At 72.7% G+C, this 56,658-nt stretch carries 50 protein-coding genes and 1 riboswitch (2 of these 51 running past the window's edge); of the genes, 31 read left to right on the top strand and 19 right to left on the bottom strand.

The annotated features are described in order from the left end of the window. The 3 genes from ACWCRJ_RS29015 to ACWCRJ_RS29025 all read left to right on the top strand — a co-directional run. Positions 1-812 carry the 3' portion of an MFS transporter gene (locus ACWCRJ_RS29015; RefSeq protein WP_450942078.1) on the top strand. Its footprint begins 391 nt before the window's first position, so only the last 812 of its 1,203 coding nucleotides appear in the window; the start codon falls outside the window, past its left edge; it ends in the stop codon at positions 810-812. Positions 813-1,007: 195 nt separating this feature from the next. Next, the gene (locus ACWCRJ_RS29020; RefSeq protein WP_450942079.1) at positions 1,008-1,796 is read left to right on the top strand and encodes a carbon-nitrogen hydrolase family protein; all 789 of its coding nucleotides are present in this window, start codon (positions 1,008-1,010) and stop codon (positions 1,794-1,796) included. A 57-nt stretch (positions 1,797-1,853) separates the two neighbouring features. Then, a complete protein-coding gene (locus tag ACWCRJ_RS29025; RefSeq protein WP_450942080.1) occupies positions 1,854-3,551 on the top strand; it encodes a flavin monoamine oxidase family protein in 1,698 nt (565 codons plus the stop codon). On the opposite strand, the gene ACWCRJ_RS29030 is transcribed toward ACWCRJ_RS29025, so the two are convergent. Together ACWCRJ_RS29030 and ACWCRJ_RS29035 are read right to left on the bottom strand one after the other, a co-directional pair. After that, a complete protein-coding gene (locus tag ACWCRJ_RS29030) occupies positions 3,548-4,270 on the bottom strand; it encodes a DUF5995 family protein (protein ID WP_450942081.1) in 723 nt (240 codons plus the stop codon). The genes ACWCRJ_RS29025 and ACWCRJ_RS29030 overlap by 4 nt on opposite strands. Before the next feature lie 228 nt (positions 4,271-4,498). Next, positions 4,499-5,710, bottom strand: a complete 1,212-nt coding sequence (locus ACWCRJ_RS29035; protein WP_450942082.1) for an MFS transporter — start codon at positions 5,708-5,710, stop codon at positions 4,499-4,501. Positions 5,711-5,986: 276 nt separating this feature from the next. Between ACWCRJ_RS29035 and ACWCRJ_RS29040 the strand changes: the two genes are divergently transcribed. Continuing rightward, positions 5,987-7,222 (top strand): ROK family transcriptional regulator, encoded by a 1,236-nt coding sequence (locus ACWCRJ_RS29040; RefSeq protein WP_450942083.1) that lies wholly within the window; start codon positions 5,987-5,989, stop codon positions 7,220-7,222. Positions 7,223-7,302: 80 nt separating this feature from the next. On the opposite strand, the gene ACWCRJ_RS29045 is transcribed toward ACWCRJ_RS29040, so the two are convergent. Next, positions 7,303-8,067: an SDR family oxidoreductase gene (locus ACWCRJ_RS29045; RefSeq protein ID WP_450942084.1), complete on the bottom strand. Its 765-nt coding sequence runs from the start codon at positions 8,065-8,067 to the stop codon at positions 7,303-7,305. 513 nt (positions 8,068-8,580) lie between these two features. Further along, positions 8,581-8,711, top strand: a riboswitch (FMN riboswitch). Positions 8,712-8,868: 157 nt separating this feature from the next. On the opposite strand from ACWCRJ_RS29045, the gene ACWCRJ_RS29050 reads away from it, so the two are divergent. The 9 genes from ACWCRJ_RS29050 (at position 8,869) to ACWCRJ_RS29090 (ending at position 16,365) form a co-directional block, all read left to right on the top strand. Further along, a complete protein-coding gene (locus ACWCRJ_RS29050; protein ID WP_334657660.1) occupies positions 8,869-9,489 on the top strand; it encodes a riboflavin synthase in 621 nt (206 codons plus the stop codon). Next, complete coding sequence (locus ACWCRJ_RS29055) at positions 9,486-10,118, top strand: nicotinamide mononucleotide transporter family protein (RefSeq protein ID WP_351405332.1); 633 nt, start codon at positions 9,486-9,488, stop codon at positions 10,116-10,118. The genes ACWCRJ_RS29050 and ACWCRJ_RS29055 overlap by 4 nt, the downstream gene beginning before the upstream one ends. Then, entirely contained in the window at positions 10,115-11,404 is a 1,290-nt protein-coding gene (locus ACWCRJ_RS29060) for a bifunctional 3,4-dihydroxy-2-butanone-4-phosphate synthase/GTP cyclohydrolase II (RefSeq protein ID WP_450942085.1), read from the top strand. Before ACWCRJ_RS29055 ends, ACWCRJ_RS29060 begins: the two co-directional genes overlap by 4 nt. A 50-nt stretch (positions 11,405-11,454) precedes the next feature. Further along, complete coding sequence (gene ribH, locus ACWCRJ_RS29065) at positions 11,455-11,940, top strand: 6,7-dimethyl-8-ribityllumazine synthase (RefSeq protein WP_450942086.1); 486 nt, start codon at positions 11,455-11,457, stop codon at positions 11,938-11,940. A 34-nt stretch (positions 11,941-11,974) separates the two neighbouring features. Next, positions 11,975-12,247, top strand: a complete 273-nt coding sequence (locus ACWCRJ_RS29070) for a phosphoribosyl-ATP diphosphatase (RefSeq protein ID WP_020114474.1) — start codon at positions 11,975-11,977, stop codon at positions 12,245-12,247. 48 nt (positions 12,248-12,295) lie between these two features. Next, the gene (hisG, locus tag ACWCRJ_RS29075) at positions 12,296-13,171 is read left to right on the top strand and encodes an ATP phosphoribosyltransferase (RefSeq protein WP_450942087.1); all 876 of its coding nucleotides are present in this window, start codon (positions 12,296-12,298) and stop codon (positions 13,169-13,171) included. A gap of 19 nt (positions 13,172-13,190) precedes the next feature. Next, entirely contained in the window at positions 13,191-13,655 is a 465-nt protein-coding gene (locus ACWCRJ_RS29080) for a PH domain-containing protein (RefSeq protein WP_005485554.1), read from the top strand. 281 nt (positions 13,656-13,936) lie between these two features. After that, the gene (locus tag ACWCRJ_RS29085; RefSeq protein ID WP_450942088.1) at positions 13,937-15,280 is read left to right on the top strand and encodes a hemolysin family protein; all 1,344 of its coding nucleotides are present in this window, start codon (positions 13,937-13,939) and stop codon (positions 15,278-15,280) included. Then, positions 15,277-16,365, top strand: coding sequence for a hemolysin family protein (locus tag ACWCRJ_RS29090; RefSeq protein ID WP_450942089.1), 1,089 nt, complete (start codon positions 15,277-15,279; stop codon positions 16,363-16,365). The genes ACWCRJ_RS29085 and ACWCRJ_RS29090 overlap by 4 nt, the downstream gene beginning before the upstream one ends. A gap of 171 nt (positions 16,366-16,536) precedes the next feature. On the opposite strand, the gene ACWCRJ_RS29095 is transcribed toward ACWCRJ_RS29090, so the two are convergent. Together ACWCRJ_RS29095 and ACWCRJ_RS29100 are read right to left on the bottom strand one after the other, a co-directional pair. Continuing rightward, positions 16,537-18,411 (bottom strand): AAA family ATPase, encoded by a 1,875-nt coding sequence (locus ACWCRJ_RS29095; RefSeq protein WP_450942090.1) that lies wholly within the window; start codon positions 18,409-18,411, stop codon positions 16,537-16,539. A 434-nt stretch (positions 18,412-18,845) separates the two neighbouring features. Continuing rightward, on the bottom strand, positions 18,846-19,499 hold the full coding sequence (locus ACWCRJ_RS29100) for a uridine kinase family protein (protein ID WP_450942091.1): 654 nt from the start codon (positions 19,497-19,499) through the stop codon (positions 18,846-18,848). 172 nt (positions 19,500-19,671) lie between these two features. Here ACWCRJ_RS29100 and ACWCRJ_RS29105 point away from each other — a divergent pair, with 172 nt between their 5' ends. The 3 genes from ACWCRJ_RS29105 (at position 19,672) to ACWCRJ_RS29115 (ending at position 22,168) form a co-directional block, all read left to right on the top strand. Beyond that, complete coding sequence (locus ACWCRJ_RS29105; RefSeq protein ID WP_450942092.1) at positions 19,672-21,057, top strand: peptidase C39 family protein; 1,386 nt, start codon at positions 19,672-19,674, stop codon at positions 21,055-21,057. A 199-nt stretch (positions 21,058-21,256) separates the two neighbouring features. After that, on the top strand, positions 21,257-21,403 hold the full coding sequence (locus tag ACWCRJ_RS29110) for an SCO1431 family membrane protein (protein WP_005485564.1): 147 nt from the start codon (positions 21,257-21,259) through the stop codon (positions 21,401-21,403). A gap of 105 nt (positions 21,404-21,508) precedes the next feature. After that, positions 21,509-22,168: a TetR/AcrR family transcriptional regulator gene (locus ACWCRJ_RS29115; protein WP_450942093.1), complete on the top strand. Its 660-nt coding sequence runs from the start codon at positions 21,509-21,511 to the stop codon at positions 22,166-22,168. Positions 22,169-22,312: 144 nt separating this feature from the next. On the opposite strand, the gene ACWCRJ_RS29120 is transcribed toward ACWCRJ_RS29115, so the two are convergent. Beyond that, a complete protein-coding gene (locus ACWCRJ_RS29120; RefSeq protein WP_450942094.1) occupies positions 22,313-23,560 on the bottom strand; it encodes a glycoside hydrolase family 18 protein in 1,248 nt (415 codons plus the stop codon). Between the two features lie 358 nt (positions 23,561-23,918). Here ACWCRJ_RS29120 and ACWCRJ_RS29125 point away from each other — a divergent pair, with 358 nt between their 5' ends. Further along, on the top strand, positions 23,919-25,091 hold the full coding sequence (locus tag ACWCRJ_RS29125) for an acyl-CoA dehydrogenase family protein (RefSeq protein WP_450942095.1): 1,173 nt from the start codon (positions 23,919-23,921) through the stop codon (positions 25,089-25,091). 399 nt (positions 25,092-25,490) lie between these two features. On the opposite strand, the gene ACWCRJ_RS29130 is transcribed toward ACWCRJ_RS29125, so the two are convergent. Further along, positions 25,491-25,934, bottom strand: coding sequence for a hypothetical protein (locus ACWCRJ_RS29130; RefSeq protein WP_450942096.1), 444 nt, complete (start codon positions 25,932-25,934; stop codon positions 25,491-25,493). Between the two features lie 269 nt (positions 25,935-26,203). On the opposite strand from ACWCRJ_RS29130, the gene ACWCRJ_RS29135 reads away from it, so the two are divergent. From ACWCRJ_RS29135 to fxsA, 4 genes are all read left to right on the top strand, one after another. Then, on the top strand, positions 26,204-26,644 hold the full coding sequence (locus ACWCRJ_RS29135) for an Lrp/AsnC family transcriptional regulator (RefSeq protein WP_005485572.1): 441 nt from the start codon (positions 26,204-26,206) through the stop codon (positions 26,642-26,644). Positions 26,645-26,719: 75 nt separating this feature from the next. Continuing rightward, a complete protein-coding gene (locus ACWCRJ_RS29140) occupies positions 26,720-28,324 on the top strand; it encodes an amidohydrolase (protein WP_450942097.1) in 1,605 nt (534 codons plus the stop codon). 589 nt (positions 28,325-28,913) lie between these two features. Beyond that, positions 28,914-29,711, top strand: a complete 798-nt coding sequence (locus ACWCRJ_RS29145; RefSeq protein WP_450942098.1) for a polyprenol monophosphomannose synthase — start codon at positions 28,914-28,916, stop codon at positions 29,709-29,711. A gap of 64 nt (positions 29,712-29,775) precedes the next feature. Then, the gene (fxsA, locus tag ACWCRJ_RS29150; protein WP_450942099.1) at positions 29,776-30,351 is read left to right on the top strand and encodes an FxsA family membrane protein; all 576 of its coding nucleotides are present in this window, start codon (positions 29,776-29,778) and stop codon (positions 30,349-30,351) included. Between the two features lie 262 nt (positions 30,352-30,613). Here the strand turns inward: fxsA and ACWCRJ_RS29155 are convergent, their stop codons facing one another. The 4 genes from ACWCRJ_RS29155 to yczE form a co-directional block, all read right to left on the bottom strand. Continuing rightward, positions 30,614-30,988, bottom strand: a complete 375-nt coding sequence (locus tag ACWCRJ_RS29155; protein WP_003977404.1) for an RNA polymerase-binding protein RbpA — start codon at positions 30,986-30,988, stop codon at positions 30,614-30,616. 266 nt (positions 30,989-31,254) lie between these two features. Further along, the gene (locus tag ACWCRJ_RS29160; RefSeq protein WP_450942100.1) at positions 31,255-32,619 is read right to left on the bottom strand and encodes an MFS transporter; all 1,365 of its coding nucleotides are present in this window, start codon (positions 32,617-32,619) and stop codon (positions 31,255-31,257) included. A 38-nt stretch (positions 32,620-32,657) separates the two neighbouring features. Further along, positions 32,658-33,425, bottom strand: a complete 768-nt coding sequence (locus ACWCRJ_RS29165; protein ID WP_450942101.1) for a glycerophosphodiester phosphodiesterase — start codon at positions 33,423-33,425, stop codon at positions 32,658-32,660. Next, the gene (gene yczE / locus ACWCRJ_RS29170) at positions 33,422-34,054 is read right to left on the bottom strand and encodes a membrane protein YczE (RefSeq protein ID WP_450942134.1); all 633 of its coding nucleotides are present in this window, start codon (positions 34,052-34,054) and stop codon (positions 33,422-33,424) included. Before yczE ends, ACWCRJ_RS29165 begins: the two co-directional genes overlap by 4 nt. A 223-nt stretch (positions 34,055-34,277) precedes the next feature. On the opposite strand from yczE, the gene ACWCRJ_RS29175 reads away from it, so the two are divergent. Continuing rightward, the gene (locus ACWCRJ_RS29175; protein ID WP_450942102.1) at positions 34,278-35,777 is read left to right on the top strand and encodes an SCO1417 family MocR-like transcription factor; all 1,500 of its coding nucleotides are present in this window, start codon (positions 34,278-34,280) and stop codon (positions 35,775-35,777) included. A 7-nt stretch (positions 35,778-35,784) separates the two neighbouring features. On the opposite strand, the gene ACWCRJ_RS29180 is transcribed toward ACWCRJ_RS29175, so the two are convergent. After that, the gene (locus ACWCRJ_RS29180; RefSeq protein ID WP_450942103.1) at positions 35,785-37,335 is read right to left on the bottom strand and encodes a hypothetical protein; all 1,551 of its coding nucleotides are present in this window, start codon (positions 37,333-37,335) and stop codon (positions 35,785-35,787) included. 37 nt (positions 37,336-37,372) lie between these two features. Beyond that, positions 37,373-37,567: a hypothetical protein gene (locus ACWCRJ_RS29185; RefSeq protein ID WP_005485586.1), complete on the bottom strand. Its 195-nt coding sequence runs from the start codon at positions 37,565-37,567 to the stop codon at positions 37,373-37,375. Positions 37,568-37,838: 271 nt separating this feature from the next. Between ACWCRJ_RS29185 and ACWCRJ_RS29190 the strand changes: the two genes are divergently transcribed. The 5 genes from ACWCRJ_RS29190 (at position 37,839) to ACWCRJ_RS29210 (ending at position 43,224) form a co-directional block, all read left to right on the top strand. Next, positions 37,839-38,231 carry an ankyrin repeat domain-containing protein gene (locus ACWCRJ_RS29190; RefSeq protein WP_450942104.1) on the top strand — a complete coding sequence of 131 codons (393 nt, stop codon included), beginning with the start codon at positions 37,839-37,841 and terminating at the stop codon, positions 38,229-38,231. Positions 38,232-38,533: 302 nt separating this feature from the next. Further along, positions 38,534-39,952 (top strand): HEAT repeat domain-containing protein, encoded by a 1,419-nt coding sequence (locus ACWCRJ_RS29195; protein WP_450942105.1) that lies wholly within the window; start codon positions 38,534-38,536, stop codon positions 39,950-39,952. A gap of 139 nt (positions 39,953-40,091) precedes the next feature. Further along, on the top strand, positions 40,092-41,222 hold the full coding sequence (locus ACWCRJ_RS29200; RefSeq protein WP_450942106.1) for a glycosyltransferase family 4 protein: 1,131 nt from the start codon (positions 40,092-40,094) through the stop codon (positions 41,220-41,222). Then, positions 41,219-42,379 (top strand): glycosyltransferase, encoded by a 1,161-nt coding sequence (locus ACWCRJ_RS29205; protein WP_450942107.1) that lies wholly within the window; start codon positions 41,219-41,221, stop codon positions 42,377-42,379. Before ACWCRJ_RS29200 ends, ACWCRJ_RS29205 begins: the two co-directional genes overlap by 4 nt. After that, positions 42,376-43,224 carry an SGNH/GDSL hydrolase family protein gene (locus tag ACWCRJ_RS29210; RefSeq protein WP_450942108.1) on the top strand — a complete coding sequence of 283 codons (849 nt, stop codon included), beginning with the start codon at positions 42,376-42,378 and terminating at the stop codon, positions 43,222-43,224. Before ACWCRJ_RS29205 ends, ACWCRJ_RS29210 begins: the two co-directional genes overlap by 4 nt. A gap of 19 nt (positions 43,225-43,243) precedes the next feature. On the opposite strand, the gene ACWCRJ_RS29215 is transcribed toward ACWCRJ_RS29210, so the two are convergent. From ACWCRJ_RS29215 to ACWCRJ_RS29235, 5 genes are read right to left on the bottom strand one after another with little or no spacing between them, the layout of a single operon-like run. Further along, positions 43,244-44,116, bottom strand: coding sequence for a 5-oxoprolinase subunit C family protein (locus tag ACWCRJ_RS29215; protein WP_450942109.1), 873 nt, complete (start codon positions 44,114-44,116; stop codon positions 43,244-43,246). Further along, a complete protein-coding gene (locus ACWCRJ_RS29220; protein WP_450942110.1) occupies positions 44,113-44,724 on the bottom strand; it encodes a 5-oxoprolinase subunit B family protein in 612 nt (203 codons plus the stop codon). Before ACWCRJ_RS29220 ends, ACWCRJ_RS29215 begins: the two co-directional genes overlap by 4 nt. Further along, entirely contained in the window at positions 44,721-45,479 is a 759-nt protein-coding gene (locus ACWCRJ_RS29225; protein ID WP_450942111.1) for a LamB/YcsF family protein, read from the bottom strand. Before ACWCRJ_RS29225 ends, ACWCRJ_RS29220 begins: the two co-directional genes overlap by 4 nt. A 24-nt stretch (positions 45,480-45,503) precedes the next feature. Further along, on the bottom strand, positions 45,504-46,385 hold the full coding sequence (locus tag ACWCRJ_RS29230; protein ID WP_450942112.1) for a putative hydro-lyase: 882 nt from the start codon (positions 46,383-46,385) through the stop codon (positions 45,504-45,506). Next, positions 46,382-47,701, bottom strand: coding sequence for an MFS transporter (locus ACWCRJ_RS29235; RefSeq protein ID WP_450942113.1), 1,320 nt, complete (start codon positions 47,699-47,701; stop codon positions 46,382-46,384). The genes ACWCRJ_RS29230 and ACWCRJ_RS29235 overlap by 4 nt, the downstream gene beginning before the upstream one ends. 171 nt (positions 47,702-47,872) lie before the next feature. On the opposite strand from ACWCRJ_RS29235, the gene ACWCRJ_RS29240 reads away from it, so the two are divergent. The 4 genes from ACWCRJ_RS29240 to ACWCRJ_RS29255 all read left to right on the top strand — a co-directional run bounded on the left by ACWCRJ_RS29240 (position 47,873) and on the right by ACWCRJ_RS29255 (position 56,221). Further along, positions 47,873-48,568 carry a GntR family transcriptional regulator gene (locus ACWCRJ_RS29240; protein WP_450942114.1) on the top strand — a complete coding sequence of 232 codons (696 nt, stop codon included), beginning with the start codon at positions 47,873-47,875 and terminating at the stop codon, positions 48,566-48,568. A gap of 89 nt (positions 48,569-48,657) precedes the next feature. Beyond that, entirely contained in the window at positions 48,658-50,181 is a 1,524-nt protein-coding gene (locus ACWCRJ_RS29245; protein ID WP_450942115.1) for a hypothetical protein, read from the top strand. 136 nt (positions 50,182-50,317) lie between these two features. Further along, entirely contained in the window at positions 50,318-51,196 is an 879-nt protein-coding gene (locus tag ACWCRJ_RS29250; RefSeq protein ID WP_450942116.1) for a hypothetical protein, read from the top strand. A gap of 180 nt (positions 51,197-51,376) precedes the next feature. Further along, positions 51,377-56,221 carry a hypothetical protein gene (locus ACWCRJ_RS29255; protein WP_450942117.1) on the top strand — a complete coding sequence of 1,615 codons (4,845 nt, stop codon included), beginning with the start codon at positions 51,377-51,379 and terminating at the stop codon, positions 56,219-56,221. A gap of 71 nt (positions 56,222-56,292) precedes the next feature. Here the strand turns inward: ACWCRJ_RS29255 and ACWCRJ_RS29260 are convergent, their stop codons facing one another. Beyond that, positions 56,293-56,658 carry the 3' end of a GMC family oxidoreductase gene (locus tag ACWCRJ_RS29260; RefSeq protein ID WP_450942118.1) on the bottom strand. It continues 1,185 nt past the right edge of the window, so only the last 366 of its 1,551 coding nucleotides appear in the window; its start codon lies beyond the right edge, outside the window; it ends in the stop codon at positions 56,293-56,295.

Consider the following 56,658-nt stretch of genomic DNA (forward strand, 5'->3'; position numbering starts at 1 on the left):
ACGAACTGGACCGGCTCGGCGCGGCCGACCGGTACGCGCGCGTCATCGGCCGGGCCCAGGCGGTCGGCATGGTCGCCGTGATGGCGGCGATGGGGCTGGCGGGACCGGTCCTCGACCTGGGCGGCTATCCGGCCGTGGGCGCGGCGAGCGTGCTGGTCTGCGTGTCGACCTCGCTGGTGGCCGTCCGGCTCCCCGAGCACCGGAAGGCCGCGGCACCGGGCACGGACACGGCGACCTCCTCCCTCACCACCCTGCGGGCCGGGCTGGCCGAGGTGCGCCGGGACCGTTCGGTACGGGGAGCGATGCTGCTCGTCCCGGCCGTCGGCGCGGTCTGGGGCGCCCTCGACGAGTACACGCCGTTGCTGGTCCGGGACACGGGGGTGGCCGAGCGGACGGTGCCGTATCTGCTGCTGGTCATCTGGGCGGGGCCGGCGATCGGCAGCCTGCTGACCGGGGTGGGGGAGCGGTTGAGCAGGGCCGGGCTGGGGGTGGTGCTGGCGGGCTCGGCGGCCGCGCTGGCCGTGGGGGCGCTGATGGGGACGCCGGCCGGGATCGGGCTGGTGGCCGTCGCCTTCGGTGGCTTCCAGCTGGTCGATGTGCTCGCCGACGCGCGCTTGCAGGACCGGATCGAGGGCGCTCGGCGGGCCACGCTGACCTCGGTGGCGAGCGTGGGGACGCAGGCGGCGACGGTGGCCGTGTTCGCCGCGTACGCCGTGATCGGGGCGTCCGCCACCCACGGGGTCTCGTTCGCCGTGTTCGCGGTGCCGTATCTGGTGACCGCGGCAGTGCTGGTGGTGCGCAGGGGCGCGTAGAGCGGGGGTGGCAGTCCGAGGCGCGTGCAGGGGAGGGGGCGACCCCTCCCCTGCACGCAACGAATCGCCGTCCTCGCCGCGTCACACGCAACGAATGCCGCTCCGGTGCGCAACGGCCGCCGCTTGTCCGGTTCGGCGCGCCGACCGTACCGTCTAGGTGACCCCCGATCCCCCTTGTCCCGGTGAGGAACACGCATGCGTACCGCCCTGCTCCAGAGCTCCGGTCGGCCCGGCTCGGTCGTCGGGAATCTGAAGGTGCTCGACGAGGCCGCGGGGCGGGCGGCGGCCGCCGGGGCGGGCCTGGTGGTGGCGCCGGAGATGTTCCTCACCGGGTACGCGATCGGTGACGACATCGCGCGGCTCGCCGAGCCGGCCGACGGGGAGTCGGCCGACGCGGTCGCCGAGATCGCGGGGCGGCACGGGGTCGCGATCACGTACGGGTATCCGGAGCGGGCCGGGGACGCGGTCTTCAACTCGGCGCAGCTCGTCCGTGCCGACGGTGTCCGGCTCGCGAACTACCGCAAGACCCACCTCTTCGGCTGCTTCGAGCGCGACCACTTCACGCCGGGCGAGCGGTCCGTCGTCCAGGCCGAGCTGAACGGACTCCGCGTCGGGCTCCTGATCTGCTACGACGTGGAGTTCCCGGAGAACGTCCGCGCCCACGCCCTCGCCGGCACCGACCTGCTGGTGGTGCCGACGGCCCAGATGCATCCGTTCCAGTTCGTCGCCGAGTCGATGATCCCGGTGCGTGCCTTCGAGAACCAGATGTACGTCGCCTACGTCAACCGGGTCGGCCGGGAAGGGGAGTTCGAGTTCGTCGGGCTGTCCACGCTGGCCGGGCCCGACGGGGTCGCGCGCACCCGCGCCGGACGCGAGGAGGACTTCGTCCTCGCCGATGCCGACCCCGCCTTCCTCGTGGCCTCGCGCGCGACGAACCCCTACCTCCAGGACCGGCGCCCCGGCCTCTACGGCTCCCTCGTCTGAGACCCGCCCCACCCCGGTGACCCCCGTACCCCCTTTTCCGCTAGGAGTCCGTACCCCATGACGTCCACCGTGCCCAACGCCATCGAGCACGCAGACGAGCACCAGCCGCCGATCACCATGTTCGGCCCGGACTTCCCGTACGCGTACGACGACTTCCTGGCCCACCCGGCCGGCCTGGGGCAGATCCCGGCCACCGAGCACGGCACCGAGGTCGCGGTGATCGGCGGCGGTCTGTCCGGCATCGTGGCGGCGTACGAGCTGATGAAGATGGGGCTCAAGCCGGTCGTGTACGAGGCCGACCGGATCGGCGGGCGCCTGCGGACGGTCGGCTTCGACGGGTGCGATTTCTTGCTCACCGCCGAGATGGGGGCGATGCGCTTCCCGCCCTCGTCCACCGCGCTCCAGCACTACATCGATCTCGCCGGTCTGGAGACCCGCCCCTTCCCCAACCCCCTCGCCGAGGCCACGCCCTCGACCGTGGTCGACCTCAAGGGCGAGTCCCACTACGCCGAGACGATCGACGACCTGCCGCAGGTCTACCGGGACGTCGCGGCCGCCTGGAACGCCTGCCTCGAAGAGGGCGCCGACTTCTCCGACATGAACCGGGCGCTGCGCGAGCGCGACGTACCGCGCATCCGGGAGATCTGGGCCGAGCTCGTCGAGCGGCTCGACAACCAGACCTTCTACGGCTTCCTCTGCGACTCCGAGGCCTTCAAGTCCTTCCGGCACCGCGAGATCTTCGGGCAGGTCGGCTTCGGCACGGGCGGCTGGGACACCGACTTCCCGAACTCGATCCTGGAGATCCTGCGGGTCGTCTACACCGAGGCCGACGACCACCACCGCGGCATCGTCGGCGGCAGCCAGCAACTCCCGCTGCGGCTCTGGGAGCGCGAGCCCGAGAAGATCGTGCACTGGCCGTACGGCACGTCCCTGAAGTCCCTGCACGTCGACGGCGAGCCGCGGCCCGCCGTGACCCGGCTGCACCGGACCGCCGGCAACCGGATCACCGTCACGGACGCGAACGGTGACATCCGCACGTACCAGGCGGCGATCTTCACCGCCCAGTCCTGGATGCTGTTGTCGAAGATCGCCTGCGACGACTCGCTCTTCCCGATCGACCACTGGACGGCGATCGAGCGGACCCACTACATGGAGTCCTCGAAGCTGTTCGTCCCCGTGGACCGTCCGTTCTGGCTGGACAAGGACGAGCACACCGGCCGGGACGTCATGTCGATGACCCTCACCGACCGTATGACGCGCGGGACCTATCTCCTCGACGACGGTCCCGACAAGCCGGCCGTCATCTGCCTCTCCTACACCTGGTGCGACGACAGCCTCAAGTGGCTGCCGCTGTCCGCGAACGAGCGGATGGAGGTCATGCTGAAGTCGCTCGGCGAGATCTACCCGAACGTCGACATCCGCAGCCACGTCATCGGCAGCCCGGTGACGGTCTCCTGGGAGAACGAGCCCTACTTCATGGGCGCGTTCAAGGCGAACCTGCCCGGCCACTACCGCTACCAGCGGCGCCTGTTCACGCACTTCATGCAGGACCGGCTGCCCGAGGACAAGCGGGGCATCTTCCTCGCCGGCGACGACATCTCCTGGACGGCCGGCTGGGCCGAGGGCGCGATCCAGACCGCGCTCAACGCGGTCTGGGGCGTCATGCACCACTTCGGCGGCACCACCGACGCGACCAACCCCGGGCCCGGGGACGTCTACGACGAGATCGCGCCGGTCGAACTGCCGGAGGACTAGGACCTGTCGAGGGCGCCCGGGTGGGGACACTCCGGCAGCGGGGTCAGCAGCATGCGGCCCGTCAGGCCCACCGCGGCGTCCAGGCGCAGGGCGGACTCCTCGGCGAGATCGGGGAGTCCACGCAGCGCCCACAGCGCGCGGGCCGCCGACCAGGTGGCCTCACGGGCGCGTTCCAGACTCCACGCGCCGAGCAGATGGGTGAGCGGATCGGCGATCTGCAGGAGGTCGGGGCCCGGCATCAGCTCCTCGCGGACGCGCTCCTCCAGCGACACGAGGACATCGCCCACATGCTCGAACTCGTCCTCCAGATCGGCGGGTTCGCAGCCGAGCGTACGACAGGTGTCCACGACGGCCAGCGCGAGATCGTGGCCGATGTGCGCGTTGATGCCGCAGAGGGCGAACTGCAGCGGCCGTACGCCGGGATGGCGCCGGAACTGCAGCAACGGCCGCCAGCACGCGGGCGCGCGGTCGCCCTCGGCGACCCGCAGATACCGCTCGGCGAAGAGCACGTCCAAGGTGATCGCGGCCTCGGTGTCGGGGAAGTGGCCGGAGTCCAGCCGCCGGTCGATGGCTTCCGTGACGGTGAGGTAGACGCGGTTGAAGACGGCGATCCCGTCCTGCGCGGGGAGGACCGCGTCCAGGGCGCGCATACGGGAGACGACCGCGTCCACCGAGTCCACCGGGTCCACGGAATTGGTGAATTGTTCCGACTGCGCCATAGGGGGCAGGGTCCCAGGCCTAGGCTGCCACCGGCGCCGCCGTGCCCGTCGCGTCCCCGAAACGGGGTAACGCGGGCGCGGCCGGCGATGTGGCGGAGGCAACGGCGCCCCGGCCGACGGCCAGTGGTGCGACCCGGCCGCGGGGGCGTTCTCACCGGGGTACGCGTACGAGCCGGCGCGGGGGTAGGGGCGCGGGGCCGGCGGGTCACACAGGGGCGGACGTCCGCGTCAGAGCTTCGGGTCGGGGACCGCCGAGTCCGTCCGGGCGACCCGGGGCCGGTCCCGGTCGCTGGTGCGCAGCACCCCCGCGAAGACGACCAGACCGCACGCCAGCACGGTGACCAGGCCGAACGACACGACCAGACTGGTCAGTTCCGCCAGACCGCCGATCGCGCTCGGCGCGACCAGCCCGGAGGTGTACGTGATCGTCGCGACGCCCGCGATGGCCAGGCTGGGGTTCGGCCCACTGCGGCCCGCGGCGGCGAAGCAGAGCGGCACGACGACCGCGATGCCGAGGCCCATCAGCGCGAAGCCGCCCATCGCCACCGCCGGCTGGTTCGCGACGACGATCAGGATCCCTCCGAGCACGGCCAGGACACCGCTCGCCCGTACGGTACGGACGGCGCCGAAACGGTCGACCACCGCGTCGCCCGCGAGCCGGGCCACCGCCATGGTCAGCATGAAACCGGTGGTGCACGCCGCCGCGAGCCCGGCCGAGGTCTCCAGCTGGTCCCGCAGATAGACCGCCGACCAGTCCAGTGCCGCCCCTTCCGCGAACACCGCGCAGAACCCGACCGCGCCGATCAGCAGCGCCGACTTCGGCGGCAGCGCGAACCGGGGTGGCGGCTCCTCGTCCTCGGTGGGCCTGAGGTCCAGGACCCACCGGCAGGCGACCAGACCGAGGACGGTGAGCGTGGCCGCCGCGAGCGCGTGGTGCAGCCGGGCGTCCGAGCCCAGGTGGGCGGCGAGGGTACCGGCCGCCGAGCCGACGAGGGCGCCCGCGCTCCACATCCCGTGCAGGCCCGACATGATCGACTTACCCAGACGGCTCTCCACCTCGACGCCGAGCGCGTTCATCGCGACGTCCGCCATGCCCGCCGACGCCCCGTACACGAACAGCGCCAGGCAGAGCGTCCAGAGATTCGGTGACAGGGACGGCAGGATCAGTGCGAGCGTCCACAGGGCGAGCAGTCCGCGCAGCGCCGTGCGGGCGCCGAAGCGGTGACTGATCCGGCCCGCGAACGGCATCGCCAGGGACGCGCCGATCGCCGGGAAGGCGAGAGCGAGGCCCAGTTGGCCCGCGCTGACCCCCGCGTGGTCCTGGATCCACGGCACGCGGGTCGCGAACGAGCCGGTGACGGCGCCGTGCACCGCGAACACGGCCGCCACGGCGTACCGCGCCCGCCTCACCTCGCGCTGCTCGTGGACCACCACACTCATTCTTCCGCCTCCCTGTGTCTCGACGCGCCGAGTCGTCGGCACGCGTGACGAGCGCCGAGGCCGTCACGGCCCTCGAACTCGTACCGGCCGCCGATCTCCCCTGCGGATGCCGTCGGCAGTGCGGCTCAGGGCCGCGGACTTCCGGTTCCCCCGATGTCCTGCGCCCACCCGGCGTCGTCGCGGGGCGTAAACTATCAGGAACCCTGCCTGATAGATAGGGAGCCGTCTGTGAGGGCCACCGGCCGTGCGGCGCCGCAGATCTGGGAGGATCCCGGCATGCCCGCATCACCCAGTACCGCCCGGGCCATCAACGACCGGCTCGCCCTGCGGCTGCTGCAGCAGGAAGGACCGCTGACGGCCGGGCGGTTGAAGCAGCTCACCGGCCTGTCGCGGCCCACTGTCGCCGACCTCGTGGAGCGCCTCACGGCCGCCGGGCTGATCGGGGTCGTGGGGGAGTCGGGGGAGCAGCGGCGCGGCCCCAACGCCCGCCTCTACGGCATCGTCGCCGACCGCGCGCACCTCGCCGCGCTCGACGTGCGCACCGAGAGCGTCACCGTCGTCGTCGCCGACCTGCTCGGTACGGAGCTGGCGCGCGCGTCGGTCCCGATCGCGGACGACACCGGCACGGGGCCCGCCGTGGAGCAGGCGGTCGCCCTGGTGGAGCGTGCCGCGAAGGAGGCGGGCGCCGACCGGCTGCACACGGTGGCGATCGGCGCCCCCGGCCTGATCGACCCGGCCACGGGCGAGCTCCGCGACTCCAGCGGCCTCCCCGCGTGGCACCGCCGGCTGGTCGCCGCGCTCGGTGAACGGCTCCCGGCCCGCGTCCTCGTCGAGAACGAGACCAACCTCGCGGCCCTCGCCGAGCAGCGGGACGGCGCCGCCCGCGACCGTGACACCTTCGTCCTGCTCTGGCTCGGCCTCGGCACCGGCGCCGCCGTCGTCCTCGACGGCCACCTCCGCCGGGGCGCCTCCGGCGGCACGGGCGAGATCGGTTTCCTCCCGGTCCCCGGCACGACCACGGTCCCCTCGGCCACCGACTGCGAGGGCGGCTTCCACTCCCTGGCCGGCGCGACGGCGGTGACGGCCCTGGCCTCGGCCCACGGCGTCACCGCCGAGGCCGTGCCGAGCGAGCCGTACGCGGCGACGCTGGTACGGGCGGCGACGGCCGGACCCCGGCCGGGCGACACCGCCACCCGGCCGGCCGGCCCCGGCCTGTCACCGGGCGGGCCGGACCGTGCCCGTTTCCTCGACGCCCTGGCCGACCGCGTGGCCATCGGCGCGGCCTCCGTCGTCGCCGTGCTCGACCCCGGGTGTGTGGTGCTCGGTGGTGAGGTGGGACAGGCCGGTGGGGAGGAACTGGCCGTCAGAGTGGGACAGCGGCTGGCGGCGATGTCCCCGTTGCCGACCGAGGTGCGGGCCGGGGGCCTCGGCGGGGCGGCGGTCCTGCGCGGCGCGCTGCTCATGGCCCGTGAGACCGCACAGGACGAACTGTTCGCACCGCCCACCCGGTGACGCGGGCCGGCCGGCGCCCTGCGTCACGGCCGGCGGCGTAAGCCCCCGGCCCTCTTTCCCCGCCTACCTTTTCCGCCCTCTCACCTCTTTCTTTTCCCCTGCCCCTCCCCGAACCGGGCCGCCAGGTGCTCCCCGAACGTTCCCTTCCCCACGTCCCTCCCCGGCGCGAGGTGGCCACCGGCGCGGAAGGCCCGGTACGCCTTGCCGAACAGCGGGACGTTCAGCAGAGGACGGCGGCGCCCGGTGGCGGCCAGGTAGGCGCGGGCCAGCTGGGGGAAGGTCAGGACCTCGGGGCCGCCCAGATCGTCGACGCGGCCGGCGGGGGCGCCCACGGCCAGCTCCGCGAGGCGCTCGGCGACCTCGGCGACGGCGACGGGCTGGTCGCTCACCCCGGCGGGGAGCATCATGACCGGCGGCTTGGACAGCCCCTCGAACAGCATCACCAGCAGATCGTGGAACTGGGTCGCCCGCAGGACCGTCCAGTCCAGCCCCGACTCCTCGACCTGCCGCTCCACGGCCAGCTTGGTCCGGTAGTAGCCGAACGGCACCCGGTCCACGCCGACGATCGAGATGTAGACCAGATGCCGTACCCCGGCCCGCCGCGCCGCCGCGATCAGGTTCTCCGCCGCCTTCTCGTCACCCCCGCGCGGCGACGTCGCGCAGTGCACGATCGTGTCCACCCCCGCCACGGCGGTGTCCAGCCCCCTCCCGCCCACGACGAGATCGACGGCGTACGGCCGCGTGTGCCGGCTGAGCACCCGCACCTCGTGCCCGTCCGCCCGCAGCCGGTCGGTCACGGGCCGGCCGAGGACACCGGTGCCGCCGGTCACCAGGATCGTGGTCATGCCGTCCATCCCCTTTGCAGGTGGCAACACGGGTCGACGCGAAGCGCCCGGTTCCACGCGCCGGAGGTCGCCCCAGGGCGCCGAGCCCGGTCGCGCCCCGGTCGGCCGCCGTCCCGCGAACTCCAGCTTGTCGGGGTTCGGCACGACCCGCACGTGCGTGACGGCACCGCTGCCACGCACGGGGAGACGGCCGCGGCCCGCCGACTCCGTGAGGGGGACCCGGCGACGGGGCAAGGGCCGTCGTCACCGTCGCCGGGCCGTTCTGGGCGGGTACCGCGACCGCAGACTTTAAAAGGACTAGACCAAGCAGGTCAATGGGTCGAGCCCCCTCCGGGCGGGGGTCGGATCCCCTCCGAGTGGGGGCGGTGGTGCGGAAGTTGACCCCTGGTCAGTGATAGCCGAAGCCGGTCAGCTTCCGCTGGAGAAGTCCAGCGACACGCCCTGTGAGTCACCCCACAGTTCTCACCCGCATGGGCGCCGACCGGGCGTGGCACACTGGCCCTGTACCAGAAGCAGCGCACTCCGGGGTCGGTGAAAGTCCGAACCGGCGGTTATAGTCCGCGACCCGGTCGCTTCCAGCGGCCGGTTGACCAGGTGAAATTCCTGGACCGACGGTTAAAGTCCGGATGGGAGGCAGTGCGCGGCGGGCGGGCATTCGTGCGCGTCGCCGTCTGTTTTTGGCCTACCCCGCCAGGGGTGGGTCTTCACACGGCGTCGCTCCCTGTGTGCCGCTGTCCGCTCATGTCTGTCGTCTTCGACAGCCCCGGAGTCCGTGCCCTATGAGGCAGGAGGACCCGGGAAGTGTTCACCGGAATCGTCGAAGAGCTGGGTGAGGTCACCGCCGTCGAGAAGCTCGGCGACTCCTCCCGCTTCCGTCTGCGCGGCCCCGTCGTCACCGAGGGCGCGCGCCATGGCGACTCCATCGCCGTCAACGGCGTCTGTCTCACGGTCGTGGAGCACGAGGACGACTGGTTCACCGCCGACGTCATGGCGGAGAGCCTGCAACGCTCCAGCCTCGGCGCACTCACCGTCGGATCCCGCGTCAACCTCGAACGCCCCATGGCCGTCGGCGACCGCCTCGGCGGGCACATCGTGCAGGGTCATGTCGACGGCACGGGCGAGGTCATCGAGCGCAAGCCGTCCGAGAACTGGGAGATCGTCAAGATCTCGCTCCCCGCGGACCTCACCCGGTACGTCGTCGAGAAGGGCTCCATCACCGTCGACGGCATCAGCCTCACCGTCGTCGACGCAGGCCCCGACTACTTCACCGTCAGCCTCATCCCCACCACGCTCGACCTGACCACGCTCGGCCGCAAGCAGCCCGGCGACCCGGTCAACCTCGAGGTCGACGTCATCGCCAAGTACGTCGAGCGTCTGCTGGGCGACCAGGGGGCGGCGGGAGCCCGGGGAGCGGGACGGTGAACTCGCTGAACACCGTCGCCTTCACCGCCTTCGGCCAGCAGATCCTCTGGTCGGACATGATCGGAAACATCCTCGGCCTGATCGCCCTCGCCCTCGGCGCGATCCGCTCCCTGTGGAACTGGCCCGTGCAGTTCCTCTCCGGCCTCGTCCTCTTCGGCGCCTTCGTGGGCCACCTGACCGGCAGCGCCGGCAAGCAGGTCATCGTCATGGCCGTCGCCGCGTACGGCTGGTGGCAGTGGAACCGGACGAAGAAGCAGGCGGCGGACGGCGCCATCGCCCCGCGCTTCGCCACCTGGCGCGAGCGCGGCTACCTGATCGCCGGCGCCGTGCTCGGCACCCTCGCCGTCGGCGCGCTGTTCACCGCGTTCCCGACCCTGTCCTGGGACCCCTGGCCGGACGCGTACATCTTCACCGGCACCATCGTCGCCATGTACGCCCAGGCGCGCGGCATGGTCGAGTTCTGGTTCGCCTGGCTGCTGGTCGACCTGGTGGGCGTCCCGCTCAACTTCGCCAACGGCTACGCCTTCTCCGGTTTCGTCTACATCATCTACGGCGCGCTCGTCCTGTGGGGCATGCGCGACTGGTGGCTGCGCTCGCGCAAGCCCGCTCTGGAAGGAGCCCCGGCATGACCACGGCGCCGATTCTGTACAGCACCGGCGACATCGAGAGCTTCGCGCTCGACCCCGTCGAGCAGGCCATCGCCGACATCGCGGCCGGCCGCCCGGTCGTCGTCGTCGACGACGAGGACCGCGAGAACGAGGGCGACCTCGTCGTCGCCGCCGAGAAGGCCACTCCCGAGATCATCGCCTTCATGATGAGCGAGTGCCGGGGCATGATCTGCGCCCCGATGGAGGGCGACGAGCTGGACCGGCTCGAACTGCCGCAGATGGTGCAGCAGAACACCGAGTCCATGCGCACGGCGTTCACCGTCACGGTCGACGCGGCCCCGCGGCACGGCGTCACCACCGGCATCTCCGCCGCCGACCGCGCCACCACCCTGCAGCTCCTGGCCTCCGGTACCGCCGAGCCGGGCGACTTCGTCCGCCCCGGCCACATCTTCCCGCTGCGCGCCCGCACCGGCGGGGTGCTCGTGCGCGACGGCCACACCGAGGCAGCCGTCGACCTCGCCCGCCTCGCGGGTCTGCGCCCGGCCGGTGCGATCGTCGAGATCGCCGGCGAGGACGGCCGGATGCTGCGCCTGCCCGAGCTGATCCCCTTCGCCCGCAAGCACGGTCTGACGATCATCTCCATCGAGGACCTCATCGCCTACCGCCGCTCCGCCGAGCCCACCGTCAGGCGCGAGGCGAAGACCCAACTGCCCACCGAGTTCGGCGACTTCACGGCATACGGCTACCGCTCCACCGTCGACGGCGTGGAGCACGTCGCCCTCGTCCACGGTGAGATCGGCGACGGCGAGGACGTCCTCGTGCGCGTCCACTCCGAATGCCTCACCGGCGACATCTTCCACTCGCTGCGCTGCGACTGCGGCCCCCAGCTGGGGACCTCCCTCGAACGCGTCGCCGCCGAGGGCCGGGGCGTCGTCGTCTATCTGCGCGGCCACGAGGGCCGGGGCATCGGACTGCTGTCCAAGCTGCGCGCGTACGAACTCCAGGAGCGCGGCCGCGACACCCTCGACGCCAACCTGGAGCTGGGCCTGCCCGCCGACGCCCGGGACTACGGCGCCGGCGCGCAGATCCTCCTGGACCTGGGCGTACGCAGCCTGCGCCTGATGACCAACAACCCCGAGAAGACCGACGCCCTCGTCCGGCACGGCCTGCGCGTCACCGACCGCGAACCGATGCCGGTCCGCGCGGGCGAGCACAACCTCCGCTACCTGCGCACCAAGCGCGACCGGATGGGTCACGACCTGCCCTGGCTGGACACCACCACGGCGTCCACCTGCGGCAACCAGTAACAACCAGCGGCAAGATCCACGAACAGCAGTCCCAGGAACCAAGGAGCAACGTGAGCGGCAAGGGCGCACCCGAACTGACCGTACGCAACTGCGGCGACCTGCGCGTCGCGGTCATCGCGGCCCAGTGGCACGAGAAGGTGATGGACGGCCTCGTCGAAGGCGCCCTGCGCGCCCTGCACGACCTGGGCATCGACGAGCCGACCCTCCTGCGGGTCCCCGGCAGCTGGGAACTCCCGGTCGTCGCCAAGGTCCTCGCGGGCCGCGGCTACGACGCCATCGTGGCCCTCGGCGTCGTCATCCGCGGCGGCACCCCCCACTTCGAGTACGTGTGCCAGGGCGTCACCCAGGGCCTCACCCAGGTCTCCGTCGACACCGGCGTCCCCGTCGGCATGGGCGTACTGACCTGCGACACCGAGGAGCAGGCCCTGGACCGCGCCGGCATCGAGGGCTCGAACGAGGACAAGGGCCACGAGGCGGTGACGGCGGCGGTGGCGACCGCGGCCACCCTCCGCTCAGTATCTGAACCCTGGCGCTGAGGCGGGGCCGGTTGCGCGTAGGGTGAGCCTCACCATGTCCAAGAAGACGTTCGAGGAGCTGTTCACCGAGCTCCAGCACAAGGCCGCCACCGGCGACCCCGCCACTTCCCGCACCGCAGAGCTGGTCGACAAGGGCGTCCATGCCATCGGCAAGAAGGTCGTCGAAGAGGCCGCCGAGGTCTGGATGGCCGCCGAGTACGAGGGCAAGGAAGCGGCCGCCGAGGAGATCTCGCAGCTGCTGTACCACGTCCAGGTGATGATGGTCGCCCGCGGCATCTCCCTGGACGACGTGTACGCCCACCTCTGAACCGCACCTCACGCACCCCCTCCCGAACGAACGAAGGAAGCTCGCCTCATGCTGCGCATCGCCGTCCCCAACAAGGGTTCCCTGTCCGGACCTGCGGGGGAGATGCTGCATGAGGCCGGCTACCAGCAGCGCCGCGAGTCCAAGGAGCTGCGGATCGTCGACCCGGTCAACGAGGTGGAGTTCTTCTACCTCCGCCCCCGCGACATCGCGATCTACGTCTCCTCCGGCCGCCTCGACATCGGCATCACCGGCCGGGACCTGCTCATCGACTCCGGCGCCAACGCCGAGGAGATCCTCCCGCTCGGCTTCGCCCGCTCCACCTTCCGCTTCGCCTCCAAGCCGGGAACGGCGAACGGCGTCGAGGACCTCAGGGGCAAGACGGTCGCCACCTCCTACGAGGGCATCGTCGCCGGGCACCTCGCGGACAACGGCATCGACGCCTCCGTGGTCCACCTCGACGGAGCCGTCGAGACCGCCATCGAACTGGGCGTCGCCGAGGTCATCGCCGACGTCGTCGAGACCGGCACCTCCCTGCGCAACGCGGGCCTCGAGGTGTTCGGCGAGCCGATCATGAAGTCCGAGGCCGTCGTCATCCGCCGTGTCGGTGCCGACACGGCCGCGGAGTCCGCGGAGTCCTCGGAGAACGAGGCCAAGGTGCAGCAGTTCCTGCGCCGCCTCCAGGGCGTCCTCGTCGCCCGGACGTACGTGATGATGGACTACGACTGCCGCGTCGAGCAGTTGGAGAAGGCCGTCGCCCTCACGCCGGGCCTGGAGTCCCCGACCGTCTCGCCGCTGCACAACGAGGGCTGGGTCGCCGTCCGCGCCATGGTTCCGGCCAAGGAGGCCCAGCGGATCATGGACGATCTGTACGACATCGGCGCGCGGGCCATCCTGACCACCGCCATCCACGCCTGCCGCCTCTGACGGCCGGGAGCCGCACGCCATGCCGGACCAGTCCGCCCTCCCCGCCCTGCCGGTCACTTTTCGGCCGGGCCGCACCCGCGCCGTGCTGCTGTCGGCCGCGGGCGCGATCTTCGTGGTCATCACGGTGGTCGCGCTGCTGCTGCCGACGCTCGGCCCCGGGGAGCGGCTCAGCTTCGTCTTCACGGCGGCCATGCTCGCCGGGGTGCTGGGTGTGCTCTCCCGGCCCCGGGTGGTCGCCGACGAATCCGGTGTGACCGTCGTCAACATCGCCGGGCGGCGGCACCTGGGCTGGGCGGAGATCGTGCAGGTGAACCTGCGGGTCGGCGACCCCTGGGTCTTCCTCGACCTCACCGACGGCACCAGCCTGCCCGCACTCGGCATCCAGCCGGGCATCGCCAAGAAGCGCGCCATCGAGGACGCCCGGACGCTCCGGGCGCTGGTGGAGGCCCGGTCGGTCACCGAGCCGGAGCAGCGTCAGGACTGACCCTGCTCAGGTATCGGGGCCCGGAGCTTGCGCACATCGGGGACGGCCCGGAGCAGGACCGGAACAAGATCAGGGCCGACTCAGGGCCGCCGCCCCTGCCGCAGTGGCCCCTGTCTTGATTAATCTGTTGGCGGAGGCGTTTTCGTCGCGCCTCCGCCTCTGCCGTTCCGCCCCCGGAAGGCAGGGGCTCCCTGCTAGTTCGAGGAGTGACTCCTTCCAGCGATGGACGGATCGTCCTGTAGTACCTGCGCCGCCCCCTCCAGGCCCATCGAGGCGGCGGCATGATCATCCCCCTGTTGCTCCTCGGAGCCGCGTTCCTGCTGATCCTCGCCAACGGCTTCTTCGTGGCCGCCGAGTTCGGCCTCGTGACGGTCGAACGGGCGGAGGCCGAGAAGGCCGCGGCCGAGGGTGACCGCCGGGCCCACAAGGTGGTGGACGCGCTCAAGGAGCTGTCGTTCCAGCTCTCCGGCACCCAGCTCGGCATCACCATCACCTCCCTCGTCGTCGGCATGCTCGCCGAACCGGCGCTCGCGGAGATACTCCACGGCCCCTTCACCGCCCTCGGCATACCCGAAGGCGCGGTCTCCGGGATCGCCGTGGTCGTCGGCATGCTGCTGGCCTCCGCCGTGCAGATGGTGATCGGCGAGCTGGTGCCCAAGAACTGGGCGGTGTCCAAGCCGATGCAGGTCGCCCGCTTCGTCGCGGGCCCCCAGCACGTCTTCTCCCGCCTCTTCCGCCCGGTCATCGCCGCGCTCAACGCGGTCGCCAACCGTCTGGTCCGCGCCTTCGGCGTCGAACCCACCGACGAGCTGGCCTCCGCCCGCACCCCCGGCGAACTGGTCTCCCTCGCCCGGCACTCGGCCCAGGCCGGTGCGCTGGAACAGGACACGGCCGATCTCTTCGTCCGCACCCTCTCCCTGGGAGAGCTGACCGCGGAGAACGTGATGACGCCGCGCGTGAAGGTCAGCGCCCTGCAGTCGTCGGCCACCGCCGAGGACGTGGTCAACCTGACCCGGGCCACCGGCCTCTCCCGATTCCCCGTCTACCGCGAGCGGATCGACGAGATCGTCGGCATGGCCCACCTCAAGGACGCCCTCGCGATCCCGGCCCACGAACGGCTGCACACCCCGGTCGGGCGTATCGCCAAGGCCCCGCTGCTGGTCCCGGAGTCGCTTCCGGTGCAGCCGCTCCTGGCCCGGCTGCGCAGCGAGCAGCCCATCGCCGTCGTCGTCGACGAGTACGGTGGCACGGCCGGGGTGGTGACCCTGGAGGACATCGTCGAGGAACTGGTCGGCGAGGTCCGCGACGAGCACGACGGGCACGAGCGGCCCGAACTCGCCGCCGCCCCGCCCGAGGACGGCCGCCTCGCCTGGGACGCCGACGGCAGCTGCCGGGTCGACGTGCTCCAGCGCATCGGCCTCGACGTGCCGGAGGGCCCCTACGAGACGGTCGCCGGCCTCGTCGCCGACCTCCTCGGCCGTATCCCCGCGCCGGGTGACAGGGCCGAGCTGCCCGGCTGGCGGCTCGCGGTGCGGCAGGTCGGGCACTACCGGGCGGAGCGCGTACGCCTGGTGCGCACCGCCCCCGCCACGGACTCCGCCCCGCTCGCGGAGGCAGCCCGATGAGCTTGCTCCAACTCCTGTTCGCCCTGCTCCTCGTGCTCGCCAACGGCTTCTTCGTCGGCGCCGAGTTCGCCCTGGTCTCGGTCCGCCGCAGCCAGATCGAACCGCTCGGGACCACACGGGCCCGCCAGGTCCTCTACGGCCTGGAGAACCTGCCCCAGATGATGGCGGCGGCCCAGTTCGGCATCACCGTCTGCTCGCTGACGCTGGGCGCGGTGGCCGAGCCGACGGTGGCGAAGCTGCTGGAGCCCGTCTTCGAGGCGATCCGTCTGCCGCACGGCATGATCCACCCCCTGGGCTATGTGATCGCCCTCGCCGTCGTCGTCTTCCTGCACCTGGTGATCGGCGAGATGCTGCCGAAGAACCTGGCGATGGCGGCGCCGGAGAAGACGGCGCTGTGGCTGAGCCCGGCGCTGGTGGCCTTCGCGAGGCTGTGCAAGCCGGTCACGATCGGTCTCGGCGCCGGTGCCCGCCTCGTGCTGAAGCTCTTCCACGTCGAGCCCAAGGACGAGGTCGAGGCGGTCTTCACCAGCGTCCAGCTGGTGCGGCTGGTGGAGGACTCCGGCCAGGCCGGGCTGCTCGACCCCGAGGAACAGGAACGCCTGGAGGACGCGCTGGAGCTGGGCTCCCGCCCGGTGACGGACGTCCTGCTGAGGCGGGACTCCCTGGTGACGGTGGGCCCCTCGGTGACCCCCGCCCAGGTCGTCGCCCTGACCGCCCGCACGGGCTACTCCCGCTTCCCGGTGGTCGCCGAGAACGGCGCCTTCATGGGCCGCTACCTCCACGTCAAGGACGTCCTGGACCTGGAGGACTCCGACCGCGCCGTCCCCCAGCAGATCTGGCGCCCCATGACCACCCTCCGCGCGGAACTCCCGCTGGACGACGCGCTGACCGTCATGCGCCGGGCCGCCACCCACCTCGCCCAGGTGGCGGACTCCTCCGGCAAGGTGCTGGGCCTGGTCGCCCTGGAGGACGTCCTGGAACTGATCGTCGGCGAGGTCCGCGACCCGGCCCACCGCGAGGTACATCCGGTCCGCCTGACCGAACCAAGGGGCAGCGAGACCCCGGAGGAGGTCCTGGCGAGCTGAAGCGTCACGCTGTCCCCGCGCCCGTATGCCAGGGGCGCGGGGAACTGCGCGAACGGGGTCCGGGGCGGAGCCCCGAGTCTGTGACGGGGGTGGAAGGGGCGCGCCGCCCCTGGGTGGGGCGGGTAGGGGCGGCGGCGGGGGCGAGAAGAATCCCCGGACCACCCCCCCGCCTCACATCGCCGAAGCCTCCCCCGGCCCTCGCCCCGACAACACCTCTCCGTACGCCTGCATGAGATCCGGCAGCCGCAACGTCGACAGATCGTCCCGCGTGGGAATCGTCGGATACCCCGACAGCCGCAGATCCCGGTAGGCACAGCTCTTCTCGTACAGCGTCCGCAGAAACCGCCCGTTCCCCAGCTCGTCGATCCACCCCTGGTCGACGACATGCCCGGACACGGACCGCAGCTCGTCGAGCGCCTCCTCGTCCCACACGTCCCCGTTCTCCGCGGCGAGCACCTCCCCGATGGAGGTCAGCTCCAGCGGCCGGTAGGAGGGGAAGTCGACCCGGCTGGTGAACCGGGAGGACAGCCCGGGGTTCGCGGCCAGCAGCCGGTCCATGCCCTCCGGATAGCCCGCCAGGATCACGACCAGATGATCCCGGTTGTCCTCGGCCCGCTTCAGCAGCACCTGCAGCGCCTCGTCGCCGTACGCGTCGCCCTTCCCGTACCCGGAGTTGGACAGGGAGTACGCCTCGTCCACGAACAGCACGCCGCCGATCGCCGAGTCGATCAGCTCGTTGGCCTTCACGGCGGTCTGTCCGAGGTACTCGCCCACGAGGTCCGCGCGCTGCGCCTCCACGAGATGATCGCCGCCCAGCAGCCCGAGCGCGTAGAAGACCCGGCCCAGTATTCGCGCCACGGTCGTCTTGCCCGTCCCGGACGGCCCGGAGAAGACGAAGTGCCGCTTCGGCGGCTGGACCGGCAGCCCCTGGCCCGCCCGCAGCCGCGCCATGTTCAGCTGCGCGGACAACGCCTTGACCTGCCGCTTCACCGGCTCCAGCCCGACCATCCGCTCCAGCTCCGCGAGCGCCTCCTCCAGCAGCTCCGGATCCGTCGGCCCGGCCGGCAGGGACAGCGGCTGCACCGGCACCACGGACTTCTCCCGTACGAAGGTGTCGCCGGCCTCGGGCGGCAGCCCGCCCGGCGGCGGTAGCCCGGGATCGGAGACCTTCAGGTCCCGGCCCTCGGGGTCGAAGAACGGCTCCAGCCCGTCGCCGTCGAGGACGTCCTGTCCGATCCCGGCGAGCGCGATCGCCGCGAAGTCGCTCGCCTCGTCGTCGTACCCGTCGCCCTCGGCGATCGCCGCGAGCCGCGCGGAGGTGTCCATGAAGGCGGGGTCGACCCGGTGCACGGCCCGGTACAGCGGCAGCGCGGCCGCGCTGCGCCCGGTGCCCTCATGGGCACGCGCCAGCCAGTAGCGCAGCTCCTTGCGCTGCGGCTGCTCGCTGCGGCAGCGCATGAGCGCGGCGGAGAGCAGCGGCTCGGCCTGTCCGTACGTCTCCAGCCGGACCCGGGCCATACCGCCGAAGAGGCCCGCCTCGATGCCCAGCAGCGCGTCGTCGAGCAGCGGGTCGGTGTGCCGGACCAACTGCTCCCAGTCCTTGACGAGATAGGCGCGGCAGGCGTGCAGGAAGCGCACCTGGTGGTCCGCGTCGACCGGCGGCAGCCCCGCCAGCGCCCGGTCCAGCTCGGGCACATGGCGTCCGTCCAGCCAGTGCGAGGCGTGCGCGAGCAGCAGATCGCGCGGGCTCTCCAGCACCGGCTGCACCCACCAGCCCAGCCAGTACCAGGAGTTGAGGGTGCGCCGGTGTCGCGAGCGCTGCTCCCCGAAGCGCTCCCGGTGCCGGAACATCCTCAGCAGCGCGGTCGTCGTGTCCACCCGCAGCGCGTGCAGCCCGAGCCAGCCGTCGGCCATCCCGGGATCCATCCGCACCGCGGCGCGGAACTCCTCCTCCGCCTGCGGATAGGCGCCCATCGTGTAGGCGTCCACGCCTCGCAGCCAGGCGAGGTCGGCCGGAGCCTCGGGGCCCCGCGAGCCGAAGTCCATCACGTCCCCCACAAACCGTGCCCCCGTTGGAAACCGAACGGGCCGGTGCCCGTCGGCAGCCTTCGTCGAACCGCTGTGCAGCGGACGGGAGTTGCGCCGGCGCGTTGCTGCAGCCGTCCGAAGGTCGCACCCTGGGCATCGTACCTGCGGGTCGGTCGCCCATCGAAGGGTGCCGCCGTGCTCGTCGGGCGAGGTGGGAGCGGACGAGGTGCGTCGCAGACGGTCACCGAGGGTGAAGGAATCGTGTCCCGTGCATCCCGGAAGGACCGGAAGAGGGCAGAACGAAGCCCCCGATCACGGGGGAACAACCGGGGGCTTCGCGTAGACGGGCGGTGACTGATGACCGCACATTGAGAACGTAAGACCTGTACGGCCCCTCGGTCAAGCCGAGTTGGGGCACTCGGGGCGCTTCTCGGACAGCCGCCTTCACAGGTTCAGCACATTGCGGATGGCCCGTCACCCTGAGTGAGTGAGGACCTCGTTCCGGGAGTCGTCGCAGGTCCCGTCAGCACCTCGTAGCCCATGTCTCCCGGCCGAATCAGCAGATCGGCGAACGGCCGAGAAGGGTCTTCGGCGAAGTGCCGGCGCTCCGCCCGGACCCAGCCGGCCCAGAACTCGCTCTGCTCCGTTCCGTCCCGCGCCCGCCCACGCGCCCAGGCCGTCGTCTCCGGCACCTCCATCCACACCAGCCCCGCCAGGTGCGGTCGCAGCGCACGCCGGCCCGCGCCCACCCCTTCGACGACGATCACGGGCGCGGGCGGCAGGACGCGCGCGGGACCGAACGTACGCGCACGCCAGTCGTACGGGGCGCAGCGCGCGCTCCGGCCGTACCGGAGCGGCTCGATCACCTGGGCGAGCAGGCGGTCGGTCCAGGAGAACAGTTCCTCGTGCGTGGCGACGTCGTCGAGGTGCAGCACCGGGGCGCCGCCGAGCGCGTCGGCCAGACGCCCGGCGAACGTGCTCTTCCCGGAGCCGGCGTGCCCGTCGACCCCGACCAGCCGGACCGGCCCGCAGGAGGGCGGCACCCGTCGCAGCCGGGCGGCGACGGCGTCGACCGCGGGGTCCATGGGCGCGGGGGAGGTGTGCATACCTGGATTGAACACCGTGCCGCGCGGCCCTGACCATGCCAGTGGTCTCGACCAATATTGGCGGGCGTGGCGAAGCGCGAGGTGCTGGCAGAAGCCGTCGCCCGCCGTCCATAGTGGGCGAACAGCCGTGCGTCTGACCTGTTCCTTCCGGATCACTGGGGGTCTCCCGCAGATGACGAGCCTTTCCGAGCCGTCCCGCAGAACCGTCCTGACCGCAGCCGTCACCGCCGCCGCAGCAGCCGCGGCCGGAGGTTCGGCGGGCCAGGCGGTCGCCGACACCACGAGCGGCCGGGGCGAAGCCCTCGCCCACCTCGCACCAGCACCGGAACGCCTCACGGACTACCACTCCTGGACCACCTACACCGACTGGCGCTCCGGCAGCCCCGGAGGCACCCGGGCCGAGGCGGGGGAGCGGCCGGGGCTGGTGATCGACGTGCCGCTCGGCAAGGTCGACCACACCGACCCGCACACCGGGCGCACGGCCGCCTGGGAGTACGCGACCTGGACCTCCCCGGTCCATCGGCTCACCGTGCCCGCCACCGAGGTCATCGCGTCCTGGAACGCGCGCACCCCGGCCGGCACCTGGGTCCAGATCGAGCTGCGGGGCACGTACTCCGACGGCACGGACACGCCCTGGTACGTGCTGGGCCGGTGGGCGGCCGGCGACCAGGACATCAGGCGCACCTCCGTCGACGACCAGAAGGACGGCAGGAGCAGTGTCTGGACCGACACCTTCGCGATCGACGACCCGGCCACGGGACTTCGCCTCGCCTCGTACCGGCTGCGTCTGACCCTGTACCGCACGCCCGGCACCCGGCTCACGCCCACGGTGTGGCGGCTCGGTGCGATGGGCTCCGACGTGCCCGACCGCTTCACCGTCCCGGCCTCCGTCCCCGGGATCGCGCGGGAGCTGAACGTCCCGCGCTATTCCCAGGAGACGCACAAGGGCCAGTACCCCGAGTACGACAACGGCGGTGAGGCCTGGTGCAGCCCCACCTCCTCGCAGATGATCATAGAGTTCTGGGGCCGGAGGCCCAGCGCCGCGGATCTGGCCTGGGTGAACCCGCAGTACGCGGACCCGCAGGTGTGCCACGCGGCGCGGTTCACCTTCGACTACCAGTACGAGGGCTGTGGCAACTGGCCCTTCAACGCCGCGTACGCCGCCACCTACAAGGACATGCAGGGCGTGGTGACCCGGCTGGGCTCGCTCACCGACCTGGAGACGCTGATCGCGGCGGGCATCCCGGCGATCACCTCCCAGTCCTTCCTCGCGGCGGAGCTGACGGGCGCGGGCTACGGCACGGCCGGACACCTCATGACGGTCATCGGCTTCACCGCCGACGGCGATGTCGTCGCCAACGACCCGAATTCGCCGACCAACGAGGCGGTGCGCCGGATCTACCGGCGCCGCGAGTGGGAGAACATCTGGCTGCGGACCAAGAGGTACAACGCCGCCGGCAACGTCGTCTCCGGCACGGGCGGCATCTGCTACCTGTACTTCCCGGCGCGGCCCACGTCCCGCCAGCGCGCGGCCCTCGCGGCGGTGGGCGTCTGCTGACGCGGGCGTGCTGACACGGGCCCGGTGACACGGCGCGGCTTCCGGGAGACCGGGAGCCGCGCCGTCCGTCTGCTCGCGTGTGTGACCAAGCTCTCGGCCGCGAACCGCCCATCCGGTGGCAAGGTGGACGGAAACGGCGGGCCGACCCGCCGCACGCCGAACACCCGCCACCGCACGCCGATCACACCAGCGAGCTGCCATGACCGCGACCTCCGCCACCGCCAACCGTGTCCAGACCGGCACGGGCGGCCCCCGGGACGACGGCCCCAAGATCGTCGAACACCTCATGGGCTGGACCCTGGTCGTGGTGGTCGCGATGCTGGTGACACAGCTGGGTCTGCTGTGACCTGATCCGCCGGCTCGCCTCTGTCGATCAGAGTCGAACAAGCTGGTGGTGAGGGTCTGCCATACTGCGGTTGTCCCGCTGCCAGTCGGAGACCAGGACCCGAAATTGAATAGTAGTCAACAGCTTGGTGTCGAACCGCCGCGGGCCCGCGGCACCGACCGTTCGGTGGCCCGCCGCGCCGAACTCATCTCCATCGGGCGCAAGTTGTTCGCCGACACCTCGTACGACACGTTGTCGATGGACGACATCGCGCGGCAGGCGCATGTGGCCAAGGGGCTGATCTACTACTACTTCAAGTCCAAGCGCGGCTACTACCTCGCGATCGTCGAGGACTCGGTCGCCGATCTGATCACGTTCGCGGCGAGCGGCCTCGAACTGCCGCCCGTGGACCGGGTGCACCGGACCATCGAGGGCTATCTGCGCTACGCGGAGGAGAACCAGGCCGCCTACCGCACGATCGTCAGCGGCGGCGTCGGCTTCGACGCCCAGGTGCACGCCATCCGGGACGGTGTCCGCGAGGCGATGGTCGCCACCATCGCCGAGGGCGCGTACGGCAGGAGCGACATCGAACCGGTGGCCCGCATGGGCCTGTTCGGCTGGGTCTGCGCGGTCGAGGGCGCCACCCTCGACTGGATCGCCCGCCCCGAGCTGCCCCGCGACACCATGCGCGATCTGCTGGTCAAGATGCTGGGCGGCTCGCTGCGCGCCATCGAGGAACTCGCCCCCGCCTACCGCACGCCCGAGCCCGCCCGCCGCGACGCCTGAGCCCGCCCGCCGCGACGCCTGAGCGCGCCCGCCGCGACGCCTGAGCGCGCCCGCCGCGACGCCTGAGCGCGTCGGCACCGCGGCCGGGCGCCCGGGGCGGGAGCCCGCCGACCGGCCCCCGCCCCACATCACGCGCCGCGAGGGCTACTTGATGGCCTTGATCAGCTCACCGTCCGCGGTGTCGCCGCTCAGCTCCCAGAAGAAGGTGCCGCCCAGACCCTGTGCGTTCTTGTAGGCCATCTTCCCCTTGATGGTGCGGGGGGTGTCGTAACTCCACCAGTCGTCACCGCACTTGGCGTACGCGGTCCCGCCGACGATCCCGTTGGCCGGGCAGGTCGCCTTCAGCACCTTGTAGTCCTCGTAGCCGGCCTCGTACGTGCCCGCCGCCGGGCCGGTGGCGGTGCCGCCGGGTGCCGACCGCGTGACCCCGGTCCAGCCCCGCCCGTAGAAGCCGATGCCGAGCAGCAGCTTGGACGGCGGGATGCCGAGTCCCCTGAGCTTCTTGATGGTCGCGGCGGTGTTGAACGCCTTGTCGGCGATGCCGGGGTACGGGTACAGCGGTGAGTGCGGGGCGGTGGTCGCGTCCCAGGAGCCGAAGTAGTCGTACGTCATCGGGTTGTACCAGTCGACGTACTTCGCGGCGCCCGCGTAGTCCGCCGCGTCGATCTTTCCGCCGCTCTTGGCGTCGGCCGTGATCGCCGCGGTGACCAGCTCCTTCTTGCCGAATCGTTTGCGCAGCGCCGCCATCACGTCCTCGAAGGCCTCCGGGCCGCTGGTGTCGCAGGTGAGACCGCAGGCGTTGGGGTACTCCCAGTCGATGTCGATGCCGTCGAAGACGTCCTTCCACCGGGAGTTCTCGACGAGGTCGTAGCAGGAGTTCGCGAAGGCGGCCGGGTCCTTCGCCGCCTCGCCGAAGCCGCCGGACCAGGTCCAGCCGCCGAAGGACCAGATGATCTTGAGGTTCGGGTGCAGCTTCTTCAGCTTGCGCAGCTGGTTGAAGTTGCCGCTCAGCGGCTGGTCCGCGCCGTCGGCGACGCCGTCCACGGACTCCTCGGCGGTGAAGGGCTTGTCGGTGTCCGCCCAGGGGTCACCGATCGCGCACTTGCCGTCGACGACGTTGCCGAAGGCGTAGTTGATGTGGGTGAGCTTCTTCGCCGAGCCGGACGTCTCGATGTTCTTGACGTAGTACTGGCGGCCGTAGATGCCCCAGTCGATGAAGTAGCCGACGACCTTCGAGTGGGACGCGCCGGGCGCGTGGGGTGCGGCGGCCGGCTTCGCGGGCGTGGCGGTGGCGGTGCCCGCTCCGACGAGGAGCCCGGCGCCGAGCGCGGCGCAACACGTGGCGGCGACAAGCGTTCTGACGGGGACGCGGGAGGTGTGCGGTCTGAGCATCGTGACTCCGGGGGAGGGGAGCGTGACGGGGAGGGGTGCTGCCTGGACCTGCTGTGCCGACGGGCAGGAACGCGGTGGCCGCGTTGTTGGGGGAGACCGTAGAGGACTAGACCACTGGGGTCAATGGTTCGGACCAATCCTGCCCGGGTGGGGCGGGCCGTCGAATGTGTCCCAATGAACGCTCGTTAACCGGTGACGCGCTGCTCCGGATCGGGCATACTCCAAGCGCCACCGCCGCTGATCAGCGGCTTCCGTGATCCGGAGGAGGACCATCGGCAGTGGCACGTGAGACCCGGTGGCACCACGACATCCCCTGTGTGTGTCCGCCGCAGTGCCCGACAGGGAGGAGAGCGTCGCCATGCCCGACCGCGCCCCGCAGCCGGTGGACCGTCAGCTGCCCACGGAAGAGGCCCGGGATCTGATCTCGCTCGTCCGCGAGATCGCACAGCGGGAGATCGCCCCGCACGCGGCCGAGGAGGAGGACTCCGGCCGGTTCCCGCGCGAACTCTTCGGCCTGCTCTCGGAGTCGGGGCTGCTCGGCCTGCCGTACGACTCGGAGCACGGCGGCGGCGACCAGCCGTACGAGGTCTATCTCCAGGTCCTGGAAGAACTCGCCATGGCGCGCCTCACCGTGGGTCTCGGTGTGAGCGTCCACACGCTCGCCTGCCACGCCCTCGCCAACTACGGCACCAAGGAGCAGCAGGTCGAGCATCTGCCGGCGATGCTCGGCGGCGGCCTGCTCGGCGCGTACTGCCTCTCCGAGCCCTCGTCCGGCTCGGACGCCGCCTCCCTGCGGACGAAGGCCGTCCGTGAGGGTGACGCGTGGGTGATCACCGGCACCAAGGCCTGGATCACCCACGGCGGCATCGCCGACTTCTACACGGTCATGGCCCGCACGGGCAGCGAGGGCTCCCGGGGCATCACCGCCTTCCTGGTGCCCGGCGACGCCGAGGGGCTGAGCGCCGCCGCGCCCGAGAAGAAGATGGGCATGAAGGGCTCACCCACCGCGCAGCTCAACTTCGACGGGGTGCGCGTCGGTGACGCCCGGCGCCTGGGCGAGGAGGGCCAGGGCTTCGCGATCGCCCTGTCCGCGCTCGACTCCGGGCGGCTCGGCATCGCGGCCTGCGCGATCGGCGTCGCCCAGGCGGCACTGGACGAGGCGGTCGCCTATGCCACCGGGCGGCAGCAGTTCGGGCGACCGATCTCCGACTTCCAGGGGCTGCGCTTCATGCTCGCGGACATGGCGACGCAGATAGAGGCGGGCCGGGCGCTCTACCTCTCCGCGGCCCGGCTGCGCGACGCGGGCCGGCCGTTCTCCAAGCAGGCGGCCATGGCGAAGCTGCTGTGCACCGATGCCGCGATGAAGGTCACCACGGACGCCGTGCAGATCCTCGGCGGGTACGGCTACACGGCGGACTTCCCCGCCGAGCGGTACATGCGCGAGGCGAAGGTGCTCCAGATCGTGGAGGGCACCAACCAGATCCAGCGCATGGTCATCGCCCGCCACCTCGCGGGGCCCGAGTCACGCTGAAGGAACCGCGGAAGAAGTCGGGGGCCCCGAAGGGGTCCACGGTGGTGCGGAACTGGTCGAGGCCGCTCGGCGGTGTCGCCAGCCGCACCCACTCCGGATCGTGACGCCCCGGCAGGGTGCGGCCCCGGTCGGCCCAGGTCCGCAACAGGGCCCGGTAGATGGGCGGGTCCTGCTGCTGGGCCGGCCCCTGAGGAAGCGATTCTGCCGAAGCGGGCACGAGGATGTGACGCCGATGCCCGGTCACCGGGAAAGTTGGGGTCATACCGTGCCAACGCGCGTGCGGGCGGGCCGGTCACCACTTCCGGGAATCGTCTCTGAGTTCGCGACCGAACCGTAGGGGGGCAGGACGAGTCCTGCCCGCCGGGCGCGCGGACGCCGTGGGCCGAACCGGCCCCGGGATCAGGCCGCTTGGCGCTGGTCGGACTGCCGAGGCCGCATCACCGGCATGCGCATCGGACGCGAGCCCGGGCCGCCGACGTGCGAGAACGGCTGCGTCCGCCAGTCGAGGCCCTGCGGCAGCGTCAACAGCAGGGCGGTCTCCTGCGCCTGCGGTTCGAAGGTCTCGTCCGCGGCGCGGGCGTCGCCGGCCGAGCGGCCCGTACCGGCGCAGACCGTGAGCCCGAACGGGTTCCACGGCGACACGACCAGCGCGTGCTCGGGCAGGCGGTCCTCGTCGGACAGCAGGGCGATGGGCTGAGCGCAGTCCGGGCAGAAGACCCGGTACATCTCGAAGGTGTCGTACGCGTCGAACTCGTCGTCCGGTTCGACGCCCTCCGGCTCAAGATCGACGACCGCCTGGAGCCGCTTGGGTGCGGTTCGACCAGGGCGCTTGGGATTCTGCATGGGATTCTCCCCCTCGGGCTGGGCCGTGAAGGCGCTGCGGCCTCCGACCACAGCAAGCACTTCCCGCCCCGTCCCGAAGGTAATCACGAGATCATCACAGAGCCTGTCCAGGTGCTGTGGTCTTCGTCACATGCCGCTCGCAGATGCCCGACACGGCGAGGCTGTCACCCGTATGGCTCACATATGGCTCGCGGTCACATCACGAACCGGGTATGACCTGCGCCGCTCAGGTATCGAAGGAGATCAACCGCCCTGTAGGTTCTTGCGCCATGGAGGAGCTGGACCGACAGATCGTGCAGCTGCTCGTCGCGGACGGGCGGATGAGCTACACCGACCTGGGCAAGGCCACGGGCCTGTCCACGTCGGCCGTGCATCAGCGTGTGCGCCGACTTGAGCAGCGTGGCGTCATCCGCGGCTATGCCGCGGTCGTCGACCCGGAGGCCGTCGGGCTGCCGCTGACCGCGTTCATCTCGGTCAAACCCTTCGATCCCAGCGCCCCCGACGACATCGCCGAACGCCTCGCGGGCGTCCCGGAGATCGAGGCCTGCCACAGCGTCGCCGGCGACGAGAACTACATCCTCAAGGTCCGCGTGGCCACCCCGCACGAGCTGGAGGAACTCCTCGCCCGGCTGCGGTCCCTGGCGGGAGTGTCCACCCGCACGACGGTGGTCCTGTCGACGCCGTACGAGGCCAGACCACCGAGGATCTGACGCCCGCGAGCGCCGGGCGCCCCGGAAGCACGGCCCTGGTGCACCGCGGCGCCCGGCACGAGCGAAACTGTCCCCATGAGTGATCGCACCGCCCCGTCGAAGACCGTGTTGCTCCGCGGCGGAGAAGTCCACAGCCCCGCCGACCCGTTCGCCACCGCGATGGTCGTGGAGCACGGCCAGATCGCCTGGGTCGGCTCCGAGGGCGCCGCCGACGCCTTCGCCGCCGACGTCGACGAGGTGGAGGACCTCGAAGGCGCCCTGGTCACCCCGGCGTTCACCGACGCCCACGTGCACACCACGGCGACCGGCCTCGCCCTCACCGGCCTCGACCTCACCGGCGCCCCCACCCTGGAGGCCGCCCTCGTTCTCGTACGGGAATTCGCGGCGGCCCGCCCGGCCGACCGCGTCCTCCTCGGTCACGGCTGGGACGCCGCCCGCTGGCCCGGCGGCCGCCCGCCGACCCGCGTCGAACTCGACGAGGCCACCGGCGGCCGCCCTCTGTACCTGAGCCGGATCGACGTCCACTCGGCCGTCGTCAGCTCCGCCCTGCTCGACCTGGTCCCGGGCGCCGGCGCCTTCGAGGACGGGCCCCTGACCCGGGACGCCCACCACGCCGTACGGGCCACCGCCCTGGGCGCCGTCACCCCCGCCCAGCGCACCGAGGCCCAGCGGGCCGCCCTCGCCCACGCCGGCTCGCTCGGCATCGGCTCGGTCCACGAGTGCGCGGGCCCCGAGATCTCCTCCGAGGACGACTTCACGGGACTGCTCCGGCTCGCCGCCGAGGAGCCGGGCCCGCGCGTGGTCGGCTACTGGGCGGAACGCGACGTCGACAGGGCCCGCGCCCTCGGAGCCGTCGGCGCCGCGGGTGACCTCTTCGTCGACGGGGCCCTCGGCTCGCACACCGCCTGCCTGCACGAGCCGTACGCCGACGCCACGCACACCGGCACGGCGTACCTGGACGCGGCGGACGTCGCCGCACATGTGGTCGCCTGCACCGAGGCGGGCCTCCAGGCGGGCTTCCACGCCATCGGGGACGCCGCGGTGGCCTCCGTCGTCGAGGGAGTGCGCGCGGCGGCGGAGAAGGTCGGCCCGGCCCGGGTGAGGGCCGCCCGGCACCGCGTCGAGCACGTCGAGATGCTCACCCCCGAGAGCGTCGCCGCCTTCGCCGAACTCGGCCTCACCGCCTCCGTCCAGCCCGCCTTCGACGCGCTGTGGGGCGGCGCGGAAGGCATGTACGCCGAGCGGCTCGGTCCGGAGCGCGCCCGCACCCTCAACCCGTTCGCCGCCCTGCTGCGCGCCGGCGTGCCCCTGGCCTTCGGCTCCGACAGTCCGGTCACCCCCCTCGATCCATGGGGGACCGTCCGCGCGGCGGCGTTCCACCGCACGCCGGAGCACCGGGTGTCCGTGCGCGCCGCGTTCACGGCGCACACCCGGGGCGGCTGGCGGGCGGTCGGACGCGACGACGCGGGCGTTCTCGTCCCGGGCGCGCCCGCGGACTACGCGGTGTGGCGCACCGGCGAACTCGTCGTCCAGGCCCCCGACGACCGCGTCGCCCGCTGGTCGACCGACCCCCGTTCCGGCACCCCCGGCCTGCCCGACCTGAGCCCCGGCACCGACCTGCCCGTCTGCCTGCGGACCGTGGTCGCCGGGCGAACGGTCTTCGTACGGCCGGGCGAGTGATCTCCCGGCACGGCACGGACCCGGCGACGACCCGGCGGCGCGCCGCACGACCTGCGGCTCCTCTCCTGCGACCAGGCATTTGAGGGGAACTCCGCAGGTCAGACGGCGGTTGACAGGCGGCCGCAGGCGACGGGTAGGTTCTGCCGGGTCCACCACCGGACGTCCGACCGGGGAACTTCCGCGCGGTCGTCGGAGCGCCGCTGGGTCAGGGTTGGTGCGCCGCACCGGCGCACCGCCACCGGCAGCCAGGCCCAGGCGTCGCGCTCCGGCGAGGGAACGTTCCGGCCAGGTCGGGTAGGTGTGACCCGGGTGGGGCCCGGACGCTCAGTAGACAACGGCTTTCGGTCTCGCAGCCAGCGGGCCCCAGGTCGGCCCGAAGGGCGTCGGGCCCCCATCCGCAGTCGACGACCTCTGTACTCCGTCCCGCGCCGACGGCACAGTGGTGTTCCGGGGAGTCGCGAGACTACGCAGAGCGCGCTCGCGCACACCCCCTGTCGAATCGGGGCCCTTGGGCCACGGGCCGACACTTCCGCGCAGGCCGTGGCCACTATGGTGGTCCTCTGCGCACGGAGGACCTGAAGGGGCAGCGGTGAACGACGGCGACGGGACGATCGCGGCGGAAGGCCAGGAGAGGCGGTTCGGCCCGCTCGGCACGGCCTTGGTGATCATTCCGACCTACAACGAGGCGGAGAACATCAAGGCGATCGTCGGCCGGGTGCGGAAGGCCGTTCCCGAGGCGTACGTCCTGGTGGCCGACGACAACAGCCCCGACGGCACCGGCAAGCTCGCCGACGAACTGGCCGCCGAGGACGACCGCGTCCAGGTGCTGCACCGCAAGGGCAAGGAAGGGCTGGGCGCCGCCTATCTCGCGGGCTTCCGCTGGGGCATGGAGCACGGCCACGGCGTCCTCATCGAGATGGACGCCGACGGCTCCCACCAGCCCGAGGAGCTGCCCCGGCTGCTGACCGCGCTCAAGGGCGCCGACCTCGTCCTCGGCTCCCGCTGGGTGCCGGGCGGGCGCGTGGTGAACTGGCCCAAGTCGCGCGAGTACATCTCCCGCGGCGGCAGCCTCTACTCCCGTGTCCTGCTCGACGTGCCGGTCCGTGACGTGACCGGAGGGTACCGGGCCTTCCGCAGCGAGACCCTCGAAGGGCTCGGCCTCGACGAGGTCGCCTCCCAGGGCTACTGCTTCCAGGTCGACCTCGCGCGCCGCGCGATCAAGGCGGGCTACCACGTCGTCGAGGTGCCCATCACCTTCGTCGAGCGCGAGCTGGGCGACTCCAAGATGAGCCGGGACATCCTGGTGGAGGCGCTGTGGCGGGTCACGGCGTGGGGCGTGGGGGAGCGGATCGGCAAGGTGCTGGGCCGGGACGACAAGAAGGCCTGATCACCCTCGCTGTCCTGGGCTCTCCCTTATCCCGTGCTGAGCCGGGGCCAGGCACACTGGGAGCATGACGACTGGCGTTCCGTCCTCGACGTACCCCGCCCGGCCCCGGCGATCCCGGCTGCGCACGTTTCTGCCGCTGGGCGTCGCGGCGTGGCTGGTCCTGGAGATCTGGCTGCTCACCGTGGTCGCGGGCGCGGCCGGCGGGTTCACGGTCTTCCTGCTCCTCGTCGCCGGGTTCGTCGCGGGTTCCGCGGTGGTCAAGCGGGCCGGGCGGCGGGCCTTCCGGGCGCTGGCCGAGACGCTGCAACAGCAGCAGGAGGGCGCGGATGCGCCCGGCGCCGGCGCCGGGCGCAGCGAAGGCAACGGGTTCCTGATGCTGGGCGGCCTGCTGCTGATGCTGCCCGGGCTGGTGTCCGATGCGCTGGGGCTGGTGCTGTTGGTCCCGCCGGTGCAGAAGGCGCTCGGGCGCCATACGGAGCGGACGTTCGAGCGGAAGTTGCGGGAGGCGGGCGCCGGGGGGTTCGGTGACGCGTTCCAGCAGGCGCGGATGCACCGGCCCGACGGGAAGGTCGTGCAGGGTGAGGTGATCCGGGACGACGCGCCGCCGTCATCCGGGACCTATCCGCCGCTGGACCGCTGAGGGGTTTGCTCGCCCCCGCCGCCCCTACCCATCCCATGCTCAAGGGGCTGCGCCCCTTCGACCCCCACGCGCCGGTCCGGTGGGGCTTCTCGCGCAGTTCCTCGCGCCCCTGAAAAAGCGGGGCTGCGCCCCGGCTTTTTCAGGCCCGCAGGATCTGAGCCTTGATCAGGCGCACAGCAAAGACCGCGGGCGCCGTACAGGTTCGTACGGCGCCCGCGGTCTGTTCGGTTGCGCTGTGTGGATCGTCCAGCCCCCTGAGGGGCTATGCGGACTTGCGGCTGTCTCGCGGATGTACCGCGATGTTCATCGCGCCGGAGCGGAGAACCGCAAGGCGCTCTTCGAGGACCTCTTCGAGTTCCTCACGGGTGCGCCGCTCCATCAGCATGTCCCAATGTGTACGCGCGGGCTTGGCCTTCTTTTCCTCTGGGCCGTCGCCGTCCACGAGGAGTGCTTGGGCCCCGCAGACCTTGCACTCCCACTCCGGCGGAATCTCCGCCTCGACCGAGAAGGGCATCTCGAAGCGGTGCCCCTTCTCGCATGCGTACTCCACGGCCTGGCGCGGAGCCAAGTCGATGCCGCGGTCCGTCTCGTAGCTGGTCACCACGAGGCGCGTGCCGCGAAGAGCTCGCTCACTCATGAATCGTGCCTCCCGGGCTTGTCGCCCACAGGACAGGTGTCGCTGTCGTCGTCATCCGGTCAACGTCCGGTCGGCGGTAAAGATTCCCGTTGCGTGTCCCGTTCCGGGTCATGCGTCGCCGTCGTAGCCGCCCTTGTTGTACCCACCCGCGCCCGGTTTGTCACATCTGACAGCAGATGTAACCCAGCGTTTCGGCATCTTTGACGCGCAGTAACGGTACGCCTGGCAGGCCAAACGCGTACACTACAGCCCTTTCGCTCCCGGCGCTAAATCCTGTCCGGTACGGGATTGCCCGCGTCGCTGATCGCCCGGCGCACCGGAATCCTCGCGAGCAGGGCGAATCCCAGGACGAAGAAGGCCACCAGGGAGATGATCGCGTCCCGATAACTTCCGGTCAGCTGGTAGGTCACACCGAACAGCAGCGGGCCGAGCCAGCTCATGCCGCGGTCGCTCATCTCGTACGCGGAGAAGTACTCGGCCTCCTTCCCGGGCGGGACGAGGTGGGAGAAGAGCGAGCGGGAGAGGGCCTGGCTGCCGCCGAGGACCAGGCCGATCCCCGAGGCGAGGACGAAGAACCAGACGGGGGCGCCCGCCGGGAGGAAGTAGCCGACGCCGAGGATCAGCGTCCAGGCGACCAGGGAGCCGAGGATCGTCCGCTTGGCCCCGTAGCGGCGGGACAGCCGGCCCATGCCGAGTGCCCCGCCCACCGCCAGGATCTGCACCAGCAGGACCGCCACGATGAGGGTGGACTGCTCCAGGTCGAGTTCCTCGGAGCCGTAGACGGAGGCCTGGGAGATCACCGTCTGGATGCCGTCGTTGTAGACGAGGTAGGCGAGGAGGAAGCCCAGGGTCAGCGGGTGGCGGCGCATGTCCCGGACGGTCGCGGCCAGCTGGCGCAGACCGGGTGCGGTCGCCTCCTTCGACCCCTCGGACTCGCCCGCCGGGCTGCGGCGGTCGCGTAGGCGGCTGAGCGGGATCAGGGTGAAGGCGCCCCACCACAGGCCGGCCGAGGCCAGACAGATACGCACGGCCATGCCCTCGGAGACGCCGAAGGAGTCGTGGGCGGTGAAGAGGATCAGGTTCCCGACCAGGACCAGCGAACCGGCCGCGTAGCCGAAAGCCCAGCCCCGCGAGGAGACGGCGTCGCGTTCCTCCGGGGGCGCGATCTGCGGGAGATAGGAGTTGTAGAGCATCATCGCCACGGACTGCGCCGCGTTCGCGATGATCAGCAGGATCCCGCCGAGCAGGTAGCGCTCGCCGTCCAGGAAGAACATGCCGGCGGTCGCGCCGGCGCCGACGTAGGCGGCCGCGCCCAGGAGGGGCTTCTTGCGGCCGGTGCGGTCGGCGGCCGCGCCCACCAGCGGCATGATCACGACGGCGAGGATCACCGACAGGGACACCGAGTACGCGAAGAAGGAGCCGGCGCGGACCGATATGCCCAGCGGGTGGACGTAACCGTCCCCGTCGGCGGCGGACTTGGCGACCTCGGTCAGATAGGGACCGAGGAACACGGTCAGGACGCTGGTCGAGTAGACGGAGCAGGCCCAGTCGTAGAAGTACCAGCCGCGCTGTTCGCGCCGCCTGCCCGCGGCCTCGTCGGCCGCGTCCGTCCGCACGGTGTCGGTGCCCACCCGTGCCCTCGCTTCCCCCTGCAGGGCTGCGCGACGTGTCAGACCCAGGTCCCCCGGTCCTCGAGCACCTTGCGCAGCGTGTCGATGTGATCGGTCATGATGCCATCGACGCCCAGGTCCAGGAGCCGGTGCATACGTTGCGGTTCGTTCACGGTCCAGACATGGACCTGCAGCCCGCGCGCGTGGGCTGCGCGCACGAACCGGTGGTCGACCACCGGCACCCCGGACTGCGCTTCGGGCACCTGTGCGGCGACCGCCGTGCGGCGCAGCGCGGCCGGCAGGCCCCAGGACCGCAGCCGCAGGCCCAGCACGCCGCCCGTTCCGTACGAGGTGGCCAGGCGCGGTCCGGCGAGGCGCTGGGCGCGGGCTACCCGGGACTCGGAGAAGGAGCCGACGCAGACGCGGTCCCAGGACCCGGTGCGGGCGATCAGGTTGAGCAGGGGGTGGAGCGCGGGCTCCGCCTTCATGTCCACGTTCCAGCGGACCTCGGGGAACGCCTCGAGGAGGTCCTCGAAGAGAGGCACCGGCTCGACGCCCGCCACGCGCGCGTGCCGTATCTCCTTCCACGGCAGATCCGCTATCCGGCCCGCCCCGTCGGTCATGCGGTCCAGGGTCGAGTCGTGGAAGGCGACCAGTTTGCCGTCGAGCGTGGCGTGGACGTCGGTCTCGATGTAGCGGTAACCCGACTCCACCGCCCGCCGGAACTGGGCCATGGTGTTCTCCAGGCCGTCCGCCGCCCCGCCCCGGTGGGCGAAGGCGATCGGGCCGGGATGGTCGAGGTAGGGGTGGCGTACGAGGGCGGTCACCCGGGCAGTATGGCCCGCTTCGATGGCCCGGTGGCAACGACCGTGCTGCCGGATCCCGAGGGGATGGCGAACAGGCGCAGGAAGAGCTGGGCCAGCGGGCCGATGGAGAGGGCGTAGAGAGCGGTCCCCACGCCGACCGTGCCGCCGAGGGCGAAGCCCGTCGCCAGCACCGCCACCTCCACGGCGGTCCGCATCAGCCGGACCGAGCGTCCGGTACGGCGGTGCAGTCCCGTCATCAGGCCGTCGCGCGGGCCCGGTCCGAAGCGCGCCGCGATGTAGAGGCCGGTGGCCACGCCGTTCAGCACGATCCCCGCGACGAGCAGGGGGATCCGTACGGCCATGGTGTGCGCCTCGGGCACCAGGGCCAGGGTGGCGTCCATCGCGATGCCGACCACGAAGACGTTGGAGACCGTGCCGAGGCCCGGACGCTGGCGCAGCGGGATCCACAGAAGGAGCACCAGCGCGCCCACGACGATCGACACCACGCCGATGGTCAGGCCGGTCAGCTCCGCCAGGCCCTGGTGCAGCACGTTCCACGGTTCGAGACCGAGGCCGGCCTGCACGAGGAGGGCGGAGCTGGCGCCGTAGAGGGCGAGGCCCATGTAGAGCTGGGTCAGCCGCCGGCCCAGGCGGTGGGGCTGTGAGCGGCGGCCCTCCCGCCGGTTCTGCGGGTCCGGTCGCGGGTCCGGTTGCGGATCGTGCGACGGCTCGTGCGAAGGCTCGTGCGACGGCTCGTGCTGTGCGGCGGGCAAGGCTTCCCCCTGGGTGGTGCCGGTGGCCTGACACATGACACTGTGTGGCTTGGAGAGTCAAGTCATCCATGGCCAATTCGGGGAAGGTGGACTGGAAATCATGGCGCAGTGGACTTCGGCGGTGGGGGCGGCTCAGCTCGCGCGGCTGCTCACCTCGCAACAGGAGCGCCCCGCAGGGCCCGGCACCCGCCGCCCGCCCGCCTACCGTGCGCTGGCCGACGGCATCCGGCTGCTGGTCCTGGAGGGCCGGGTGCCCGTGGCCGCCCGGCTGCCCGCCGAACGGGAACTGGCGCTGTCCCTCTCGGTCAGCCGTACGACCGTCGCGGCGGCCTACGAGGCGCTGCGCACCGAGGGGTTCCTGGAGTCCCGGCGGGGAGCGGGCAGCTGGACGGCCGTGCCGGCGGGGAATCCGCTGCCCGCGCGCGGACTGGAACCGCTGCCGCCCGAGGCGCTCGGTTCCATGATCGACCTGGGCTGCGCGGCCCTGCCCGCCCCCGAGCCCTGGCTCACGAGGGCCGTGCAGGGCGCGCTGGAGGAGCTGCCGCCCTACGCCCACACGCACGGCGACTACCCGGCCGGCCTGCCCGCGCTGCGCTCCATGCTCGCCGACCGCTACACCGCGCGCGGCATTCCGACGATGCCCGAGCAGATCATGGTCACGACCGGGGCCATGGGGGCCATGGACGCGATCTGTCACCTCTTCGCGGGACGCGGGGAGCGGATCGCGGTGGAGTCGCCGTCGTACGCCAACATCCTGCAGTTGATGCGGGAGGCGGGGGCGCGGCTGGTGCCGGTCGCCATGGCCGACGGGCTCGCCGGGTGGGACATGGACCGGTGGCGGCAGGTCCTGCGGGACGCGGCGCCCCGGCTCGCCTACGTCGTCGCCGACTTCCACAACCCCACCGGTGCGCTCGCCGACGAGGACCGGCGCCGGGGGCTCGTCGACGCGGCCCGGGGCGCCGGGACGGTGCTCGTGGCCGACGAGACGATGAGCGAGTTGTGGCTCGACGACGATGTGGAGATGCCGCGCCCCGTGTGCGCGTTCGATCCGGCGGGATCCACCGTCATCACGGTCGGGTCGGCGAGCAAGGCGTTCTGGGCGGGGATGCGGATCGGGTGGGTGCGGGCGGCACCGGATGTGATCCGGAGCCTCGTCGCGGCACGGGCGTACGCCGATCTGGGGACACCCGTGCTGGAACAGCTGGCCGTGAACTGGCTGATGAGTACCGGGGGTTGGGCGCAGGCCGTGGGAATCCGGCGGGAGCAGGCCCGGGACAACCGGGACGCGCTGGTGGCGGCGGTGCGTCGGGAGCTGCCGGACTGGGAGTTCGCGGAGCCGAGGGGTGGGCTGACCCTGTGGGTCCGCACCGGGGGGCTGTCGGGGTCGCGGCTCGCGGAGGTGGGCGAGCGGGTCGGGGTGCGGGTGCCCTCCGGGCCCCGGTTCGGGGTCGACGGGGCCTTCGAGGGGTATGTGCGGCTGCCGTTCACCGTGGGGGGAGCGGTCGCCGAGGAGGCGGCCGCGCGGTTGGCCGCGGCGGCGCGGCTGGTGCGCGACGGCGCGTCGGGCGGGAGCGAGGGGCCGCGGACGTTCGTGGCCTGACGGGGCCTCAGGTCCCGGCCGGCGCGGCCTTGGTGAGGGCGTCCGCCGGGGTCGTGTGCGGCGGGAGCAGGTCGAGGATCGCCTGGCGGTGGGCCTCGGGGGTGTTCTCGTCGTGGGGGTCCGGGGTGGCGGGGACCTGGAGGCGGAGGGTGGGGGCGGTGCCCAGACGGGCGTAGCCCCGGCCCGGCGGGACGTCCGGGGCGGGGGTGGTGGGGGGTGCCGTGCCCAGGACCGTCTCCATCTGCTCGGGCGAGGCGGGACCCAGGACCACACGCGCGCGGGTGTGCCCGCGTACCGCGTCCGTGAGGGCGTCCAGGTGGTCGAACTGTTCGGTGATCACGACAGTGACATTGACCGCGCGGCCGTGGCGCAGGGGAACCTGGAGCAGGGACTGCGGGTCGCGCCGGCCGGCGGCCGCGGCGAGGTGGCTCAGCACGCTCGGGCGGTCGAGGAGGAGCCAGAGAGGGCGGCGGATGTCGTCCGGCGCGGGATGCCCCGCCTGGCGGGCGCTGTTCGTGGCGATCAGCCGGCGTTCGGTCTCCTGGGAGGCCCACTCCAGGCTCGCCAGGGCTCCACCCAGCCCGCTCTCGACGGCGAGGACGCCGTCGCGGCCCGTGAGGCAGGCGTACTCGCCGCTGCCGCCGCCCTCGACGATGACGACGTCGCCGTGCTGCAGGGCCTGGAGAGCGATGCAGCGGAGGAGGGTCGTCGTGCCGCTCCCGGGTCCGCCCACGGCCAGCAGATGCGGTTCGGTGGAGCGTGCGCCGGTGCGCCAGACGACCGGCGGCACGTCGCGCCGCTCCTCTCCGCAGGAGAGGGGGAGGGTGCGCTGGACGTCGACGGCGTCGGTGAAGCCGAGGACCGTCTCGCCCGGTGCCGTGACGAAGCGCTGGGCGGTGATGTCGCAGGCGAGCGGGGGGAGGACGGCGACGGTGAGTTCGTTGCCCTCCTCGTCCCAGGTGAAGCGGTACTCACGGCCGCGGCCCGCCTTGGTGTGCAGCAACTGCTCGATGCGCGCGCGGGACTCCGCCTCGCCGTCGGTGAAGTAGGCGGGATACCGGACCAGCAGCCGGCTGACGCGGCCGGTGCCGTCGAACGTGTAGGCGGGGAAGGCGTCCTCCCAGGCGCCCCCGTGCGCGTAGAGGGGCTCGGGGTCCTCGGGGGACGAGAAGTAGGGGACCAGGGCCTCGTAGAGGGACCGCAGACGCTGGGTCTGCGACTCGTCGGGGCCGGTCGGTTCCTGGACGGCGCCGGCGCGGCCCGCCCAGGCTGCCGCCGCCATCAGGGCGATGGCGGCGAGCAGCGGGCCGTACGGCACCAGGGTCACGACCAGGACGACCGAGGCCGCCAGGAAGAGCAGTGACCCGCGGCGGTCCTTCGGGGTCTGTGCCCATCTGAGCCGCCCGGCGGCGACCAGCCGGCGCAGTCCACGCGTGATCGTGATCAACGGGTGGAGGACGTCGGTGGCGCCGTCGGCGGCCGTCCGGGCCAGCTCCCGGCTCCTGGCGAGGTGCGCGCCGCCGCTGCTCAGAATGCGGGGGAGGGGGACCCGGGCCACGGCTGTCTCCTGGGGGTGCGTGCGGATGGGAACGGGGTCAGAACTTGATCCCGCCGAGGAGGCTCGCGAGGCTTTCGCCGCCCGCTGTGATGCTCGGGGCGATGCCTGTGCTGGCGAGGTAGAACCCGAAGAGGGTGACGACGATGCAGTGCGAGGCCTTCAGGCCGTCCTTGCGGAAGAACAGGAAGACGATGACGCCGAGCAGGACGACGCCTGAGATGTTCAGGATCATGTGGGTTCTCCTGGTTGATGGGGACAGTCACCATGAGTTCTTCCAGAGTCACAGCATGTATCCATACGATAAAAGGTGCAAAAGAGTGAATTTCAGCTGATTTCGCCTGGGTGGCCGAATCCTGGTTGGGCCGTCCGGGCTGGGCTGTTGCGTGGGACGGCACTCGGTGTGATCTTTGCCTCGGCTGTGTCCGCTGCCGCGTGCGGGAAGCCAGTACTCTGGCGATTCACCCGTTCGGCTCGAAGTGCGTTTGTGAGAGGTGGTCCCGGCGATGAGCGAAGCCCCCGACCCGGAGGTCGTGGAGCTGGCGACGAGGATCTTCGATCTGGCCCGACGGGGCGAGACCGAGGCGCTCGTGGCGTACGTCGACGCGGGAGTTCCGGCCGACCTCACCAACGACCGCGGCGACTCGCTCGTGATGCTCGCCGCCTACCACGGTCACGCCGACGCGGTGCGGGCCCTCCTGGCCCGTGGCGGGGAGGCCGACCGCGTCAACGACCGGGGGCAGACTCCTCTCGCCGGGGCGGTTTTCAAGGGTGAGGAGGGTGTCGTCCGGGTCCTTCTGGACAGCGGGGCCGACCCGTCCGCGGGCACTCCGAACGCGATCGACACCGCACGGATGTTCGGTAAGGCAGAACTGCTCGAACTGTTCGCAGCACACTGATCCACATGGTCTGACCAGGAAAAACGCAAAAGACGGGGGAGGCGGAACGGGGCCGCCGGAAATTTCGGTCGCGGTAGGAAGAACCGCCGGGTCATCATGACGTCGTGATTCACGGACATGATGGCTGGGCAGGTGTTGCCGCACCGCGTGGGCCGTGACGCGGTCCGCATGGGCCACCGACGAGAGGCAGAGGAAGATGGTCTACAGCAAGCAAGAGACGGCGGGCGCACCGACGTGTTGTCACGCGGCCAGGTAAAGCAGAATCCCCGGTTGCGTCGACGCTTGATGTGAGGCTGTTTCCCATGTTCGAACCGGTCATAGCGCCCAGCGGTACGCTGCTCGGCCTGCTGCAGCGGGGCCGCGGCGACGGCACCCTGCACGCGCTCACCGCCCCGCGGGCCGAGGCGCTCGCGGCACTGAACCACTGTGTGCTGAGCGACCCCCGCCACGACTGGCAGGTGGAGAACCGCTCCCTGTACTACGCCCGTCTCTACCTCGACCTGAGCGGCGAGCTGGACGAGATCGAGCGCCATCTCTTCGACGCCGAGGACGTGCTGGACACCGACGAGTCACGCACCGGGCTGGCCCTCGCGGTCCTCGGGCACCTCGCCTCGTACGGCAGGAGGGACGCGCTCGCACTGCTGCGCAGGTACGCCGCCGTCGGCACGAGCTGGGCCTGGGCCCTCGACGAGCTGGCCCTCAGGGACGACGACGAAGGGCTGCGCGCCCTCGCCGAGCCCGTGCTGGCCCGCTTCACCACCGACCCGGAGGGCGAGGCCGAGCTGGCCGCCGCCGTCCGCGACGCCTTCGAACCGCGGCCCTGGCGGCTGTGGGCCGACGATCCCCGGGAGGCGGTCGCCACCCGCGTGCGGGCCGCCCAGGAGACCGGCTGCTTCGACCGCTGGCAGCGGCAGATGCGGCCGAGCGGGCCCCGGCCGGGGTGGAGCGTCAAGGCCGTGTTCGAGTGGGCCCAGCAGGGCATCGAACGCGGCGCCGTCCTCCATGTGCCGGCCGCCCGGTGTCTCACGGCCGTCGCCGGCCCCGAGGACCGGCCCGAGATCCTCCTCGCCGCCCGGAGCGGGGACGACGGCGCCCGCTGCACCGCCTTGCGCTACCTCGCCGACGGCAACGATCCGGACGCCCTCGACCTGATCGAGGGCGCCGTGACCGACGGGACGACGACGGTCGTGGAGGCCGCCGTCGCCGCCTTCGAACGGATGCGCAGCCTGGCCGCCGTCGACCGGGCGCGTGGCTGGGTGCACCGGCCCGACCCGCTGGGCGCCGCCGCCGGACGCGTGCTCGCCTGCCTCGGCGGAGCCAAGGACAGCGACCTGGTGCTGGGCGCGCTGCGGGAGGCCGTGCGGGGCGAAGGGCCCGACGCACCGACCCTGTGGACGCTCGTCGACGGCACCGGCCGCCTCGGCATCGCCTGCGCCGCGCCCGTCCTGCGCCATATCTACCGCGAGACCGCCTCCTCCCATCTGCGCGGCCGCGCCGCCCGCGCGCTCGCCGCCACCGACCCCTCCTTCCCGGCCGGCTTCGCCGTCGAGTGCCTCTGGGACTGTGAGGAGACCACCCGCGAGATCGCCGCCCGGCACGCCGAGACCGGTGACACGCGCGTCGTCGACCAGCTCCGCCGGCTCGCCGCCGACCCGGCCGAGGAGGACGACGTTCAGAGCGCCGTACGCAGCCGGATCGGCCCTGACATGCCCGCAATGTGAACGCCCGGCGACCCGGAGGTCAGGAGGGCATGGACACGGTCTGACCTGGACAGGTGTGCAGCGCAACGCTCATGGGACGTTCCCCGCCAGGAAAGATCCACGTTGACGCGGCCACGTCCGGTGCGACGACAACACGGGTATGCGTGTCGTCATAGTGACCGAGTCCTTTCCCCCCGATGTGAACGGCGTGGCCCACTGCGCCCTGCAGACCGCGCGGCACCTCGTCGCGCGGGGGCACGCCCCGCTCGTCGTGGCCCCGGCCACCGCCCAGGGAACCGGGGCCGGAGCCGACCTCCAGGCACCGTGCCCCGTCGTCCGTGTCCCCTCCCTCCCGCTCCCGGGCTATCCCCAGGTCCGCGTCGCCCTGCCCAGCCGCCGGGTCGCCGCGGCGATCGTCGAACACCGGGCCGACATCGTCCACCTGGCCAGCCCCTTCGTCCTCGGTGTCCGGGGCATGGCGGCCGCCGCCCGCCTCGGTGTCCCCGCCGTCGCGATCTACCAGACCGATCTCGCCGGATACGCCCGCACCTACGTCCACGCCGGTGAGGCAGCGGCCTGGCGGCGCATCCGCTCCGTGCACGCCGCCGCCGACCGCACCCTCGCCCCGTCCAGCGCGGCCCTGCGCGACCTGGAGACGCACGGTGTGCCCCGGGTCAGCCTGTGGCCGCGCGGGGTGGACACCGTCCGGTTCCGCCCCGAACTGAGAGACGAGGCGCTGCGCCGCGAACTGGCGCCCAACGGTGAGCTGATCGTCGGCTACGTCGGCCGCCTCGCCCCCGAGAAGCAGATCGAACTGCTCGCCGGGGTGTGCGGTCTGGACGGCGTGAAGGTCGTGATCGTGGGCGACGGGCCCAGCGAGCCGGGCCTGCGCGAGGCCCTGCCCGGTGCCGTGTTCCTCGGCCGCCGCACCGGCGACGAACTCGCCCGGATCTTCGCCTCCTTCGACGTCTTCGCCCACACCGGCCCCTTCGAGACCTTCTGCCAGACCGTGCAGGAGGCCATGGCCAGCGGGGTCCCCGTGGTGGCGCCGGCCGCCGGGGGACCGCTGGACCTCGTCGCCCACGGGCGCACGGGGCTCCTGGTCCCGCCGCGCGACGCGGCCGCCGTACGCGACGCCGTGCGATCCCTGGCCGACGACGCGGAGCTGCGGGCCGTGTACGGGGCCGCAGGGCGGACCATGGTCGAGGGACGCACCTGGGCGGCCGTCGGTGACCAGCTCCTCGGGCACTACGCCGATGTGCTGTCGACGCGGACGGCGGTGGCCGCGTGAGCGGGGACGCCGCCCGGAAGCTGCGGATCGTACGGCTCGCCAACTTCGTCGCGCCCTCCTCGGGCGGTCTGCGCACCGCGCTGCGGGAACTCGGCACGGGGTACGAGGCCGCCGGGCACGAGGCCGTGCTCGTCGTGCCCGGCGAGCGGTACACCGACAGCGCGACCGGGCAGGGCCGGGTGATCACCCTGCCCGGACCGCTGCTGCCGGGGACCGGTGGCTACCGCGTCCTCATGGACCGGCGGCGGGTGGCCGGCCTGCTGGAGTCGCTGGGGCCCGACCGGCTGGAGGTGTCCGACCGGACCACGCTGCGCTGGACCGGGGCGTGGGCTCGGCGGGCCAGGGTGCGCGCGGTGATGGTCTCGCACGAGACCGCCGACGGCGTGCTGCGCACCTGGGGCCTCTCCGAGGGGATGGCCCGGCGGGCCTCCGACGCCCTCAACGTCCGCACGGCGCACACCTACGCGCGAGTGGTGTGCACCACCGAGTTCGCCGAACGGGAGTTCGTACGGATCGGTGCCCGGAACGTCGTCCGGGCACCGCTGGGCGTCGATCTCGTGGGACGGCACCCCGCCCTCCGGGACGCGGCGCTGCGCGGGCGGTACGCGCGCGAGGGCGAGATCCTGCTCGTGATGTGCTCCCGGCTGTCCGTCGAGAAGCGGCCCGGTACGGCCCTCGCGGCCCTGGAGGCGCTGATCCGGCGCGGACGGCGGGCCGTACTGGTCGTCGCCGGTGACGGGCCGCTGCGCGGCAGGCTCGAACAGCGGGCGAAGGGGCTCCCGGTGAACTTCCTCGGGCACGTCGAGGACCGCGACATGCTGGGCGCTCTGCAGGCCTCCGCCGACGTGGCCCTGGCTCCCGGCCCCGCCGAGACGTTCGGGCTGGCCGCGCTGGAAGCCATGGCCTGCGGCACGCCCGTGGTGGCCAGCTCGTCGTCCGCGCTGCCCGAGGTGATCGGCGCGGCCGGGGCGACGGCGGCGGACGACGGGGAGTCCTTCGCGGACGCCGTCGAGCTGTTGCTCGACCGGTCCGAGGCCGACCGCAGGGACGCGGCACGCGCGCGTGCCGCGTGCTTCGGCTGGCAGACCGCGGTGGACGCGTTCCTCGCCGCGCACGACGCCACCGTCGGGCGCCCGGTGCGAGGGGGCGTCGGATGAGAGCCGCACGGTTTGTGGCCCTCGGCGACTCCCTCACCGAGGGCGTGGGCGACCCGGTCGAGGGGGGCCGGCGGGGCTGGGCCGCGCTGCTCGCCGACGGGCTCGGCCCCGGCACACAGTTCGTCAACCTGGCCGTCAGCGGCGCCCAGACCCGCGATGTGCTCGACCGCCAACTGGCCGCCGCGCTCGCCCTCCGCCCGGACATCGCCTCCGTCGTCATCGGCGTCAACGACACCCTGCGCTGCACCTTCGACATCCACGCCGTCGCCGCCCGCCTCGACGAGATCTACGGGGCCCTGCGGGAGCGGGACGTGGTGCTGCTCACCGCGTGCCTGCCCGACCCCGGGGCGATGCTCGGCCTGCCCGGGGCGCTCGCCCGGCCCCTCGCCCGGCGGCAGCGGGCCGTCAACACCGTCGTCCACGCCCTGTCCGAGCGGCACGGGGCGGTGCACCTGCACGCCTCGGCGGGTGCCTGGCTGACGGACCGTGCGCTGTGGAGCGCGGACCGGCTGCACCCCGGCGAGCGGGGGCACCGGCAGTTCGCCCTCCGCTTCCACGCGCTGCTCACGGAGACGGGGATCGCCCGGGGGCCGGCTCCCGCCGCCGAGCCCGGGTCCCCGGCGCCCACGCGTGGCGACGGCCTGCGGTGGCTGGCCACCGCGGGGACGGCCTGGGTGGCCCGGCGCTGCACCGACCTCCTGCCGCAGCTCCTCACCCTCGCCGCCGCCGAGGTACGCCACACGGCCCGCGGCACCAGCGCCCGGCTGGACCTGTCCGCCTCCCACGCGGTGGCGGCAGCCCTCGCCGCGCTGACCGTGGCCGACCAGAGCCCGGAGGTCGCGTGAGCCGGCGCCGGAGGACCGGTCAGCGGCGGTGCCGTACCGCGACGAACCGCACCGGGGTGCCCGGTGTGGCCTGGGCCGCGGCGGGCAGGTCCGCCGGGTCGACGACCGCGATCACCGGGTAGCCCCCGGTGGTCGGGTGGTCGGCCAGGAAGACCACCGGGCGGCCGTCCGGTGGCACCTGGACCGCACCCAGCACCATTCCCTCACTGGGCAGTTCACCCGCGCGCAGGCGCTCCAGGGCGGGCCCTTCCGTGCGCAGCCCGATGCGGTTGCTCGCCGACGAGACGGCGTAGGGGCGCCGGGTGAGGGTGCGCAGTGCCGTGTCCGTGAACCAGTCGTCGCGCGGGCCGAGGGTCACGCGCAGGACGAGTTCGGAGGGCGGCGCCGGATGCGGGACGACGTCCACGTGCGCGTGGTGACGGCCCGGGCGTCCGAGCGGGAGCACCGTGCCGACCGTCAGCGGCGGCGGGCCGAGGCCCGACAGCAGATCGGTGGAGCGGCTGCCGAGGACCGGCTCCACGGTCACTCCGCCGGAGACGGCGAGGTAGCTGCGCACGCCGGAACGGGCGGCGCCGATGTCGAGGAGCGCCCCGCCGGGGACCCGTAGCGGCGCTCCCCACGGTGCCGGGCGGCCGTCCAGGGTGACGGCGCAGGGGGCCCCGCAGACGGCCATGGTGACCGTGGAGCGGGGGCGTACGGAGCAGCCGTCGAGGGTGGTCTCCAGGACGGCGGCCCCCGGGGGGTTGCCCACCAGACGTCCGGCCAGCTCGGCCGCGGGCGCGTCGAGCGCTCCCGACCGGGGTACGCCGAGGTGGGCCAGGCCGGGGCGGCCCCGGTCCTGCACGGTGGTCAGGGCGCCCGCCCGGACCACCACGAGGGCGTCGTCCGTCACGATGCCCCCTCGGGTGTGAAGCGCACCCGCGTGCCCGGCGCCAGCAGGGCGGCCGGGACACGCGCGGGGTCCCACAGCACGGCGTCCGTCGTACCGATCAGCTGCCAGCCGCCCGGGGAGGCACGCGGGTACACGCCGGTGTACGGGCCGGCCAGCGCGAGGGACCCCGCGGGGACCGCCGTACGGGGAGTGGCCCGGCGCGGGACCTCCCGGGGCAGCCCCGTGAGGTAACCGAAGCCGGGGGCGAAGCCGCAGAAGGCCACCCGGTACTCGGCCGCCGCGTGGACCCGGGCCACCTCGGCGACGTCGACACCCCAGTGGGCGGCGACGTCCGGCAGGTCGGGGCCGTCGTAGCGGACCGGGATCTCCACGAAGTCCCCCGCGCGCGCGGGGAGAGGCGGAATGTCCCAGGAGGCGAGGCGTCCGGCGAGGCGGGTCGGGTCGGGGAGGCCGTCCAGGAGGACCGTCCGGGCGGCGGGGACGATCTCGGCCGCCGACAGCTCGCCCGTCTCGCGGCGGCGCAGCAGCTCGGCGTGGAGCGCCTGCGCCTCCTCGTCGGTGCCCACCTCGATCAGCAGCGCGCGGTCCCCGACCGGGAGCGCCCTCATGAGAACGCCTCCACGCGCACGCCCGTCGCCGCCAGCTCGGCCCGCACCCGCCGGGCCAGTTCCACCGCGCCCGGAGTGTCGCCGTGCAGGCACAGGGATCGGGCCCGGACGGCGATGCGTGCGCCGGAGTGCGACGTGACCGTGCCCTCGCCGGCGAGACCCACCGAGCGGGCCACCACCGCGTCGGCGTCCGTGATCACGGCGCCCTCCCGGCCGCGCGGCACCAGAGTGCCCTCGTCGGTGTAGGCGCGGTCCGCGAACGCCTCGGTGACGGCGGGCAGCCCCGCCCCCTCGGCCAGCGCGAGGAGACGCGAGCCGGGCAGGCCGAGGACGGGCAGCGTGGCGTCGGCGAGGAGCACCCCGTCGACCACCGCCGCCGCCTGCTCCGCGTCGTGCACGACCCGGTTGTAGAGCGCGCCGTGCGGCTTCACGTACGACACGCGCGTGCCCGCCGCGCGGGCGAAGACCTCCAGGGCGCCGATCTGGTACGCCACCTCGGCCGCCAGTTCGGCGGACGGCACGTCCATCGCGCGCCGCCCGAAGCCCGCCAGGTCGCGGTACGAGACCTGCGCCCCGACCCGTACGCCGCGCTCGGCCGCCAGCTCGCAGACCCGCCGCATGGTGGCCGCGTCCCCGGCGTGGAAACCGCAGGCCACATTGGCGCTGGTGACGACGGACAGCAACTGTTCGTCGTCGGTCAGCGTCCAGCGCCCGAAGCCCTCGCCGAGGTCGGCGTTGAGATCGATGGAGCTCATGAGTGCCATTCTCCTGCTTGTTCGTCAGAGGACGCGGTACTGCTCGTCGCGGGCGTCGGTCAGGAACATCTGGCCCGGTGCGTGGGTGATCGCGAACGGCGGGCGCGAGGCGGTCACCACGGCCTGCGGGGTCACGCCGCAGGCCCAGAACACAGGGATGTCGTCCGGCTGCGCGTCCACCGGATCACCGAAGTCGGGGCGGGACGGATCCGTGATGCCGAGGCCCGCCGGATCGCCGCAGTGCACCGGGCCGCCGTGCACGGCCGGCAGCAGGCTGGTCTCCCGGATCGCGGTGGCCAGGTGTTCGGGCGGCACCGGACGCATCGACACCACCATCGGGCCGCGCAAGCGCCCGGCGGGCCGGCACGGGCGGTCGGTGACGTACATGGGGACGTTGCGGCCCTGCTCGATGTGGCGCATCGGCACGCCCGCCCCGGTCAGTGCCGACTCGAAGGTGAAGCTGCACCCGATCAGGAACGACACCAGGTCCTCCCGCCAGAGGTCGACCACGTCCGTCGGCTCGGCCGTCAACTCCCCGTGTTCCCAGACCCGGTAGCGCGGCAGATCGGTGCGCAGGTCCGCGCCCACGGCGAGCGGTGTCGTCCACGCGCCCGCGTCCGTCACGTCGAGCACGGGACACGGCTTGGGGTTGCGCTGACAGAACAGCAGCATGTCGTAGGCCCAGTCGGCGGGCACCGAGATCAGGTTCGCCTGCGTGTGGCCCGCGGCGACCCCGGCGGTGGGGCCGGTGACCCCCGAACGGAACGCGGTGCGTGCCCTCTCGGGGGTCCACGCGTGCGCGTGCGGGTCGACGGAGGCCAGGGGCGGGTCGTGCGGGGCGGGAGCCGCCGGGCGGTTCCGGGGGGTGCGGGCCGCGGGGCGGCCATCGGTCGTCATGCGGTTCACACGAGTTCCTTTCCGCGCGTCTCCGGGAGGCCGAGCAGGGCCAGCGCCGCCAGGCCGTAGCCGAGCGCGCCGAAGACCAGTGCGCCGCCCACGCCCCAGCTGTCGGCGAGGAAGCCGACCGTGGTGGGGAAGACGGCTCCCACGGCCCGCCCGGTGTTGTACGTGAAGCCCTGTCCGGTGCCCCGCACGGCCGACGGGTACAGCTCGCTGAGGAACGAGCCGAAGCCGCTGAAGATCGCCGACATGCAGAACCCCAGCGGGAAGCCGAGCACCAGGAGAAGGGTGCCGGCGCCGCTCGGGATGTTCGCGTACGCCAGGATGCACAGCGCCGATAGCACGGCGAACAGCCAGATGTTCCGTCGGCGGCCCAGCAGGTCCGTGAGATACCCGCCGGTCAGATAGCCGATGAAGGCCCCGGATATCAGGAACGCGAGGTAGCCGCCGGTGCCGACGACCGACAGGCCCCGCTCCGTCTTGAGATACGTGGGCACCCAGGTCGCCAGCGTGTAGTAGCCGCCCTGGACGCCGGTGGAGAGCAGCACCGCGAAGACCGTGGTGCGCAGCAGACCGGGCGAGCCGGCCGTGCCCCGCCGGAAGATCGCGGCGAACGAGCCCTTCTCGGCGCTCCTCTCCCGCGCGGCGGCGGCCTGCGGGGCGTCCTCGACCGAGCGCCGCACCCAGATCACGAGCAGCGCGGGCAGCGCGCCGGTCCAGAACATCACGCGCCAGGCCAGGTCGTCGTCGAGGAAGGAGAAGACGGTCGTGTACACGATCACGGCCAGGCCCCAGCCGACCGCCCAGGAGCTCTGGATCGCGCCGAGCGTACGCCCCCGGTGCTTGGCGCTCGCGTACTCGGCGACCAGGATCGCGCCGACCGCCCACTCACCGCCGAAGCCCAATCCCTGAAGGGCACGGAAGACCAGCAGGGTCTCGTAGTTGGGCGCGAAGCCGCAGGCCACGGTGAACACCGCGTAGGTCACCACGGTGATCATCAGGGCCTTGACCCGCCCGATCCGGTCGGCGAGCACGCCCGCGGCGGCGCCACCGATCGCCGAGACGACCAGGGTGACCGTGGTGAACAGCCCGGTCTGGCCGTTGTCCAGGCCGAAGTAGGCCGTGAGCGCGACCATGCTCAGCGGCAGCGTGAAGTAGTCGTACGAGTCGAGCGCATAGCCGCCGAACGCACCGCCGAAGGCGCGGCGGCCGCGCGGGCCGAGGGCGCGCAGCCAGCCGAACGCGCCGTCGTCGAAGGCCGGTGGGGCCGTGTCGGGCTGGGGTGCGGAGGTCGGGACCGGGGAGGGAGGGGTCGTACTCATGGGCACCTCGCGGTGAGGGGGAGAGTGCGTGAGACAGGGAGCCGGGCCGGGCCGGAACGTGTGGCGCCGAGCGTCGAACGGAGGGGCGCCTGTCCAGCAAGGTAGAGGATCGTTGAACGATCCTTCAATACCTATGTTGTCTCGTTCTCGGGTCTGCGATTGAATTCCGGCATGGCCGCCGAACTGACCGGACTTGCCGACGACCGCGCCCTCCTGGGCCGCACCAGCACCGCCGAGCGGGTTTCGGACATCCTCCGCAGCCGGATCGCGGAGGGCTTCTTCCCACCCGGGACTCGACTGTCCGAGGACAGCATCGGCGGCGCCCTCGGCGTCTCCCGCAACACCCTCCGCGAGGCGTTCCGCCTGCTCACCCACGAACGGCTCCTCGTCCACGAGCTCAACCGCGGAGTCTTCGTGCGGGTGCTGACCGTCGAGGACGTCGAGGACATCTACCGCACCCGCCGCCTCGTCGAGTGCGCCGTGGTACGCGGTCTCGGAGCCCCGCCGTACGGCCTCGACCGGCTCGCCGAGGCCGTCGCGGAAGGACAGCGGGAAGCCCGCGAGGACGACTGGAAAGGCGTTTCCACCGCCAACATCCACTTCCACCGCGAACTGGTCGCCCTCGCCGGCAGCGCCCGCACCGACGAACTGATGCGCAGCGTCTTCGCCGAACTCCGGCTCGCCTTCCATGTGGTGGACGATCCGCGCGAGCTGTACGAGCCGTACCTGGCGCGCAACCTCCTCATCCTGCGGACCCTGCAGCGGGGGGAGCCGGACGAGGCCGAGCGGCTGCTGGCGGCGTACCTGGACGACTCGCTGAAGAACCTGGTCACGGTGTACGGGCGACGGGTGGCCGACGTCTCCTGAGGCGACGCCCGGCTCGGCCGGAGGCGTCCCGGCCCCGCCCGGCGGAACGATTTGGGTCGTTGTCAGACCCAGGACCTAGTCTGTGCACCGTGACTTCACCCGCATCGACGGACAGCGTTCCGCCCCGGCCCGGCGTGGGGCCGCGCCCGGCACCGGGCCCGGCCGCCGACGAGGGTCTGGCGCGGCGGCTGCGCGCGCTCGCCTGCACCGCGCCGCTGCACGACCTGGACGCGCGCAAGGCGAACCTCGCCGGTGAGTACTCGGTGTACGGCATGGCGGAGGTCGCCCTCGCCGCCATCGACCTGGTCACCCTGAACATGGACTTCGACACGGGCGCGGACCACGACCAGATCGTCGCCCGCCTCATCCCGCGCATCGCCGCCCAGGCCCCGCGGCGGCCCGTCGAGGAGCACGAGCGGGTGGCCCGCTGGGTCCTGGAGAACCTGATCAACGTCGGCAGTGTCGACCGCGGCTTCCGGGCCGTGTACGGGACGTTCGCGTCCGACGGCACCTACGTCCGCCGCGACTACGACTTCAAGCTGATCGAGGAGGTCCCCGGCTACGGCGGCGGGGTCTACCTCCGGACGACCGACGAGGCCGTCAACGTCCTGGTGGGCGCCCTCGACACCGATGTCACCAGCGCCCAGATCGCCGCCGAGGTCAAGCTGGAGGTCCTGATCAGCCGGGGCCGGCTCGCGGACGCCCAGCTCGCCGCCGAGCAGGCCCGCTACCGGACCGTGCAGTACTCCGAGACCCTGCGCAGGGCACTGGACGCCACCCGGCGCAACGTCCGGGCGGTCGACTGGCTCCGGACCGTGCCCGACATGATCGCCGAGGCGCTCGACCACGTCGCCGACCGCTACCGCCACGAGAACGCGATCCTCACCAACATCCGCAAGGCGCGCGACGAGTCCGAGGAACCCGAGCACAAGCGGCGCGCCGCCGAGCTCGTGGACATCGTCAAGGACTGCATCCGCCGCCACACGCAGTTGCAGTCCCGACTGCTGGAGGCCGGTCCGCTGTTCCGCGCGGAGCAGGACCGGCAGGCCTTCGCCACACCGATGACGACCTCGGGGACGGACCTCTACGGCCATCTCCTCGCGCCCCTGCTTCCGCTGCCCGTGGAGGAGGCCCGGCGGGTGACCGACGCGTTCTTCGCGCGCGGTACGGGCCTGCGCACGCCGGGGTCCGTGCGGGTCGGGGATCTCGTCGAGCTGCTGTTCACGCCCCCGGTGGAGCGGGAACACCTCGGGGCGGAGATGCCCGAGCCGGATCTGATCGCCACACCCGACGACAGCCGGTTCAGCGAGGAGCAGCTGGCGGCGGCGAAGCACCTGCTGGATCTGCCGGCGGACGCGCCGCGTCGGCTGTCGGGGCTGTTGGCCGAGGCACGCCTCCATGATCCCGAACTGCCCTATCTGGTGGCCCTGTTGGCGGTCCACGCGGCCAGCCCGCCCGTCGGTACGGCCTATCGGCAGGGCGAGGAGAAGCTGTTGTTCGCCGTGGACGACGGGGTGGAGCTGGACGATCCCGAGTTCGGCGGGGCGGATCTGATCGTGGGGATGGCCCTGCTGGATTCCGCGGGGATGGCGGCGGACAGGGAGGCGGCATGAGGACGCCGCCGGGGTTCCGGCCGTCGTTCGTGTGCGGGTCGTCCGTGGCTGATCGCGCGGTGCCCCGTGCGGTGTACCGCGCCCCTGGAGAGTCGCTTGCCGTACCGCCTGGTGATGAGATCGAGGAGTTCCTGCCGTGAGTGAGCATGTCGAGTGGAGTGAGCCGGAGACGGCCGCCGCTCCGGTGGCTGCCGCCCTCACACCCGCCGATGCCGCCGACGCCGCCCGGCTCGTCGCCTTCGGGCTGCAGCCGAAGCTGCAGCCCGCCCGTGACCAGGAGTACGGAGAGCTGTTGCGGCGGTACCGGGAGGATCCGGGGTTCGCGCGCCTCGCCGATGCCGTGGCCACCGGGCTGGGACTGGTGGTGCTGGAGGTGTCACCGCGGGCGGGCATGGCGGTGACGGCGGCCGAGGACTCCGTCTTCGCCGTGCGGATGGGGGACTACGCACGGCGGACGGCGGCGGACTCGGTGGACCGGTTCCTGCACGGACTGGCCCATCTGGCCGTGGCCGCCATGGCGTTCCCCCGGCCGGAGGACCTCGCGGACGACGGGTACATCGGGCGCGTGTCGGTCAACGGCGTCGACGCCTTCGTCCGCCAGGCCTGCCGCCGGCTGGAGGAGCGCGCCGAGGAACAGGGCGAGAACACCGACCCGGCGACCGACGCGCCGGGCCTGGAATCGGCCTGGCGGACCTGGGCGAGACGCAGCTCCACCGGCGCCACCAAGGACGCGCGCCGCCTGGCCGGGTCCACCACCGGCATCATCGGCAAGGCGGTGGGCTTCCTGACCGATTCGGGGTTCCTGCAGCGCACCGGAGACGACAACGGCGGTACGTACCGGACGACCGCGCGTTACCAGCTCCAGGTGCGGGACATGGCGGGCAGCGCCGCGATGGCCGAACTGCTGGAGCTGGGCATCGTGCCCGTCACCGACGGCTCGGCCACGCTGCTGCCCGCCGAGGACACCGACGATCTGGAGCTGGTGGCCGACGCCGGCCTGCCGTTCCACTCCTGATCGCGCCCGATCGGTCCCCCTCGCTCCCGGATCGCTTCCGAGTCGCTCCTGAGCACCACGACCACCCGCCCGCCCCTACGACCCCGCCCGACGTCGGCCCGCCGTCACGACCGCACCGCACGAACCAGCCTGACGACCGCACCGCACGAACCACCCTTACGACCGCGAAAGTCCGCCGCCATGTACGAGCTGTCCCGGGTCCGCCTCTACTCCATCGGGCCGGCCGGTGCGCGTTACGCCGACACCGTGCTGGATCTGCGGGGTGTCGGCGCTCACGTGCCCGACCCCGCGCCGCAGCAGGCGGAGTTCTTCGAGGACGAGCCCACCGGGCCGCCGCGCCGGCCGGCACCCGCCGGTGTCCTCTTCCTGGAGAACGGCGGCGGCAAGTCCGTCCTGCTCAAGCTGATCTTCTCGGTGATGCTGCCGGGCCACCGCAACACCCTGGGCGGCGCAAGCTCGGGTGTGCTGCGCAAGTTCCTGCTGGCCGACGACTGCGGGCATGTCGCCCTGGAGTGGCAGCACACGCTGACCGGCGAGTGCGTCGTCGTGGGCAAGGTGAGCGAGTGGCGGGGCCGGCAGGTCTCCGGCGACCCGCGGAAGTTCGCCGAGGCCTGGTACTCCTTCCGGCCCGGTCCGGGGCTGAGCCTCGACAACCTGCCCGTGGCCGAGTCCACCACCGTTCGCCCGCCCGTCGAGGGCGCCTCCGGCGCGCAGGGCCGGCGGCGGACCATGAAGGGCTTCCGGGACGCCCTCACCGAGGCGGGCAAGGCGTATCCGCACCTCGAAGTGCACTGGGAGGAGATCCACGACCGCTGGAACGAGCATCTGACCGACCTCGGTCTCGACCCGGAACTCTTCCGCTACCAGCGGGAGATGAACGCCGACGAGGGCGAGGCCGCCGGACTCTTCGCGGTGAAGAAGGACTCCGACTTCACCGACCTGCTGCTACGGGCCGTCACCGACACCCGGGACACGGACGGGCTCGCCGACCTGGTCGGCGGGTTCGGCGACAAGCTCGGGCGGCGGGCGGAGCTGATCGCCGAGCGGGACTTCACCGCGGGGTCCGTGGATCTGCTGGGCCGGATCGTCGAGGCCGCCGAGGGCCGCGCACGGGCCCGGGACATCCACGCGGGAGCCGAGCGGCGCACGCGCACCCTGGCACGACGCCTTTCGGCGCGGGCCACCCGGGAGCGGCTGCGGGGCACCGACCTCGCCCAGCGGACCACCGCCGCCGCGTACGCGGTGACCCACTGCGAGGCGGCCCGTGACCGCAGCGCACTGATCGCGGCCGAACTCGCCTACCGACACGCCTCGTTGGCGCTGGCCGCCGCCGAGAAATCGGCCGCCGCGCAGAAGCGGGAGCTGGCCGACGCGCGCACCCTGCACGCGGCCTGGCAGGCCGCCGAGGCCGTGCTCAGGCACCGGGCCGCCGCCGACCGCGTCGCCCGAGTGGCAGCGGCCATCCAGGAAGCCGAACGGGACGCCGCCCCCGCGCTCGCCGCCCGCGCCAAGGCCGCCGTCGACCTCGTCCGCGCTCTGCACGCCGCCGCCGAGAGCGCCGAGAACCTGGCGAACGAGGGTGAGGAGAAGTCGGCCGCCCTGCAAGAGGTCGGTGAGGCCGCCCACCGGGACGCGACCGTCGCCGCCACCGAGGCGCAGCGCGCCCGCAGCGAGGTCGGGCACCTCAGGCAGCGGCTCGGCGAGGTCGAGCAGGAGACCGCCGAGGCCGTCCGCGCGGGCTGGCTCGACGACACCGCGCCCGACGCCGACCCGGCCCGCGCCGCCCTCGCCGCGAGCGACGCCGAGAAGACGGCCGTGGCCGCCTGGGACACGGCGCGCGAGGCTTCGCGCCGCGCCTCCGAGCACGCCCGGGAGGCCGCCTCCGCCGAGTCCCGCGCGGAGCTGACGGCCGCCCGCGCGGAGGACGCGGCGACCGCCGCCCAGCGGGCCTACGACGGCGAGCGCCGCACGGCGGAGGCCCTGGCGGGGGAGGAGCGGCTGGCGGAGCTGCTGAGCCTGCCGGGTGCATCCGGCCGGGGGGCGGGCGGCGTGCCGGGGCCTCGCCGGGGCGGGGCCGAGGCCGACGCCGACAGCGGTGCCGACGACGCCACGCGGGGCGCCCCGGGCCACGTGGGCGGCACGGAGGGCCCGGCCGGACCTGCCCCCCTCGGCTCGGGCGATGTCACCACCGGCGCCGTCGGCCGGGCCGACACGGCGACCGGGGGGAAGAGCGTCTCCGTGCCCGCCGCCCGCGCCCGGCGCTCCGCGGCCGACGCCGTCGCACGCGAACTCGCCACCGGCCCCCTCACCCCCGAGGAGCTGGACCGCTTCGCCGACGAACTGCGCGAACTCCTCGACGACAACGTGACGTCCGCCGAGCGCCACCTCTTCGAGCTGCGCACCGCCGCGGCCGACGACTCCCGCATCCTGGGCGCCCTCGGCGACGGCGGGCTGCTGCCGCCGGGCCCCGACGTCCTGGCCACGGTCGAGTTCCTCGGCGAGCACGGCATCCCGGCCCTGCCCGGCTGGCGCTACCTCGCCCAGGCCGTGGACCCCGTCGACCACGCGCGCGTGCTGGCCGCCCGCCCGGAGCTGGTCGACGGCGTGATCATCACCGACCCGGCCTCGCACGCCCGGGCCCGCGAGGCACTGAGCGAGGCGGCACTGCTGCCGAGGTCCGCCGTCGCCGTGGGCACGGCGGCCGCGCTGCTGGCCCCGACGCCGCCGGTCGACGCGGGCGACGCCTCCTCCTCCGACGTGTTCCTCGTCCCGCCCAACCCGGCCATGCACGACGAGCACGCCGCCGACGAGGAGCGCCAGACGCTGCGCGCGCGGGCGACCGAGCGGGACGAGGAGATCCGCCGGCTGGCGGCCCGGCTCGGCAAGGACCGGGAACTGGCGGCCCGGCTCTCCTCGTGGCGCACGGGATGCCCGGCGGGCAGACTCACCGAGCTGGCCGTTGCCGCGCGGGAGACACGGGCGTTCGCCGAGGAGGCCGAGGCGGAGCTCTCGGAGGCACGGACCGTCCGGGCCGAGACCGAGGAAGCGGCGGCCGAGGCGGCCCAGGTGCGCGACGAACGGCAGGAGGCCGCACAGAAGGCCCGCCGCGCCGCCGACGCCCTCGCCGGACTCGCCTACCGGCTGCGTGAGCGGGCCGGCTGGCAGGTCAAGCTCCGCGAACTCGCCGACGAGGCCGCCGAGTCCGAGGCCCGCGCCCAGTCGTGCCTGGAGCGCGCCCGCGCCGCCGACGAGGACCGCCGCGCCACCCAGCGCGGCGCCGACGACGCCCGCCGTACGGCGCGTGCGCTGCGCGCCGAGCGCGCGGAGATCGCGGGCGCCCCCGACGACGTACCGGAGAGCGACCCCGACGCGCCGAGGCACCCTCTCGCGGCCCTCCGCGAGGCCTACCGCGCCGCCTCCCAGGTCTACGAGAAGGTCGGCGTCGGCGCCGACCTGCGCGCCGAGCAGGCGCGGGCCGAGAGCGACGAGAGTTCCGCGATCGCCGAACTCGGCCGGCTCACCAACAAGGTCCGCAACCGCGCCGAACAGCTGCTGCAGTCCCCCGACGGCTCCGACGCGCCCTCCCGGCAGGCCGCCGTCGCCCGCGCCGAGGAACTCGTCCAGCTCCTGGAGAGCCGGGTGTCCCTGTCGAGCGAGCAGCTCGGGCGGCTGCGCGGCGAGGCCGAGCGGCACGCCCCCGAGGACGGCGACGCGCACACCGAGCTGCCCGAGGACCTGCTCCCGCGCGACGCCGAGCACGCCCAGGCCCTGCTGCGCACGGCCACCGCCGAACTCGCCTCCCGGGCCGAGGCGCTGACCGGGGCCCGCGAGACCCACGCCGAGCTGCTGGAGTCCCACCGCGCGGCCGAGGACGCGGCCGGCGGCTTCGACGAGACCGCCGCCCTGCTCCGGGACCTCCTGCGTGACCACTCCACGGACGACGACCAGGAGGAGCCCGAGCCCTACCCGGGCGGCCCCGAGGAGGCACGCAGGGCCGCCGCCGAGGCCCGCCGCTCCCTGCGCGGCTGCGCCGCCGACCTGTCCGCCGCCGAGGGCTCCGTACGCGAGGCCAGTGACATCCTCGTGCGCCACGCCAACTCCACGCGCTACGAGCAGGTCCGCACCCCCGCCCGCCAGCAGATCCGCGAGCTGCCCGCGGCCTCGCTCCCCGAGCACGCCCAGAAGTGGGCCGACGCGTTCGCGCCCCGCCTCAGGGTCCTCACCGACGAGCTGGCCCAGCTGGAACGCAACCGGGACTCGATCGTCGACCGGCTGCGGGGCCTGGTGGAATCGGCCCTCGCCACGCTCCGCTCCGCCCAGCGGCTGTCCCGGCTCCCCGAGGGCCTCGGGGAATGGTCAGGCCAGGAGTTCCTGCGCATCCGCTTCGAGGAGCCCGACCAGGCCACCCTCACCGAGCGGCTCGGCGAGGTCGTCGACGAGGCGACCCGCGCGGCCGTGAAGAAGAACTCCGACATGCGCCGTGACGGCATGTCCCTGCTGCTGCGGGGTGTCGGCGCCGCGCTCCGGCCCAGGGGCATCGCCGTGGAGATCCTCAAGCCGGACGCCGTGCTGAGGGCCGAGCGCGTCCCCGTCGGGCAGATGGGCGACGTCTTCTCCGGCGGCCAGCTGCTCACCGCGGCCATCGCCCTCTACTGCACGATGGCCGCGCTCCGCAGCAACGACCGGGGCCGGGACAAGCACCGCCACGCGGGCACGCTGTTCCTCGACAATCCCATCGGCCGTGCCAACGCGACCTACCTGCTGGAACTCCAGCGCGCCGTCTCGGACGCGCTCGGCGTCCAACTCCTCTACACCACCGGCCTCTTCGACACGACCGCACTGGCGGAGTTCCCGCTGGTGATCCGCCTGCGCAACGACGCCGACCTGAGGGCGGGCCTGAAGTACATCAGCGTGGAGGAACACCTCCGCCCGGGACTGCCCAAGCAGCCCCAGGCGGGGGAGGCGGCGCACACGGAGATCACCGCGACACGCATGTACAAGAGGCCCACGCCAACCGGGCCCTGAAGGGGCGCGGGGAACTGCGCGACCAGCCACAACGGACCCGCAGTCGCCCGCGTCCCGAGCCACTCCACTCCTTAGGCATCGGCCTTCAACAGATCCGCGCACTTCTCGCCGATCATCATCGTCGTGATGCACGGATTCACCGTCACCAGATCCGGCATCACCGACCCGTCCGCGACCCGCAGCCCCTCGATCCCCTTCACCCGCAGTCGCGCGTCCAGCGGCGCCGAGGCGTCGTCGTCCGCGCCCATCTTCACGGTGCAGGCCGGGTGGTAGACGGTGTTGTGGGTCTTCTGGATGTAGTCGAGCAGTTCCTCGTCGCTCCGCACGTCGGGCCCGGGCGCCAGCTCGGCCCCCGCCCAGCCGCTCAGGGCCGGCTGCGCCGCGATCTGCCGGGCGAGACGAAGGCCGTACGTCATCACGCGCACGTCGTGCTCGTG

The sequence above is a fragment of the Streptomyces sp. NPDC002324 genome, assembly GCF_053593335.1.

Bases quoted from the DNA above. Each gene is read 5' to 3' on its own strand.
- ACWCRJ_RS29020 (WP_450942079.1), top strand. From the start codon at position 1,008: ATGCGTACCGCCCTGCTCCAGAGCTCCGGTCGGCCCGGCTCGGTCGTC.
- ACWCRJ_RS29025 (WP_450942080.1), top strand. From the start codon at position 1,854: ATGACGTCCACCGTGCCCAACGCCATCGAGCACGCAGACGAGCACCAG.
- ACWCRJ_RS29030 (WP_450942081.1), bottom strand. From the start codon at position 4,270: ATGGCGCAGTCGGAACAATTCACCAATTCCGTGGACCCGGTGGACTCG.
- ACWCRJ_RS29035 (WP_450942082.1), bottom strand. From the start codon at position 5,710: ATGAGTGTGGTGGTCCACGAGCAGCGCGAGGTGAGGCGGGCGCGGTAC.
- ACWCRJ_RS29040 (WP_450942083.1), top strand. From the start codon at position 5,987: ATGCCCGCATCACCCAGTACCGCCCGGGCCATCAACGACCGGCTCGCC.
- ACWCRJ_RS29045 (WP_450942084.1), bottom strand. From the start codon at position 8,067: ATGACCACGATCCTGGTGACCGGCGGCACCGGTGTCCTCGGCCGGCCC.
- ACWCRJ_RS29060 (WP_450942085.1), top strand. From the start codon at position 10,115: ATGACCACGGCGCCGATTCTGTACAGCACCGGCGACATCGAGAGCTTC.
- ACWCRJ_RS29070 (WP_020114474.1), top strand. From the start codon at position 11,975: ATGTCCAAGAAGACGTTCGAGGAGCTGTTCACCGAGCTCCAGCACAAG.
- hisG (WP_450942087.1), top strand. From the start codon at position 12,296: ATGCTGCGCATCGCCGTCCCCAACAAGGGTTCCCTGTCCGGACCTGCG.
- ACWCRJ_RS29080 (WP_005485554.1), top strand. From the start codon at position 13,191: ATGCCGGACCAGTCCGCCCTCCCCGCCCTGCCGGTCACTTTTCGGCCG.
- ACWCRJ_RS29085 (WP_450942088.1), top strand. From the start codon at position 13,937: ATGATCATCCCCCTGTTGCTCCTCGGAGCCGCGTTCCTGCTGATCCTC.
- ACWCRJ_RS29090 (WP_450942089.1), top strand. From the start codon at position 15,277: ATGAGCTTGCTCCAACTCCTGTTCGCCCTGCTCCTCGTGCTCGCCAAC.
- ACWCRJ_RS29095 (WP_450942090.1), bottom strand. From the start codon at position 18,411: ATGGACTTCGGCTCGCGGGGCCCCGAGGCTCCGGCCGACCTCGCCTGG.
- ACWCRJ_RS29100 (WP_450942091.1), bottom strand. From the start codon at position 19,499: ATGCACACCTCCCCCGCGCCCATGGACCCCGCGGTCGACGCCGTCGCC.
- ACWCRJ_RS29105 (WP_450942092.1), top strand. From the start codon at position 19,672: ATGACGAGCCTTTCCGAGCCGTCCCGCAGAACCGTCCTGACCGCAGCC.
- ACWCRJ_RS29110 (WP_005485564.1), top strand. From the start codon at position 21,257: ATGACCGCGACCTCCGCCACCGCCAACCGTGTCCAGACCGGCACGGGC.
- ACWCRJ_RS29120 (WP_450942094.1), bottom strand. From the start codon at position 23,560: ATGCTCAGACCGCACACCTCCCGCGTCCCCGTCAGAACGCTTGTCGCC.
- ACWCRJ_RS29125 (WP_450942095.1), top strand. From the start codon at position 23,919: ATGCCCGACCGCGCCCCGCAGCCGGTGGACCGTCAGCTGCCCACGGAA.
- ACWCRJ_RS29130 (WP_450942096.1), bottom strand. From the start codon at position 25,934: ATGCAGAATCCCAAGCGCCCTGGTCGAACCGCACCCAAGCGGCTCCAG.
- ACWCRJ_RS29135 (WP_005485572.1), top strand. From the start codon at position 26,204: ATGGAGGAGCTGGACCGACAGATCGTGCAGCTGCTCGTCGCGGACGGG.
- ACWCRJ_RS29140 (WP_450942097.1), top strand. From the start codon at position 26,720: ATGAGTGATCGCACCGCCCCGTCGAAGACCGTGTTGCTCCGCGGCGGA.
- fxsA (WP_450942099.1), top strand. From the start codon at position 29,776: ATGACGACTGGCGTTCCGTCCTCGACGTACCCCGCCCGGCCCCGGCGA.
- ACWCRJ_RS29155 (WP_003977404.1), bottom strand. From the start codon at position 30,988: ATGAGTGAGCGAGCTCTTCGCGGCACGCGCCTCGTGGTGACCAGCTAC.
- ACWCRJ_RS29175 (WP_450942102.1), top strand. From the start codon at position 34,278: ATGGCGCAGTGGACTTCGGCGGTGGGGGCGGCTCAGCTCGCGCGGCTG.
- ACWCRJ_RS29185 (WP_005485586.1), bottom strand. From the start codon at position 37,567: ATGATCCTGAACATCTCAGGCGTCGTCCTGCTCGGCGTCATCGTCTTC.
- ACWCRJ_RS29190 (WP_450942104.1), top strand. From the start codon at position 37,839: ATGAGCGAAGCCCCCGACCCGGAGGTCGTGGAGCTGGCGACGAGGATC.
- ACWCRJ_RS29195 (WP_450942105.1), top strand. From the start codon at position 38,534: ATGTTCGAACCGGTCATAGCGCCCAGCGGTACGCTGCTCGGCCTGCTG.
- ACWCRJ_RS29200 (WP_450942106.1), top strand. From the start codon at position 40,092: ATGCGTGTCGTCATAGTGACCGAGTCCTTTCCCCCCGATGTGAACGGC.
- ACWCRJ_RS29210 (WP_450942108.1), top strand. From the start codon at position 42,376: ATGAGAGCCGCACGGTTTGTGGCCCTCGGCGACTCCCTCACCGAGGGC.
- ACWCRJ_RS29220 (WP_450942110.1), bottom strand. From the start codon at position 44,724: ATGAGGGCGCTCCCGGTCGGGGACCGCGCGCTGCTGATCGAGGTGGGC.
- ACWCRJ_RS29225 (WP_450942111.1), bottom strand. From the start codon at position 45,479: ATGAGCTCCATCGATCTCAACGCCGACCTCGGCGAGGGCTTCGGGCGC.
- ACWCRJ_RS29235 (WP_450942113.1), bottom strand. From the start codon at position 47,701: ATGAGTACGACCCCTCCCTCCCCGGTCCCGACCTCCGCACCCCAGCCC.
- ACWCRJ_RS29240 (WP_450942114.1), top strand. From the start codon at position 47,873: ATGGCCGCCGAACTGACCGGACTTGCCGACGACCGCGCCCTCCTGGGC.
- ACWCRJ_RS29255 (WP_450942117.1), top strand. From the start codon at position 51,377: ATGTACGAGCTGTCCCGGGTCCGCCTCTACTCCATCGGGCCGGCCGGT.